Source organism: Streptomyces sp. CA2R106, assembly GCF_037034245.1.
Taxonomy (GTDB): Bacteria; Actinomycetota; Actinomycetes; order Streptomycetales; family Streptomycetaceae; genus Actinacidiphila.
In genome coordinates this window covers 57672-115342 of the sequence record NZ_JBAGKC010000018.1, presented here as the reverse complement: position 1 = coordinate 115342, position 57671 = coordinate 57672, and the positions used below count along the sequence as shown (strand labels likewise).

Sequence of the window (57671 nt, the reverse complement as noted above, 5' to 3'; positions counted from 1 at the left end):
AAGCGGCTCCAGGACGCCCGCCGCGACGGCGACCGGGTGCTGGCGGTCGTCAAGGGCTCGGCGGTCAACCAGGACGGCCGCAGCCAGGGCCTGTCCGCGCCCAGCGGCCTCGCCCAGGAGCGGGTGGTGCGCGCCGCGCTGGCCGCCGCGGGGCTGCGCCCGGACGACCTGGACCACGTGGAGGCCCACGGCACCGGCACCGAACTGGGCGATCCCGTCGAGGGCCGCGCCCTGGCCGCCGTCTTCGGCCCCGACCGACCGGCCGACCGGCCGCTGGCCGTCGGCTCGCTGAAGTCCAACATCGGCCACACCCAGGCCGCCGCGGGCATCGGCGGCGTCATCAAGACGGTGCTCGCCCTCGGCCACGAACGCCTACCCGCCTCGCTGCACGCCGAGACCCCCACCCCGCTCGTCGACTGGGAGGCGGGCGGGCTGCGGGTCCAGACCGCCGCCCGGCCGTGGCCGCGCGACGCCGACCGGGTGCGCCGGGCGGGCGTCAGCGCGTTCGGGATCAGCGGCACGAACGCGCACGTGGTGCTGGAGGAGCCGCCCGGGGAACCGGCCGGGCCCGCTGCGGCGGACCCGCCGCGGCACCCGGCGGGCGCGGTGCGGCAACCGGCAGGCGCGGTGCAGCAACCGGCGGGCGCGGTGCGGCGCGAAGCCTCCGCCGAGGCACCGGCGCCGCACCCCGGCCCCGCCGCCCCGCTGCTCTTCCCGCTCTCCGCCCGCACCGAGCCCGCCCTGCGCGGCCAGGCCGCCCGCCTGCTCGACCGCCTCACGGCCGCACCTGCGCCCGAACTGCCCGCGGTGGCCGCCGCACTGGCCCACCACCGCACGCACTTCGAGCACCGCGCCGTCATCCGCGCCGCCGACCACGACGGCCTGCGCACCGCGCTGCGCGCCCTCGCCGACGGCCGCCCCGGCCCCGCGGACCTCGTCGTCGGCCCCGGCCGCCGCGCGGCCGGGAAGGTCGCGTTCGTCTTCCCCGGCCAGGGCGCGCAGTGGCCGGGCATGGCCCGCGACCTGCTCGGCCGCGACCCGGTCTTCACCGACATGATCGACCGCTGCGACGCGGCGCTGCGCCCGTTCACCGGCTGGTCGGTGACGGCGGTGCTGCGCGGCGACGCCCACGCCCCGCCGCCGGACCGGGTGGACGTGGTCCAGCCCGTCCTGTTCGCCGTCATGGTCTCCCTCGCCGCGGTGTGGCGGGCCCGCGGCGTCCACCCGGACGCGGTGGTCGGGCACAGCCAGGGCGAGGTGGCCGCCGCCTGCGTCGCCGGTGCCCTCAGCCTCAACGACGCCGCCGCGGTCGTGGCTCTGCGCAGCCGCGCCCTGACCCGGCTGGCCGGCAGCGGCACCATGGCCGTCGTCGCCCTGCCCCGCGACGAGGTCGAGGCGCTGCTGCCCGCCTCGGGCGGCCGGGTGTCGGTCGCCGCCGTCAACAGCGGCCGCTCGACGGTGGTCTCGGGCGCGGCCGAACCCCTGCTGGACCTGCTCGCCGGGCTCGAACGCGAACAGGTCTTCGTCCGGCTGCTCGACGTCGACTACGCCTCCCACAGCGCCGGGGTCGAACCGGTCCGCGCCGAGATCCTCGACGAGCTGGACGGCGTCACCGCCGTGCCCGCACCCGTCGCCTGGTACTCGACCGTCACCGGCGAGCCCGTCACCGCGGAACTCGACGCCGGGTACTGGTACACGAACCTGCGCGAACCCGTCCGCTTCGCACCGGCCGTGGCCCGCATGGCCGCCGACGGCTACCGCTGCTTCGTCGAGCTGAGCCCGCACCCCTCGCTGCTCACCGCGCTGCGCACGGTCGCCGAGGAGACCGGCCAGGAGGACCTGACCGCCGTCGGGTCGCTGCGCCGCGACGAGGACGGCCCGGCCTGCCTGGACCTGGCGGCCGCCGAACTCCACGTCCACGGACGGCAGCTCGACTGGCGCCGCCTGGTGCCCGACGGCCCGTCGGCCGACCTGCCCACGTACGCCTGGGACGCGCGGCGGCACTGGACCGAACCGGACGCCGCCGGCGGGGCGACCGGCCTGCTCGACCGCGCCGCGCACCCGCTGCTCGGGGTCCAGCTCCAGTCGGCGGACGAGAGCCGCTGGACCTTCCGGTCCGAGTGGCAGGCGGCGACCGCCGACTGGCTGCCCGACCACGCCGTGTTCGGGCGGACGGTGGTGTCCGGCACGACCCTGGCGGAACTGTGCCGCGCGGCCCTCGAGGTCGCCCGGCCCGCCGACCCGTGCGATGTCGCGGACCTGCTGCTGCTCGCGCCTCTCGTCCTCACCGACGGCGGCACCGTGGAGGTGTCGGTCGACGTCGTCACGGCGGGCGCGGAAACGGGTGCCGGCGCGGGTGCGGAGATCACCGTGCACAGCCGGCCGCGCGGCGACGAGACCGCCGGGTGGACGCTGCACGCCACCGCCACGGCCACCACTGCCGCGGACCCCGCCGCCGCGGGGGCGCCCCCGGCGTGGCCGCAGGACGCCGCCACGGCCTGGGCCCCGGACGCGTACGAGGCGCTGGCCGACCGAGGGCTCCGCTACGGACCGGCGTTCCAAGGCGTGCGGGACGCGGTCGCCCTCGCCCCCGGCGAAGTGCTGGCCCGCCTGTCGCTGCCCGCCGCCGCACACGCCACCGCCGACGCGTACCCCCTCCACCCGGCCCTGCTCGACGCCGCACTCCAGGCGACCGCCTGCCTCGACGCCGCCGACGGCCGCGTCCTGCTGCCCGTCGCGGTGGGCCGCTGCGTCCTGCCGCCCGGCGGCGCGACCGAGCTGACGGCCCATGTGCGGCGCCTCGGCGGCCCCCGTACCGACTCCGGCGCCGACGTCACCCTCGACGTGCACCTCTGGGACGCCGACGGGCTCCCCGCGGGGCGGCTGGAAGGCGTACGGCTGCGGGCCGCCGACCCGGACGACCTGCTCCGGGCCCCGGACAGCGCCCGGCACCTGTACGAGGTGGCGTGGACGCCCGCCACCGGCGGGACCTCCGCCCTGGCCGGCGGCACCTGGGCCGTTCGCGGCGACCCGGGCGACCCGGATGCCGCGGCGGCCGTACGCGCCCTGCAAGCGGCCGGCGCGGAGGTGACCGACGCACGCGCGGACGTCCTTCTGCGCTGGTGGCCGCGCCCCCGGCCCGGTGCCGACGTGGCCTCCGCGGCCTACGCGGTGGCCGCCGCCGCGCTGCGCGAACTCCAGGAGCTGCTCGCCCTCCCGCGCGAGGAGGCCCCCGACCGCGTCGTCTGGGTCACCCGCGGGGCGGTGGCCGCCGCCGACGGCGACACCGTCCCGGACCTGCCGAACTCCCTGCTGTGGGGCCTCGCGCGCAGCGCACGCGCCGAACACCCCGACGTCACCCTCACCTTGCTCGACCTCGACACCCCGGCCGGCCTCATACCCGCGCTCGGCCACCCCGGCGAACCCGAACTCGCCGCCCGCGACGGCATACTGCTGACCCCGCGCCTGACCCGCGCGGCCGCCGGTCCGTCCGCCGCGCAGGATCGCTCGGCGTCGTCGGGTGTGCTCGCGGGAGGGGATGCCGGTGCTGTGGCTGGTGGTCCGCCGGCCGCGCTGGGGGACTTCGGTTCGCCGGGCGTGCCCGGGGTGGCGGGGGGCGGGTTCGACTTCGCGACGGGCGGCGGGGGGGCGGCGGCCGCGGGGGCGGCGGGTGCGCGCACCCTTGGGGATTCAGGTGGCGGCTTTCCCATGGACGGGGCCGTGCTGGTCACCGGTGGGTTGGGGGCCGTCGGGCGGCGGTTGGCGCGGCGGATGGCCGAACGCGGGGTGCCGCGGCTGGTGTTGACATCGCGGCGGGGCGGGGCGGACCCGCGTGCCGCGGGCATCGGGGCGGAACTCGCCGCGCTCGGTGCCGAGGTCGAGATCGTCGCGTGCGATGTCGCGGACGCGGCGGACGTGGCGGAGGTGGTGCGGCGGGCCGGGCGCGGGGACCTGCCGCTGCGGGGGATCGTGCACTGCGCGGGGGTGCTGGCGGACGGGGTGGCCGCCGAGCTGACCGCGGAGCGCCTCGCGCAGGTGCTGCGCCCGAAGGTGGACGGCGCCGCCCATCTGCACCGGCTCACCGCTGAGTTGCCGTTGCGGCTGTTCCTGCTGGTGTCCTCGGCGGCCGGGGTGTTCGGCGCGCCGGGCCAGGCCAACTACGCGGCGGCGAACGTCTTCCTCGACCAGCTCGCCCACCACCGGCGGGCGTTGGGGCTTCCCGCCGCGTCGGTGTCGTTCGGCGCCTGGGCAGGGGAGGGGCTGGCCGCGCGGCACGCGGACCTGGCACGGATGGCCCGCCTCGGCCACCGCCCGCTGACGGCCGACCAGGGCTGCGAACTGGCCGAGCTGTCCCTGCGCGCGGGCGCCCCGCACCTCGTGGCCTCGGCGTTGGACCTGCCGCGGCTGCGCGCCGCCCAGGCCGGTGCGGCCGAGGACGCGGGCGCCCTGTGGCGCACCCTGTTGCCTCCGGCCCGCGCCACCCGCCGCGGTGGCGACAGCCTGGCCGAACGCCTCGCCCGGCTCCCCGCGGCCGACCGCGCCGAGCGCGTCCTCGCCCTGGTCCGGGAGGAGGCGACCCGCTCCCTCGGCCTCGGCCCGGGGCAGACCGTCCGCCCCGACCAGCCGCTGCGCGAACTCGGCATGGACTCGGTGACAGCACTGGAACTGCGCAACCGCATCAGCTCCCGGGTCGGCGCGCGCCTGCCCGCCACCCTCCTGTTCGACCACCCCACCCCGGCCCGCCTGGCCGGATACCTGCTGGCCCACCCGCTCGCGGCGGCCGCGCGCACCGCGGCGCCGCACGCCACCGCCCCGGCCGCCCCCGCCACCCCGGCACTCGCGGCTGACGAGCCGGTGGCCGTCGTCGCCATGGCCTGCCGCCTGCCCGGCGGCGTCAAGGACCCCGAGGGCCTGTGGCGGCTGGTCGCCGAGGGTCGGGACGCCGTGGGCCCCTTCCCGGCCGACCGCTGGGACGTGGCGTCCCTCTACGACCCCGACCCGGACGCCCCGGGCACGACCTACGCCCGCGAAGGCGGCTTCCTGGAGGACATCGCCTCCTTCGACGCGGGCTTCTTCGGGATCACCCCGAAGGAGGCGGCCGCGATGGACCCCCAGCAGCGCCTGCTGCTGGAGACCGCCTGGGAGGCGCTGGAGCGCGCCGGGATCGTCCCCGCCGAGCTCGCCGGCAGCTCCACCGGCGTGTACGTCGGCATGTTCGGCAGCGACTACCTGGCCGGCGCCCGCCTCGACCAGCTCGACGGCTATGTCGGCACCGGCGCCGCGCCGAGCGTCGCCTCGGGGAGGCTCGCCTACGCCCTCGGCCTCAACGGGCCCGCGCTGACCGTGGACACCGCCTGCTCGTCGTCGCTGGTCGCGGTGCACCTGGCGGCGCAGGCGCTGCGCGCGGGCGAGTGCGATCTCGCGCTCACCGGCGGGGTCACGCTGATGGTGACCCCGCAGACCTTCGTCGAGTTCAGCCGGCTGCGCGGCCTGTCGCCCACGGGCCGCTGCCGTTCCTTCGCGGACGCGGCCGACGGCGCGGTCTGGGCCGAGGGCGCGGGACTGGTCGTCCTCAAGCGCCTGCGCGACGCCCGCCGCGACGGCGACGAGGTCCTCGCGGTGCTGCGCGGCACCGCCGTCAACCAGGACGGCCGCAGCCAGGGCCTGTCCGCGCCCAACGGCCCCGCCCAGGAGCAGGTGGTCCGGCAGGCGCTGGCGCGGTCCGGGCTGGCGCCCGCGGACATCGACCACGTCGAGGCGCACGGCACCGGCACCACCCTCGGCGACCCGATCGAGGCGCACGCCCTCGCCGAGGTCTTCGGCGGTTCCCGGCCGCCCGGGCGCCCCCTGCACCTCGGCTCGCTGAAGTCCAACGTCGGCCACACACAGGCCGCTTCGGGCGTCCTCGGGCTGATCAAGGTCGTCCAGTCGCTGCGCCACCGGACCCTCCCGCGCACCCTGCACGCCGATCCGCCCAGCCGCCACGTCGACTGGGACGGCAGCGGCCTGCGCCTGCTGCACGACGAGGTCGCCTGGCCGCAGGACCCCGGCCGCACCCGGCGGGCCGGGGTGAGCGCCTTCGGGATCAGCGGCACCAACGCCCATGTGATCCTGGAGGAGGCCCCGTACGCCGCGCCCGCGGCTGGGGCCGAACCCGCCCCGGACCCACGGCTGTTCACCCTGTCCGGCCGCAGCGACGACGCGGTGCGCGCCCAGGCCGCGCGGCTGGCCGCGCACCTGCGCGACGGCGCGCCCGTCGCCCTGCCGGACATCGCCCACACCCTGGCCCGGCACCGCAGCCACTTCGAGTGGCGTGCCGCGCTGGTGGCGGCCGGCCGGGACGAACTGCTCGCGGGGCTCGACGCGTTGGCGGACGGCCGCCGGCCCCTCGCGGCCCCGCGCGCGGAGCAGAACGGCAGGACGGCCTTCGTCCTCACCGGGCACGGCGGCCCCTGGCCCCCGGCGGGCGTGGCGGAGGCGGCGGCCGGATCGGCGGCCTTCCGGGAGGAGTTGGCCCGCGTCGACGAGGCCGTCCGCCGCCGCACCGGATGGTCGGTCCGCGACGTGCTCGCCGGGACCGGCGACGCCCCGAGCAGTCAGCGGACCGACGTCGTACAGCCGGTGCTGTTCGCCCTCGGTGCGGCGCAGGCAGCGGCCTGGCGGGGCCTGGGCGTCACCCCGGACGCCGTCGTCGGGCACAGCCTGGGCGAGGTCGTCGCCGCCTACGTGGCCGGGGCCCTGACACTGGACGACGCCGTGCGCGTGGTGACCGGCCGGGCCGCGGCCGCCGCGCCCCTGGTCGGCCTGGGCGGCATGCTCGCCGTCCGGCTGCCCCGCGCGCGCGTCGAGGACCTGCTCGCGCCCTACGCCGGACGGCTGTTCGTCGCCGCCGTCAACAGCGCCGAGGCCGCCGCCGTTTCGGGCGAGGCCGCGGCCCTGGCCGCGCTGCGGCGGAAACTTGACGAACTGGGCACCCCGAACCGGCCGTTGGCCACGCCCTTCGCCTCCCACACCCCCCTGATGGCATCGGCCCGCGGTGAACTCCTCACCCGCCTCGGCGCCGTCCGGGGCGGGCCGGGCCGGCTCGCGATGTACTCGACGGTGCGCGCCGAACCCGTCGCCGGGGAGCAGTTGGACGCCGCGTACTGGTACGCCAACCTCGGCGAGCCCGTACGGTTCGCGGACACGATCCGCCGGATGCTCCACGACGGCTACCGCTCCTTCGTGGAGATCGGCCCGCACCCCTCGCTGGGCGCCCCGATCGAGGAAGTGGCCGCCGAAGCCGGTATCGACGTGGCCGGTATCGCGCCGCCCTCCGCGGACGACGGCCCGCGCGGCCTGCTGCACCGGCTCGCGGAGCTGTACGGCGCCGGACACACCCCGGACTGGCGGGAGTTGTTCCCCGCCGGGCGCCGCGCCGATCTGCCCACCTACCCCTACGCCCGGGAACGCCACTGGCGGACCCCGGCCCGCGCCGCCACCGGCGCGGGCTTGCTCGGCACCCACCTGGACAGCAGCGACGCACCCGGCCGCCACCTCTTCCAGACCGACATCGACCTGGGCGACAGCCGCTTCGCCTACCTCGCGGACCACCGGGTCGGCGGCGAGGTGTGGCTGCCGGCCGCCGCGTTCCTGGACATGGCGCTGGAGGCCGCCCACGCCGTGGGCGACCCCGGCGGCCCCGACGAGCGCGGCACCGGCCCGGCAGCGGGCCCGCTCCACCTCACCGGCGTCCGCTTCCACCGGCCGCTGCGCCTGGAGCCCGGCAGGCCCGTACGCCTGCAACTCGTCCTGCACCCCGCCGCGGACGGCCACCGGGACTTCACCATCGCCTCGGCGCCCGCGGGCGGCGGCCCCGCGGTGTGGGAGCAGCACGTCACCGGGCGCGCCGCCCCCGGCGCCGGCGGCCAGCCGATCCCCGCGGCCGCCGGCCGCCTGGCCGACCTGCGCGAGGAGTGCACCGGGCACGCCGACCTGACCGCCGTGCGCGCCGCCCTGAGCGCCCTGGGCATCGATCACGGCCCCGCCTTCCGCGCCCTGGAGCAGGGCCGCTTCAGCGGCGGTGCGGCGCTCGGACGGCTGGCCCCGCGCCCCGCCGCCGGCCACCTGCTGCACCCCGCCGTCCTCGACGCCGCCTTCACCACCGCCGCCCTTCCCGGCGACGCGCCCGCGGGCCGGGCGTTCGTGCCCGCCGAGGTCGGCCGGCTGCACTTCACCGGCCGGCGCACCCCGCCCGCCTGGGCGACCTGCCGCCTGCGCTCCGCGGCCGGCGAGACCGCGACGGCCGACCTGGCGGTCTACGACGAGGACGAGCACCTCGTGCTGTACGCCGAGGAGTTCCGGCTCGCCGCGCTCGCCCCGCGCTCCCCGCTCGACGCGGCCCTCTTCGAGACCCGCTGGCAGCCGCGCCCGGACGCCTCGGCCCGGCCCGCCGAAGGCAGCTGGCTCCTGCTCGCCGACGGCACCGGCGTGGCCGCCGCGCTCGGCGAGAAGCTCGCCGCCGCCCGCGTCCCGCACGTGATCGCCCGCCGGGGCCCGCAGTTCGCCGCCGAGGGCCCCGGCCGGTACGTCCTCGACCCGGCCGACCCCGGCCAGTGGGCCCGGCTGCTCGACGAGGCGTACCCGGACCGGCCGCCCGCGCAGGTGGTCCAGCTGACGGCCCTCGACGCCCCGGCGATCGTCTCCGCGGCCACGGCCGAGGACGCCGCCGGCCTGGCCTGCCTGACCACCCTGCACCTGGTGCGCGCGCTGGCCGGCCGCACCTGGCAGGGCGGGCCGCCGCGCCTGTTCGTGGTCGTCCGCGGCAGCCAGGCCGCCGGGGGCAGCACCCAGGTGACCCGTCCCGAGCAGGCGCTCGCCTGGGGCTTCGGGCTCGCGGTGGCGCAGGAGCACCCCGAGCTGTCGGCCACCCTGATCGACCTGCCGCCCGCCGGCGGCACCAACGCCCTGTGGACCCAGCTGCGGTGCGCCGACGGCGAACACCTCGTCGCGCTGCGCGAGACCGGCCGCCTGGTGCCCCGCCTGGCGCGTACCCGGCCCGACGACGGCGGCCACGGCCGGGTCGCGCCCGACGGGGTGTACCTGGTCACCGGCGGCCTCGGCGGCCTCGGCCGGGTCGTCGCCGAACGGCTGGCCGCGCGCGGCGCCCGCCACCTCGCCCTGCTCGGCCGCAGCACCCCCGGCCCGGAGGCCGCCGCCTGGATCGGCGAACTCGCCGCGCGGGGCGTGCGCGTGCACCTGGTCCGCGCCGACGTCGCCGACCGGGACGGCCTCACCGCCGCACTGGACGCCCTCCGGCGCGACGCCGGACCGGTCACGGGCATCGTGCACGCCGCCGGAGTCCTCGACGACGCCGTTCTGGACAATCTGACCGGTCCGCGCGTCCTGCGCGTCCTCGCCCCCAAGGTGCTCGGCACCGCGCTGCTCACCGAACTGGTCCCCGAGGCACAGGACATCGTGCTGTTCGCCTCCGTGGCCGGGCTCCTCGGCTCGGCCGGCCAGAGCCCCTACGCGGCCGCCAACGCCTTCCTCGACGCCTGGGCCCACCACCTCGCCCTCGCCGGCCGCCGCGCCCTCAGCCTGGACTGGGGCGCCTGGACGGAGGTGGGCATGGCCGCCGGGACCGGCCCGGGCGCCGCCGGGGCGCACCGCTCCGGCCTGGCTGCCTTCACCGCGCAGGAGGGCGGCGAGCTGTTCGACCGGGTGCTGCCCACCGGACGGCGCCAACTCGCGCCCGCCGCCCTGGACCTGGAGGCCCTCGCCCTCGACCCGGACGCGGCCCGCACCCGCCCGCTGCTCGCCGACCTCGTCACCCTGCTGCCCGGCAACGGCAACGGCAACGGCAACGGTGACGGCTTGGCCCGGCGGGTGCTCGCGGCGGCCACCGACACCGACCGCGCCGCACAACTGGAGACCTACGTACGGGCCCGCGTACGGGACGTCTCCGGCGGCGCGACGGCCCCCGGCGGCATCCCGGCGCACGCGTCCCTGACCGAACTCGGCCTGGACTCCCTGATGTTCGTCCGGCTGCGCACCGCCTTCTCCCGCGAGCTGGGCGTGGACCTCCCGACGGCCGCGGTGATGTCCGCCGCCGATGTCCGCGGCCTCGCCGAAGCGCTCGCCACGGCCCTGCGCGAACGGCCGTCCGCCGCACCCGGGACCACTGCCGAGGAACCCGGGCGCGCGACGCCCGAGCCGGAGGTTCCCGAGCACGAGGTGCGGCCGGCCACCCGCGACGTCGTCCGGCTGCTGCGCAGCGCCCGCCCGGGGATGCCCGGGGCGGCCCACGCCATCGGCCTGGCCGTGCGGCTGGCCGCACCGACCACCCGCGAGGTGCTCACCGGCATCCTCGAACGGCTCGCCGCGCGGCACGCGGCTCTGCGCACCGCGGTCGAGTCCGGCCCCGGCGGCGGCCGCCGACTGCGGGTGGACCGCCGTCCAGCGGGACCGCTCCTGCACGCGACGAGCGCGCCCCCCGACACCGGCGCCGGCCCCGGCCCCGACGCCGCCGCGTCGCTGCGCGCGCTGCTGGAACCGCCGTTCGACCTGGCGGCGACCCCGCTGTGGCGCTTCGCGCTGCACGACGGCGGACCGGACCGGGACCAGCTCCTCGTCTTCGGCGCCCACCACGCCGTCAGCGACCTCCAGTCGCTGCTGCTGGTGGCCGCGGAGATCGACGCCGAACTGTCCGGCACCCGGCTCGGCGGCACCGTCACCAACCGCGACGCGGACCTGCTGGCCGCGGCCCAGCCGCAGCCGGCCGGCAGCACAGACGACCCGGGCGCCGCCGAGTGGCGCGCGCTCTTCCAGGGCAGCGCCCGCCTCGATCTGACCCTCGACCGGCCGCGCCCGGCGCGGCGCACCTACCGCGCGGGCAGCGTCACCGTGCAGATCCCCGACGGCCTCATGGACCGGGTGGCCACGACCGCGAGCGGCCTCGCGGTCACCCCCGCCGCCTTCTGCCTCGGCGCCCTGACGGTGCTGCTGGCCCGGCTGCGGGAACGCGAGCGCTTCGTGCTGGCCGTGCCCGTCGACACCCGCGTCCACGCCGACGCCTACGGCGCGGTGGGCTTCTTCGGCGTGCCGGTGCCTTTCCCGGCGGAGGCGCGGGCGGGGGAGCGGGTCGAGGAGGTGCTGCGGCGCACCGGCGGCCGGCTGGAGCGGCTGCTCGCCAAGGGCGCGATGTTCTCCGACGTGCTGGCGACGCTCACCCGGCAGGGCCTGCACCGGCCGGAAGCGCCGCTGGTCGAGGTGTACTTCAACTACGTCCGCTCCGGGGCGGGCCGGCTCACCGGCCTGGAGGTGCTCCCGGCCGGGACCGGCCACTCCGACCTCGACCTGATGGTCACCATGACCCCGGACGCGGGCCGCATACGGCTCGACCACAACCTCGACATCCTCGACGCGGCCTCCGCGGGGCGGCTGGGCGAGGAGTTCCTGCGGCTGCTCGCCGAAACGGCGGACGACCCGGCGGCGCCGGTCCGCGCGGCATCTTCGGCGCCGGCGGTGGACGCCGTGCCCGCGGTGGGCCTCGATCCGGCCGTGGGGCTTGGACTGGCCGTCGCACCCGATCCGGCGGTGGGCCTCGAGCCGCCCACCGCACCCGCACCCGAGCCGCCCACCGCACCCGCACCCGAACCGCCCACCGCAGCCGCAGCGGCGCCCGCCACCAGGGAAGTCGGCGCCACCGCCCCGCCCACCCTCGCCCTCGCCGCCACCTTCGCCCTCGGCGACCTGCCCGCGATGGTGGCGGCCGCGACCGGTGGCGCCGACCCGCAGGGCCCGGCCCCGACCGTGACCGAAGCCCCCTACCACCAGGTGCTCGCGGCGCTGCGCGACCCGTCCGGCGTCTTCGCCGACCCCGCCGTGTCGATGGGCGCGGTGCTGTTGCGGGCCGCCGACCTCGAACGCTTCGGCCCGGTCGGCGACGACCTCCTCGCCGAACTGCGCACCGCCTACCCGGCCGCGCTGCGGTCCCTGGCCGAGCGCACCCGCACCCCCCTCGTCGTCGGCTTCCTGCCCGCCGCCCGCGACGACGACCGCCTGACCGGCTGGGAACGCGCCGTCGCCGCCGACCTCGCCGACGCGCCCGGCATCGCGGTCCTCGGCCCCGAGGAGTGGACCCGAGACCACGCCGTAGCCCTGCCCTTCGACGCCGCCACCGAGCGGCTGGCCCACCTGCCGTTCACCCCGCAGTTCCAGGCGGCGGTCGCACTGCGCCTGGCCGGCGTCGCCGCGGTGGCGCTGCGCCCCGCGCCGAAGGTGATCGCGGTGGACGGCGACGAGACGCTGTGGGGCGGGGTCGCCGGCGAGATCGGCCCGGCCGCGGTGGACCTGGGCGGCCCGCGCGCGGCACTCGCCCGCCGGCTGCTGCGCTGGCGGGCGGCGGGCACGCTGCTCGTCCTGGTCAGCAACAACGACGAGGACACCGTCCGCGCCGTCCTGGACCGCCCCGAAAGCCTGCTGCGCGCCGAGCACTTCAGCGCGCTGTCCGCGGCCTGGGAACCCAAGTCCCGGCGCCTGGCGGCCGTCGCCCGCACGCTCAACCTCGGTCTGGACAGCTTCCTCTTCCTCGACGACAACCCGGCCGAGATCGCCGCGATGCGCGCCGCCCGGCCGGAGGTGCTGTCGGTGACCTGCCCGCCCGCGGCCGGACTCGACCGGTTCCTGGACGTGCTGTGGCCGTTCGTGCCGCCGGCGGCCACCGCCGAGGACGCGCTGCGCGCGCGGTTCTACGCGCAGGAGCGGGAGCGCGACGCCGTACGTGAGCAGGAGGGCTTCGAGGAGTTCCTCGCCGGCCTGCGGCTGGCGGTGGACGTACGGGCCCTGACGGACACCGACGTCCCGCGGGCCGAGCAACTGGTGCACCGGACCAACCAGTTCACGCTGGGCGCCCGCTCGGCCGACGGCGGCGACGTGGCCCGGTGGCGGGCCCGCGGCGAGGTGTGGACGGCCGCGGCCCGCGACCGGTTCGGCGACTACGGCCAGATCGGCCTGGTCGCGGTGCGCGCGGACGGCGATGTGCTCGACGTCCTGGCCTGGGTGATGAGCTGCCGGGCGCTGGGCCGCGGCGTCGAGGAGCGGCTGCTGGCGTGGCTCGCCGACCGCGCGGAGGCGGCCGGCTGCACCAAGGTCCGCCTGACGGCCGAGCGCACGGCCCGCAACGCACCGGCCCGCCGCCTGCTCGCCGCGCTCGGCGGCGGCGACCCCGACGACGAGCACCTGACGGTCATGGCCACGCCGGAACACCTCCGGGGGTTCCGGTCGTGGCGGCAGCGAGGAGAGGAGCGCACATCGTGAAGGGGACTCATGGCTGACGTGGACGACGCCGCCGCGGCGTACGCCCGGACCCGGGCCACTGCCGAGTCGATCGAACGCGGCGGCGGCAGCGGGCTGACCGTGTCCGACCTGCTGGCCAAGGTCAGGACGGCACCGCCCCCGCAGCCCGCCCCGCCGGAACCGGCCCCCGCCACCGGCCCGGGTCCCGCGCCCGCGGCCTCGGGCGGCACCGAACTCGACGCGCTGGCCGCGACGATCGCCGCCGCGGCCGGGCGCCGCCTGCCCGGCGGGCACCTCGCGCCGGACGCCGACTTCTTCGACGCGGGCGGGACCTCGGTCCACGCGGTGGAACTGGTCGCGGAGTTGGAGAGCACACTCGGCGTCCGGTTCGACCTGGACGAGGTCTTCGCCGACGCCCGCCCGCTGAGCATCGCCCGGCGCCGGCTGGAGCACGCGGGCGCCGCGCCCGCACCCGCACCCGTTCCCGTCCGGGCCGCGCCCCCGCCCCCGGCGCCCGCCACCGCCCACGACCCGCGGACCGCCGCGCGCCCGGAGGACCTCGCCCAGATCCTGGCCGACCTCGCCCTCGCCGACCGCCTGCCGTTCACCGGGCCGCCCGAGCCGGTGCCGCCGCGCCGCATCCTGCTCACCGGCGCCACCGGCTTCCTCGGCGGCCACATGCTCCTGGACCTGCTGCGGCACAGCGACGCCCACGTCCACTGCCTGGTGCGGGCCGAGGACGAGGAGCAGGCCGCCGCCCGCCTCGGCGCGGCCCTCACCAGCTACCGGCTGCCCTGGTCCTCGGAGGTCCGCCGCCGCGTCAGCGTGCTGCCGGGCGACCTGCGCCGCCCGCGGCTGGGCCTGACCGGCGAGCGGTGGACCGCGCTCGCCGACGAGGTGGACGCGGTCGTCGGCGTGGGCGCGGCCGTGGACTTCCTGCGCGGCTACCCCTCGCTGCGCGGCAGCAACGTCCTGGGCACCCTGGCCCTGGCCGAGTTCGCGGCGGCCGGCCGGCCCAAACCGCTGCACCACGTCTCCTCCGTCGCGGTTTTCAACGAGGTCGGCATCACCGCCATGGGCGAGGACGACCCGCTGGCCCGCGTCGACCGCCTCGTGGCCGGCTACGACCAGTCGAAGTGGGCGGCGGAGGTGGCACTGCGGCGTGCCCGCGACCACGGCCTGGTCGTCACCGCGCTGCGCCCGGGCGGCATCGGCGGGCACACCAGGACCGGCGCCCACAACCCGCGCGACCTCAGCAGCGGCCTGCTCGCCGCCTTCAGCCGCTTCCGCACCGTCCCGGCCTTCCGCCACCTCAACGCGGCGCCCGTGGACTGGGTGAGCCGTACCGCGGTGGCGGTGGTGTGCGAGCCCGACGCGTGGGGCTACGACTACCACCTGACCGGCGTCCCCAACACGCTCGACGACGTCGTACGGGACATGGCGCTGGGCGGCATGCACGTGCGGGTGCAGGACTGGGACACCTGGCGGGCCGACGCCCTCGCGCGGCTGGCGGCCGACCCGGTCCCCGAACTGGACTTCCTCACCCGGCTGCTGCGCAGCCCCACCGCGCTCAGGCTGTGCGAGGCCACCCTCGAAGGCCCGGCGGCCACCGACGACCGCGCCGCCGCGCTCGTCGCGGCACTCGGGCTGCCACCCGCCGCCCGGTACGACGCCCGGGCCCAGCTGAAGACGTTCGAGAAGCTCGCCGCCGACGGCCTGGCCCGGCTGCCGGATAGGGACGACCCGCCCTACCTGTGGTTCACCGAGCACGCCGAGGGCCGCGTCGGGCCGCCCGGCGGCCCCGCCGACACCCCCTGCTCGACCGAGCTGACCCTGTCGATCGCGAGCATGCACCAACTGGTCGCCGAGCGCCGGGTGGACGTGCGCGGCGAGCTGAACTGCCCGGCCCTGCACCCCGAGCCGGTCACGGTGACGCGCGGCGCCATCGTCGTACGCCCCGACGAGGGCATCCCCGAACAGCACGGCTCGCGGCACCCGTTGCTCGCCTACCGGCTGGAGTTGGCCGACGCCGGCGGCGGCCGCTGGTGGCTCACGGGCCGCAAGCACGCCCGGGCCCGCCGCGACGTGTGGCGGCAGACGCGGGCGCTGACCGTCGAGATCGGCCGCGCGGGCGAACCCGCCCTGCTCGCCGGCGAGATCGTCGTCCCCGCCGGCTCCTACGTCCGCGACCAGATCGACGGCATCCGGTTCGACCCGCGCTTGACCGCAGCCGAGCAGCGCGCTGCCAAGCTGGGCTGGCTGGGCTGGTTCGGCCTGGAGATGGGCCGCGGCCTGCTCGGCCCGTTCACCCGCGCCGCCGCCGAACTGCTCGACCTGCGCCGTACCACCACCCCCACGGAGCGCCGCCGATGACCTTCCGGACCAGGACGACCTCCCGCGCCGCCGCCGCTGCCCGGCCCGCGGTCCGCACGGTCAGGAGCGCCCCCGCCCTGCGGCCGCTCCACCACCGCCTCGACCCCGCCCGGGTGGAGGAGATCCCCTTCCACACCGCCGACGGCGTCCGGCTGGGCCTGACCCGGGTGGACACCGGCGAGATCGGCCGCCCCGCGGTACTGCTGCTGCACGGGCACACCGCGTCCGCCGACATGTTCCTGCTGCCCGAGACCCGCAACCTCGTCGACGTCCTGCTCGACGAGGGCTACGAGCCCTGGCTGCTGGACTGGCGCGGCAGCTGCCGGCTGCCCTACAACGCGACCGGCCGCAGGTACACGTACGACGACGTCGCCCTGTACGACCTCCCCGAGGCCGTCCGCCGGGTCCGCGACCGGATCGGCGAGCGCCCGCTGTTCGTGGTCGCGCACTGCATCGGCGCCCTCGCGCTGTCGCTGAGCATGACCGCCGGACTGGTGCCGGGGCTGGCCGGCGTGGTGTCCCAGGGCGTCTTCCTCACCCCGAAGCTCGCCGGCACCACCTCGCTGCGGATGTCGGTCGGGTGGGAGCTGCTGAGGTCCCGGATCGACCACATCCCGGTGGACTTCCGCACGGTCGGGCTGTGGTCGAAGTACACGCCGCTGTTCGCGCTCGCCGGCCGCCGGGCGGACTGCCCGGACCCGACCTGCCAGATGCTGCACCACTCCGCCTGGGGGTCGGGGGCCTCGCTCTTCGTCCACGAGCACCTGGCCGACGCCACCCACGGCCGCCTCGCCGAACTCCTCGGCCCGGCGCCGCTGTGGATCGTGCCCCACCTGCGGCGCATCGCGCAGGCCCGTACGGTCGTGCGCTGGCACGACACCGACCACCGCTACCGGGCCCTGCCGCCCAACGCGCTGGACGCCGCCGCCCGCATCGACACGCCCGTCCTGCTGCTGGCCGGCAGCGACAACGGCCTGTGGCTGGACTCCCAGCGGCTGTGCCGCGACGTCCTGGCCCGGCGGCAGCCGCAACTGGACGTGGCGTACGTCGAGATCCCCGGCTACGGCCACCTGGACACCTTCATCGGCCGGGGGGCCGCGCTCGACGTGTTCGGGCACGTCGTCGACTTCCTCGGCGCACGGCGCTGAGGAGCCCGGCCCCCGCGCCCCCCGGCGACCGTGCCCCCCGTGCCCCCCCGCACCCGCCACCACGGCATCGAGAGAGGAAGCACCGTGACCGCACCAGCCGTCACCACGCCGCAGACCCCCGGCCGCAGGGGTCTGCCGCTGATCGGCGAGACCATTCCCTTCCTGCGCGACCAGCAGAAGTGGGCACGCGAACGCTACGACCGGTTCGGCCCCGTCTCCGAGGCACACCTCATCGGCCGCAGGTGGCATGTGCTGCTGGGGCCCGAGGCCCTCGACGTGGCGATCGTCGACCGGGACAAGGCGTTCGAGGCCGGACCGGCCTGGGGCTACATCAACGGCGCCTTCTTCCGCGGCGGACTGGCCTACCTCGACGCGGAGGCGCACTTCCGGCAGCGGCGCATCATGGGCGGCGCCTTCACCCGCACCCACCTGCTGTCCTACCTCGACGGGATCAACGAGACGATCGCCGAGCAGATCGACGGCTGGGCCGGGCAGCCGGAGACCAGGGTCTACCCGGCGATGAAGCAGCTCACCCTCGCCATCGCCTCGCGCACCTTCGCCGGCATCCGGCTCGGCGCCGACGCGGCGCGCGTCAACGACGCCTTCACCGACTGCCTGCGGGCCAGCACCGCGTTCGTCCGGCGCCCGGTCCCCGGGCTGAGCTGGTCGCGCGGGCTGCGCGCCCGCCGGGTCCTGGAGCAGACCCTGCGCGCGCAGATCCCGGCCCGGCGCGCGGAGCCGGGCGACGACTTCCTCAGCGTGCTGTGCGGCGCCCGGGACGACGAGGGCAACGTCTTCACCGACGACCAGGTCGTCTGCCACATGATCGCGCTGCTCCAGGCCGCCCACGACACGACGACGTCCACCGTCACGTCGATGATGTACCGGCTGGTCCAGCGGCCCGACTGGCAGGAGCGCTGCCGGGCGGAGAGCCGGGCCCTGGGCACCGCGGGCCTGTCCTTCGACCAGCTCGACCGGCTGCCGAGCACCGACCTGGTCATGAAGGAGACGCTGCGGATCGACGCCCCGGTGCCGGCGCTGCCCCGGGTCGCGGTCGCCGACACCGAGGTGCTCGGCCACCGGCTGCCGCGCGGCTCCTTCGTGCTGGCACTGCCGCAGTTCACCCACCACATGCCCGAGTGGTGGGACGAGCCGGAGCGCTTCGACCCGCTGCGGTTCACCGCCGAGCGCCGCGAGGACAAGGTGCACAAGCAGGCGTGGTCGCCCTTCGGGGCGGGCCTGCACAAGTGCATCGGCCAGCACTTCGCCGGCATGCAGATCAAGGCGATCATGCACCAGGTGCTCAACCGCTTCGCCTGGTCGACGGACGAGGGCTACGAGGTGTCCTGGGACCGTACGACGGTGCCCCGGCCGAAGGACGGGCTGCGGGTGCGGCTGGTGGCGGCGGGCCGGCCGGGCACCGCTGCTGCCCCGGGCGCGGAGGGCACGGCGTGAGCGGGGCGGGCGGGGAACGCGTCCTGGTCACCGGCGTGACCGGGTTCGTCGCCGGGCACTGCGCCAAGCACCTGCTCGACCGCGGCTACAGCGTCCGCGGCACCGTGCGCAGCCTGGCGGACCCGGCGACGGAGACCCTGGAGAAGGCGCTCGCGCCCAGCGCCGGCGGCCGGCTGGAACTGGTGGAGGCCGACCTCACCGACGACAAGGGCTGGGCCGCGGCGGTGGCGGGCTGCGCCTATGTGCAGCACGTGGCGTCGCCCTTCCCGGCCAGCATCCCGGAGCACGTGGACGACCTGCTCGCCGCCGCCGTCGACGGCACCCGCGAGGTGCTCACGGCCTGCGCGCGGGACGGCGGCGTGCGCCGGGTGGTGCTGACGTCCTCCGCGGCGGCGGTCATCTTCGGCCACGCCACCCGCTCCGACCAGCGGCTGGACGAGACGGTGTGGTCGAACCCGGACGGCTGCGACGCCTACCAGAAGAGCAAGACGCTCGCCGAGCGCGCGGCCTGGGACCTGGTGGAGGCGCTGCCGCCCGAGCAGCGGTTCGACCTCGTCGCGGTGAACCCCGGGATGGTGATCGGGCCGCTGCTGACCCCGCGGGTCAACACGACGATGGAGGTGCTCGGGCGGCTGCTGCGGCGCGAGGTGCCGGCGTCGCCCCGGATGGCGTTCGCCGTCACCGACGTACGGGACGTCGCCGCCGCGCACCGCCTGGCCATGGAGTCCCCGGCGGCGCCCGGCAACCGCTACCTGTGCGCCGGCGAGAACCTGTGGATGCGGGACATCGCGCGGGTGCTCGCCACCCGTTACGCCAAGGTCCCCACCGGGCAGCTGCCGGACTTCGTCGTGCGGGCCGCGGGCCTGTTCGACCCCGCCGTCCGCCTCGCCGCCACCTACCTCGGCCCCCTGGAACGCACCACGTCCAACAAGGCGTTCCGCGAACTGGGCTGGACCCGCCGCGACCCGGCGGCCACCATACTGGACGCCGCGGAGAGCCTGATCGCCTTCGGCCTGGCCCCCGACCGGCGCAAGGTCCGCGCCTGACCTGCCGGGCCGGCCGCGCCCGCCCGCCGCGGGGTCACACCCAGCCGCGGCGGGCGGCCGCCAGGGCGGCCTGGAAGCGGGTGGTCGCGCCGAGCGCGGTCATCAGGTCATGGACCCGGCGCTGCGTGGTGCGCGTGCTCCAGCCCTGCGTCCGGGCGATCGCCGCGTCCGTCAGCCCCGAGGCCAGCAGCATCAGCAGGGTGCGGGTCTCCTCGCCCGGCGCCGCCGACACCGCCGCGGCCTCGCCCGGGGTGGCGGCCTCGGCCGTACGCGAGACCGGCACCGTACGGGGGACCGGCACCGTACGCGCGGCCGGTGCCGCACCCGATGCCGCGCCCGCACCCGATGCCGCGCCCGCGCCCGGGACCCCGGCCGCGGCGAGCGGCACCGCCCGGTCCCACTCCGCCTCGAACAGCGCCTCCAGCGCGGCCAGGATCGGCGACGGGTGCACCAGGTACGCCGCCGCGTGCCCGCCGGCCGACAGGCTGAAGGGTATGAGCGCGGCCACCGTGTCGCGTATCACCAGCTTCAGCGGCAACTCACCGCGCACCCGGGCCTGTTCGCCGGCCGCCACGCTCGGCAGGATGTCGTCGAGCAGCCGCCCGGGCCAGGCCACGGCGTCCCGCGAGTAGATCACGCGGTGCACCACGCCGACGCGCTGGCGCTGGAGCTGGTGCTGGAGGTTGCTGCCGGGACGGTCGATGTACGGCGGCAGGTCGAACGCGCGCACCTCGCGCTCGGCCTCGTTGATCAACCGGCCCGCGGCCGCGCTGATGTCCTCACGGCGGGTCAGCAACTCCACCGCGATGTCCGGGTCGTTGATCCGCAGCGCCTCGCGGTGCGTCTCGGCCAGCCGCTGCACCAGCGAGCGCGCCGCGTCCAACTGCCGCTGCCGGTCCTGGATCAGCGCGGTCACCGCGACGTCCGGCGGGGCGGCGGTGAAGCGCGGCGGCCGGCTCCCGGCGCGGGTGGCAAGGCCCTTGGCGACCAGCGCCCCGAGCGTCTTCGCGACCGCCGCGGTGCTCGCGCCGCAGGCGTGCGCCAACTCCGAGGCGCTGCACCGCGGCAGGCCGACGAGCACGGTGTAGACGCGCTCTGTTTCGCCACCGAGTCCCAGCACGTCAAGTTTCATGGTCTCCCCGCAGGTCGTCTGGCGGACCCCCGCCACCTGGCACAACCCGGCCAGCGTGAACATCTTGCGCATGATCGGCGCCGGTTGGCATCTTCCACCGCACAGGGCGCTTCCCCGCGGCGACGAGGCCGCCGAGGACGCGCCCGCCCACTTCCCTGTGCGCCCGCACCCGCACTCCCTTCGTCGGAAGGTGTTCCATGCGCCGCTCCACACCGCCCGGCAGGGCAAGAGGCCGCGCCCGTACCGCCGTGGTGGCGGTCCTCGCGGCCGTCGCCACCGCCGCGGCCGTTCCGACAACGGTGTCAGCGGCGACGCCGCGGGCGCACGCGTTCTCCGCCCCGGCCGCGCCCGCCTCCGCGGCGGGGTCCGGCAACTCCCTGCCCTCCGCCGCCGGTTCGCCGCTCGGCACCTCCTCCGCGCCCACCCCGCCCACCGCCCAGCGCCAAGGCGCCGTGCCCGGGCAGGTCCTGGTGACGCTCGACGCCGGCACCTCCGTGACCGGCGCCGCCGTGCCCGGCACCCGGATCGCCGCGCGCCGCCCCCTCACCAGCAACGCCACGCTCGACGCGCGGCTGAAGGCCGCGGGCGCGCAGTCCCTGAGCCCGCTGCTGCCGGGCGTCTCGGCATCCGCGGCCGCGACGCTGACCGGCGCCGCCCGCGACCGGCTCGGCGCGAGCGCCCCCGACCTCGGCCGCACCTACGTGCTGCGGACCTCCACCCAGGACACGGCCGCCGTGGCCCGCCAGTTGGCGAAGAGCCCGGGCGTGGCCTCGGCCGAACCCGACCGCTACGTCAACACCATGAACACCGGCGCCCAGCGCCTGCCCGCGTCCGCCACCGCGCCCGGTACCGCGACCGCGCACACCCCCGCCGCGAAGGCGGCACCGGGCACCGGCACTCCGGCCGCCGGCGCCGTGCCCTCGAACGCCACCCTCGCCGACTCCGCGCAGGCGTTCCTCAACGCGGGCGGTGTCGACGCGGTTGGCGCCTACGCGGTGCTGAAGGGGGAGTTCGGCCAGCAGCCCGGCACCGGCGAGACCATCACCAACGTGTCGGTGGGCGACCTCACCGACCAGGCGATGGCCGACGCCGGGGACACCTACGTCCAGGAGAACGGTCCGACCACCGTGCTCCGCGACGGGCAGCGCTACCTCGACCTGCCGTCGATGCCGCTGATCCCGGCGTACGTCGCGAAGGACGCCGGCGGCCTGGACGGCGCGGCCGCCACCGAGCAGCAGGACGCCACCCTCGACGAGGTGATGCTCGACTTCGGCGTGATGGCGCCGCTGCCGCACGACCAGCAGCGAGCCTCGGCCACCGGCAGCGGCTACACCGACCTGCTCGGCATCGCCCCCGGCGCGAACTACCGGCTGGTGGTGCCCGAGCAGCCCACCACCGACCGGATCGCCGGCGCGCTGCTGGCGGCGGCCGACCAGACGCCCCGGCCGGACGTGATCACCGCGAGCCTCGGCTTCGGCACCGACGCGCAGGGCCTGCCCGGCCGCTACCTGGAGGACGACCCGGTGATCCGCTCGGTCGTCGCGTCGATCGTGCAGCACGACCACATCGTGGTGACGATCTCCTCCAACGACGGCACCCGCCTCTACACCCCGGCCTCGGTCGGCCCGGACGGCGGCAGCACCCCGACCGACACCGCGACCGGCCGGGAGCAGCCGACCACCATCGACGACGACGCGCTGTCCACCACACCGACCCGCGTGCCCGACACCGGCGCCATCGCCGCCGGCGGCAGCACCCTGGACGACACGCTGGCCCAGGGTGCCGACGGCCCCGCCACCACCGCCGAGACCCGCCTCAGCGGCTTCGGCAGCTTCTCCTCCGGCTTCGGCACCCGGGTCGACCTGTCCGCGCCCAGCGACAACATCCTCGCCTTCTCCCACCCGGCCGGCGGCTCCGCCCAGGACGTCGACGTCTCGCTCAACGGCGGCACCTCCGCCTCCGCGCCCGAGATCGCCGCGGCCGCCGCCGTGGTGCTCCAGGCCGGGCGGCTCGGCGGCCGCGCGCTGACCCCGCAGCAGGTCCGCGACGTGCTGGAGCAGACCGGCCGCGCGGTGCCGACCCCGCCGCAGATCGACCGCACCCTGCACGTCGGCCCGCAGATCGACGTGACCGCCGCCGCCGAGCGCGCGCTCGGTGGCAAGGCGCCCGCACACCCGGCGCTGGTCCGGGTCTCGGTCGCCCACCGCGTCACCCAGGGCGGCCTGGGCGGCGACTTCCTGGAGGGCACCGACCCCAACCGGATCGACCTGGACGACATGGCCGCGGGCGGCGACGGCGAGGGCCTGGCCGGCCCGGTCACCTTCGCCGGCGACGTCACCGGCCGGACCGGCCCCGGCACCTCCTACACCCTCACCGTCGGCAAAACCGTCTTCCGCTCCGCCACGCCCGCGATCCGCGTCACCCCGACCCGGCTGCTGGCCGCTGCCGGGCTGCCCGTGGCCGCCACCGCGGACCGCCAGGTCACCGTCACCTACGCGGTGGCCACCGGCGGCCACACCGTCGCCAGCGAGCGCCGCACCCTCACCGTCGGCCCGAGCGACGGGCGTTACGCCGAGGCGGCCGCCCCCACCGCGCCCTCGGTCGTCGCCGCCGGGCAGGCGGTGAAGGTCTCCTACGACCTGACCGGCGTCGCGAAGACGTCCGACCCGCAACTGGTCGTGTCCACCGCGGGCCACTGGAACCCGCAGCTGGCCCCGCTGTTCACCGCCGCCTGGCACCAGGCGCTGACTGCGGACAAGGGCACCGTCACGATCCCCGCCGCCGCCTTCGCCTCCGGCGGCGGGATCTACGGCATCGGCGTGGTCCAGTACGGCTACGGCGGCAACCCCCAGCAGACCGGCTACGGCGAGTTCGCCCCGATCCGGGTGGCCGGCGCCACCGCCGCGCAGCGCCCCGGCGCGCCGCTGCTGTCCACCGCCGCCACCGCTCCCGGGCACAGCGCCGAACCCACCCGCGCCGCCCCCGGGTTCGACGTGCGCTACGACGTGCGCGACGTGCCGGGCGCGCACAGCGCCGAGCTGGAGTTCTCCGCCCCCGGCCCCACCTCCTACGGCGCGCTGAACACGTTCACCAACGCCAACGGCACCGGCCTGGACGACGACGGCGTGGACGCCCCCTCCGCCGCGCACCGCGCGGTGCCGGGCACCTCCGGCACCGCCCACCTGGACGCCGCCGCGCTCGGCCTGACCGGCTCCGACAGCTACGAGGTGCGGGTCCTGGCGCTGGACCGCTCCGGGCACGTCGTCGGCCAGGCGTCCGCGCTGTCCACGCTCGCCTTCGACGACGGCCTGGCCCCCGCCGGCTCCTCGGTGACCGGCTTCGCCGCCGACGGCGCCCACTCGGTGGCCGCGCTGGCCACCGCCGCCGGCGGCAGCGAGGTCCGGCACTACGCGACGGCCACCGGCCGCTACGGCGCCGCCTTCGCCGCCGACCCCGCGGCCGGCTCCGCCTACCAGGTCGTCGGCGCCACCGACGACCGCGCGCTGCTGGTGCACCGCACCGCCGACGGCACGGTGCGGGTGGAGACGTGGAACACCGCGGCCGACACGCTCCTGGGCAGCACCGCGCTGACCACGGCCGACGGCGCCTACGTCACCGGCCGCGTGGACGCCGCCCACCGGCGCGGCGCCCTGCTGCTGCACGGCGCCGGCGGCGACCTCGTCCTGCCGGTCGACCTGGCCGACGGCACCGCGGCCGCCCCCATCCCCGCCGACCCGGCCGGGGTCTCCGCCGGGTCCTACGGGCTGCTGACCGTGGACCGCTCCACCGGCGCGGTGCTGCTCGCCCGCCAGGCCGGAGCGTTCAACTGCCTGGGCAGCGCCACCGTCGCCCGCGTCGACCTGACCGCACGCACGGTCACCGCGGACGGCAGCACCTCGGCGTGCAGCCACGGCATCGCCTCCGACGGCGCCGGCACCCTGTACAACCTGTCGGCCACCGAGATCAGCGTGAACATCGTGCCCACCGGCGTCATCTCCGGCATCGACGAGGCCACCGGCGCGAGTGCCGCCGTCGGCACGGACGGCTCGGCGAGCGTACGCCTGGGCAAGCCGGCCTCCCTCGCGGTCGACGGCACCCACAAGATCGCCGTGGTCTCCTACGCCTCACCCGCGGGCACCGCGTACTTCGGCGCGGGCATGTACGTGCCGGACAACAACGCGACCGGGCAACTGGTCGTGGTGGACCTGGCCACCGGCAAGGTGCTGCGCACCGTCACCGGCGTCACGCTCGGCGGGCACTCCGCGCCGAACGACACGATCCAGCTCGACCCGGCCACCCGGACCGGCTGGACCTACGGGGCGTACGACGAGCAGATCCAGCAGTTCTCGTACTGACCCGGGGCCACCGACCCGCTGCTACTGACCCGCGGCGCCCCGCGCCCGGCCGCATCCGGCCGGGCGCGGGGCGCTGTCGAGGAGGCCGGCTGCACGCGTCAACTCACCTTCACCTTCAGGATCTTGTCGTCCCCGGGCCGGGGGCTGATCCGGCCGTCGGTGTTGCTGGTGGTCACCAGCAGGTCGCCGTCGTAGCCGAGGACGGTGCGCAACCGGCCGTAGCCGGCGACGAGTTCGCTCTGCGGGGCGGCGACGAGCCGGGTGCCGTCCAGGGGGATGCGCCACAGGCGTTCGCCCTTGAGCGCGGCCATCCAGATGCAGCCGTCGGCCCAGGCGATGCCGCTGGGGGAGTCGGTCTCGGTGCCGAACTGGGCGACGGGCGAGGTGTATCCGGCGTGGCTGGTCTTTCCCTGGGTGGCGGGCCAGCCGTAGTTGTGGCCGGCCTCGATCAGGTTGAGCTCGTCGGCCTTCCGGTCGCCGAGTTCCGAGGCCCACAGGTTGCCCGACGGGTCCCAGGCCAGGCCCTGCACGTTGCGGTGCCCGATGGTGTACACCACGGACCGGCCGAACGGGTTGCCCGGAGCCGGCTTGCCGTCGGGCGTCATGCGCAGGATCTTGCCGCCCAGCGAGGACTTGTCCTGCGGCAGCGCGGTGTTCTCGGCGTCGCCGGTGCCCGCGTAGAGCATGCCGTCGGGGCCGAACGCGATCCGGCCGCCGTTGTGGTGGATGCTGCGCGGGATGCCCTTGAGGATGACGTGGAGCGTGCCGAGCTGGTGGCCGGCGCTCGCCGTGGGCGTGTACGTCAGCTTCGCGACGCGGTTGTCGGTCGCGGTGGAGAAGTAGACGTAGATCAGCCGGTCGCGGGCGAAGCGCGGGGACAGCGCCAGTCCCAGCAGGCCCGTCTCGCCCTGGGAGCTCTTGGTGGAGACCACCCCGGGCACCGTGCCGGCCACGGTGCGCTTGCCGCCGCCCGGCGCGATCCGCTGGATCACGCCGGTGTCGCGCGAGTTGACCAGCAGGTCGCCCCCGGGCAGCCGGACCATGCCCCACGGCACGTTCAGGCCGCTGGCGACGGTGCCGGTGACCTTCGCCGACCCGGTGGCCGAGCCCGCGGTCGGGGTCGGTGCGGGGGTCGTGGCCACGGCGGAGGGCGCGGAACCCGCGGAGCCGGCCGTGCCGGTCGTACCGGTTGTACCGGTCGTGCCCGTCGCTCCCGTCGCGGGCGTGGCCGTCGTCGGGGTCGCCGACGACGAGGAGCCGTCCGAGGCCGAGGAGCAGCCCGCCAGCAGCAGCGCCGCCGCCGCGGCGGCGCACCCCGCCGCCCGCAGCCGCCGCGCTCCGGCGCCCGCCCCGCGCGGCCCGTCCGCGTGCCCCGTCCCTGCCCTGCGCCATCCCGTCATCCGACCGGTCGCCCTTCCTCGTCGCAGCCGGCGCGGTGCGGTGCGCCCGGCCGGGCCCGCCGCGGACCCTGCGACCACTCCTACCCGATGCCCCCGCCCGCCGCGACCCCGCGCGCCGGGGGCTGCGCCGGCCCGGGGTCAGTGCGCGGCCAGCAGCTGCCTGATGCCGCGGCGGACGAAGGCGCGGGCCCGCAGGGCACGGCGTACGCGGCGGGGCAGCCCGATCGGCGGCGGGGCGGAGTAGCGGCGGTCGCGGATGTCGCGGACCAGGTCGGCGGGGGCGCCGAGTTCGGTCAGCACGTCGAGGGCCTCGCCCTTGGTGATCAGGCGCCCGTCGCGCAGGGTCACGGTGGCGCGGGCCAGCACCAGCGGGCCGAGGTCCACCCAGATGTCCCGCAGCCAGGGCACCGGGCTGCGGGTCGCCGGGAGCCAGAAGCGGGCCAGGTCGTGCCGGATGAACTCCTCCAACTGCCCGGGGGCCAGCGGCGGCAGCAGTTCCGCGGCCGGCGGACCGTACAGCGTCAGCGCGCCGTCGTGCAGCTCGCGGCGGGTGACGGGCGTCACGGGGCGCGCCATGAGGTGGTTGTGCGCCCAGGTGAAGTGGTCGGCGCGGGCGTCGTCGAGCGCGGTCCGGGCCATGTACGTGCAGTGCAGCTTGGCCGCGGCGGGTTCCTCGGCCAGCAGCCGCCGGTGGACGGCCCCCAGCTGTTCGCGGTGCCCGGCGTCCGGCGGGGTCTCGACGACCGCGACCAGGTCCAGGTCGCTGTGGCCGGGCCGGAAGTCGCCCATCGCCAGCGAGCCGTGCGCCCATACGGCCACGACCGGGGCCGCCGCGGTCGCCTCGGAGACGAAGCGCTGGAGCACGAGGTCCGTTTCGGTGGCCGCCATGCCGTCATCGTCGCACCGGCCGGTCCCGCGGCGGACCGTTTCCCGCCGACCGGCCCGGGGGTGGTGCGGGTGGTGCGGGTGGTGCGGGGCTGGCCGGGCAGGCGGGACGGGCGGAAATCGCGTGGTCGCGGGCGCGGCAGGCGCTCTAGGGTCGCGGTATGTCTCTTCGTCTTCGTATGCGCCAGGCCCTGCCGGAAGCGATGCGCGCCCGGGACAAGGCCGCCGTGAGCGCGCTGCGTTCGGCGCTGGCCGCGCTGGACAACGCCGAGGCGGCGCCCGTGGACGAGGGCGCGCTGCGCGGCCTGGCGCTGGAGCAGGCGCCGGTCGGGGCGGGGGCCACCGAGGTGGAGCGGCGCGCCCTGAGCGAGGAAGAAGCGGCGGGCGTCGTACGGGCCGAGGCCGACGAACGGGAGGCGGTCGCGGCCTCGCTGACCGCGCCCGCCCACGCCGAGCGGGCCGCCCGCCTGCGCGCGGAGGCCGCGGTGCTCCACCGCTTCCTCACCGCCGAGTTGCCGTAAGGAGGGCTGTGTCACCGCGACCGGGGGGTGAGACGGACAAGTTCGGCAACCGCTACGAGGGCGCCTGGACCATCAGGCACGCGCTGTACGTGCTCCTGGGCAGGGGAACGTCGATCTGCCTGGAGCCCAGCGGGCCGGTGGGCGAGGGGGTCGAGTTCGTCTACCGCCATGCCGGGGAGACGGAGGTCCACCAGGTCAAACGGCAGGACCGGAACGCCAACGGCTGGAACGTGGCCTCGCTGCGGGCCAAGGGGATCTGGGACCACCTACGTTCCCATGTGACGGCCGGACGGACCTTCTGCTTCGTCTCCGCACTCCCCGCCCGCGCGCCGACTCACTGCCCGACCGGGTGGCCCGTCTCCTTCAGGCGCGCAGGTCGGATTCCTCCTCCCCGGACTGGCTGAAGCAGATCGTCTTCCGCAGCAGCCTGGCCGGCAGCCGGTCCCTCTTCGACCTCGTGCTCGACGGCGTGCGATCCGGCCTGTTCGGCGGAGCAGAACGCGAACTGTGGATTCCGGTGAGTGAACTCGCAGAAGAGAAGCCCGGCTGGGCGGTCGAGTTGCTGGACGTGCTCCTGACGGAACAGGTGAGTTCTCCGCGGCTCGACCCGCACGGACGGGTCGCCTTCCTGCTGGGTAGGGACCACGAGGCCCTCCGCGCGGTGGAGGCTGCCGCCGCCGGCGCCCCGGAGGAGTTCTTCGTTCGGCTGGTGCCGGTCCTGATGGCGGTGGTCGAAGCGACGGCCCGCACGACAGCGGACGGATGGCCGGTCCGCGACCGGCAGTTCCCGTACCGTCACGCGGACGACGACCCCCGAGACCTGGGCGGGGCTCTGGTCCACGGCCTGGCCGCTGCCCTGCGGCTCCTTGCCCGGCAGGACCCCGCCCGGGTGCCCGAGCTGGTGCGCGGACTCGTCGGCCTGCCGTACGACACCACGCAGTGGCTCCTCTACCGATCCCTGTCCGCAGCCGGTCCCTCCCTCGCCGACTGGTCGGCCGAGATCCTCCTCGAGGGTGCCCACCGCCTTCTGACCGGCTCCGCGGAAAACGTCGTATGGGGCACCCGGGAGGTTCTCCTCACCATCGGGGGGACCCTCTCCGACAAGACCCTGGGGCGGCTGGAGCACATGCTGCTGCACCTGCGCCTTCCCCCGGACGGGCAGCTCTCACCCTGGCACGAGTTCACGCTGCTGACGGCCCTGCCGGAAGCGCGACTCTCCGAGCGGGCGGCACGCCGCCTCGGCGAACTGCGCCGGCTCCACGGCGACCGGCGTCAGCCCGACGAGCCTGAGGGCATGACCGGTGGGTCCATCGGTCCGCCCATTGCTTCGGAGTCGGCCCAGCACATGAGCGACGACCAATGGCTGACCGCCATGCGAAAGTACAGCCGGGACGAGACCAACTGGACGAACTTCACCGGCGGCGCGGGCGAACTGGCCCTGGTGCTGCACACGATGACGGTGGCGGACCCCGATCGGTTCGCGCGGCTCGCGCCGCGGATCGACGCCGGGACACACCCCGCCTACGGTGCCGCGCTTCTCCGCGGCTTGGGCGAGGCCGAAGCATGTGCCGACCCGGAACCGGTCTTCGCGGCGGTACGCCACTTCGCGGGCCACCATCAGACGGAACAGGACCGTTGGCTGGGAGACACGCTACGGAAATACCTCGACAGTGTTCCGCGCGACCTGGTGGAAATGCTTCTGGAGTGCGTTCTCGGGTCGGACGGGACGGGAACGGCCGAACACCCGGATCGCGCGGGTGCGGACGATCCGTCGCGTGACCTGCTCACCGCTGGGATCAACACGGCGCCGGGCAGCGCAGCCTGGGCGCTCGCCGACCTGCTCGTGCGGGACCCGGACGGGTCCCGCGCCTTAGTGATCGTGCCCCGCCTGCGGCACCTGGCAGATGTTCCGTCCCTCGACGTCCGGGCGTGCGTGGCCCGCGTGCTCCACGCCGCGATCGGTCACGACCGCCAGGCCGTCGCCGACGCCTTCGGCGCGCTGGTCCGCGGGCCTGACCACCTCCTGGCTTCGCCGTACGTGTCCCGCCTGGCCGTGGCCTTGATGCACGGGGACCCGGGCGCGGTCCGGCCCCAGGCGGAACGCATGCTGACGTCCGCCGTGGACGCGGTACGGCGGTTCGGCGGACAGGTCGCCGCGCTGGCGGCGATGGAGTGGGCGATGCCGGACCTGCTGGCAGCGGTGCTCGCAGGACACGACGCGGCGCAGCGGCAGGGAGCCGCCGGCGTGTGCGCCGTACGCCTTGGCAACACCGGGGACGCCGCGCTCGCCCATCATGCGCTCGTCCGGTTCTTCCACGATCCCGAGGCGGAGGTACGGCAGGCAGCTGCGGAAGTAGCGGCCGAACTGCGGGGCCGGCGACTGGGACCGCACCGACGGACACTTGACGCACTGATGGATTCCCTCGCCTTCGAGACGGCCCTACCGCAGTTGCTGATCACGCTCGAACGCGCCCCCGACCGGATCGACGAGCTGGTTCTGACGTGTGTCCGCCGCTTCATCGCGGTCTTCGGAGCCGCGTCGGCCGACCTGCGGCGTGGCGCGGCGGCCAATGCCCGCCACATCGGCGAACTGCTGGTGCGGTCGTACGTCCAGGCGTCCTCGCCCACGCGCAGGTCCGAGATCCTCGACCTGCTGGACGAGCTGCTGCTTCTCGGTTCCTACGGAGTGGCCAAGGCGATCAGCGACATCGATCGGAACTGAGCGGGACCGGTTGCTCCGCGATGCCGCGAGGCCGGTGGAAGAGGTACGGCCGATGCCTCGGATGTGCGCCGCCGCGCGCCCTGCCATGCGTCCGGCGCATCAGACGACGCGTTGAGAGCACCCGGCACCGCCAGGGGCCGCGTGCTGTGCTGTGCGGATGACGTACAACGCGAAGCCCCTTGGGCGGGTCACATTTCTCGACACGTTGCCGCACGAGGCGCGTGCGGCGTTCTCCCAACTCGGCACTCCGCGCCGATACGCCAGCGGAGAGTTACTCATCCGCGAGGGCGAACACGTGCCGGAGCTGATGGTCCTCCACGAGGGCCTGGTGAAGGTGACCGCACGACTGGACGATCAGCGGGTCGCGCTGCTGGACATCAGGATGGACGGGGACGTGGTGGGCGAGTTCGCGACGTTGGACTTCGGGCCGCGGTCGGCCACGGTCACGGCGTGCAGCCAGGTCACTGCCACTGTCGTCCAACGGCACGAGCTCGAACCTGCCAACCCCGGGATCTGGAAGGCGCTCTGCTGCATGGTGGCCGGCCGCGCGCGCCGGTCCGTCCGCTGGCGACTGGACTTCGGTGGGCAGCCGGTCGATGTGCGGCTGGCCCGTGTGCTGGTCGAACTGGCCGAGTCCTATGGGCGGCCCGATCCTGGTCGACCTGGCTCGGGTGCGGTGCTCATCGACGTCGACCTGTCGCAGTCCGAGTTCGCCGAGCTCATCGGGTCCACGCGGAACACCGTGCACAAGCATCTCGCGCTGCTGCGGGACGACGGCATCATCCGCACCGGAGAGCGGCGGACCTACGTACGGGACCTGCGCCGTCTGCGGGAGAAGGCACGGCTGTGCGTGCGGGTCGACCGGGGTCGCGAGCACGGCACCGGGCAGAGGGCAAGGATTTCGCGTTAATACGGCTTTCTCGATGATGTCGGCCTCCTTCTCGGACAGTTGGCGTGCACCGCACCCAACACCATCCGAAAGGTGATGAGCCGTGAACGAGATCTCCCTGTACCCCCCGCCGGGCGGCCTCCCGCGCCGCCGGCTGTGTCTGGCCGTGGACGTGGAGCAGTACAGCCGTTTTGACACCCGGACACAGTCGGCCGTCCAGGCCGACTTGGTCCGGATGCTGGACGAGGCGGCGGCGGCGACCGGGCTGGACCGCACTACTTGGGCTCGCCAGCCGCAGGGCGACATGGAGTTCGCCGTGCTCCCCGAAACCACGCCGGAGACGTCCGTGCTGGGCCCGTTCGTGCACCATCTCGGGGCGCGCCTTGCGGACCGCAATGCCCGGTCGGCCGCCCCCCGGGTCAGGCTGCGGCTGGCGGTCGACATCGGCGTGGCCGCGGACGCCGCTCTCGGGCATGCCGGCCCGGCGCCCGTCGCTGTGGCGCGTTACGTCAACGCGTACCAGTTGAAGGAAGCACTCGCCGCCCTCACCACCGCGGATCTCGCGGTCATCGTGTCGGACCGGCTGTACCAGGATGTCGTGCGGTCCGGCCTGGTCGGCCTCGACCCGGCCCAGTACGTGCGGGTCCACGTCCAGGTGAAGGAGTTCGGCGGGTACGGCTGGATTCGGGTGCCGGGCCACACCTTCGACGAGGTGCGCCGGTGTGAACCTGCCGCTCCGGAGCCGCGCTCCTCGTCCGAGGGCTCCACTCCGAGCCGGACGCCGCTGTCCCAGCACGTCCACCACGGCGTCGCGGTCGGGGGGAACGTGTCCGGTGCCCTCACGGTCGGCCCGTACGGGTGGCCTGCGCGGACCGGTCCTGGGGCCGCCGAGTGACCGCGCCGGCCGAGGACGAGGGCGAGAACCGTCCCGAGGCGGCGTCGGACGAGGGCGAGGACCGTCCTGAGCGCTGGGACCGCCAGTGGGCGGAGTACGGGGTCAACGTCGGCCACGCCGTGTACGGCGGCATCCACATTCACCCTCCCATTGCGCCAGGCCCGTCGTCCCGGCCTGTGGGCGGCATGCCGTACCTGGGGCGCGTCGCGCGCCACCGGAAGTTCCTGACCACCCTCGCCGACTTCGCACAGGTGTGCCGCCGAGCCGTCCGAGCCATGTCGGACCTCCGACTCGACGATGCCGGAAAGGAGCAACGATGACATCGACCGGGACCAAGGGCGTCTTCGCCCGAATCGACAGCAGGGTGCTCGAACTGTCATGCGGGCCGCGCACGTCGCCCGTAGAGAGCAGGAACGCCCTGTACGGGCCGCGACGGGACGCGGAGGCGGGCGCGGCGGTCCTGCGGGAAGCCGTCCGTGCAGCGCAGGGCGAACGCGGCGACAGCGACGGACGGCTGTTCGTCGTCTGGTTGCTCCTCCCCGGGTGCTACCGGACCCTGCATCGCCTGTGCCGCCAGTGGCCGGTGGATCGTGCCGATCTCGAGGCAGAAGCCGTCCTTGCCGTACTGGAAGCCGTCGATGCCGCCGACCCGGACGACCCCGCGACGGGCGCACTCCTGGTCAAGGGCGCGGTGAACCGGATGTGGGCGTACGCGAAGCGCGTCGCAGCGGAGATCCCGGTGGCCGACGTCGGTGCGATCGCCGAGGCTCGCAACCGCGTCGACCCGCAGGAGGAGCTGCCCAGCTCGTACGAGGAGTGGGACTTGCACGTCATGCCGCCGCCGCGCCGTGAGGGGCTGAAGGCCACGCTCCGCTTCGCCGAGCCGCGCTCCCGGCAGCGCGGCGGGCGGGACGGAATCCGCCTGGCCGACGTGGTGTTCCGCGCGCGCCGCCACGAGGAGGCCGACCTCGTCGGCACGCTGGCCCTGCGCCCGACCGGAGCGGACCGGTGAGCGCGCGGTCCGGCCCGCCGCTGGGCTTCGCGGAAGCGCTCGACCTGCCCCTGAGCGTCGATCTGCGGACGGCTGCCCGAGCCCTCGGCATCTGCCCGGCAACGGCGTACAAGCTGATCCGCCTCGACGCCTTTCCCTGCACCGTGTTGCGCCTCGGCTGGCGCTACCGCATCCCCACGGCCGGCCTGCTGCGTGCCCTCGGCATCGAGGAACGGCCGGTCTACGCCGTGCCTCTGGAAGACGACGCGTCACCTGACGCCAGGTTCGACAACACCCACCCGCATGTATCGGAGGTTTCGACATGAGCATCCCGTCCCTGCTGCGGCAGAAGCCGGACCAGCCCCTGAAGTGCTTCGCCGTCGGCCCCATCGGCGATCCGCATGCCGCCTACGGCACTCCTGAACACGAGGCGTACGAGCACCACCTGGCCGTCTTCGAGCAGGTGATCGCGCCTGCCTGCGCGAAGCACGGCATCACCGTGCTGCGCGCGGACGGCATCGCGCACGCCGGTGACATCAACGAGCAGATCTGTCGGCATGTCGTCGAGTCCGATCTGGTCATCGCGGACGTCACCGGTGGCAACCCCAACGTGATGTACGAACTGGGCCTGCGGCACATCACCGGCAAGCCCACGATCCACATCGGGGAAGCTGCGCAACTGCCCTTCGACATCGCGTCGATCAGGACGATCCGGTACCAGCGCACCCGAAGCCATCTGGCTGCCGCACGCCGCGAGATCGAGAGCGCTCTGGAGGCCGGACTCCGGGACGGGTTCGAACTCCTCACGCCCGCAAGGGTGCTACGTGGGCTCCAGACCGGTGACGGTACGACACCGACCGAGGACGAGGGCGGCGAGGCGGACGAGGACCCGCCCGGGCTGCTGGACGACTTCGTCGTGATCGAGGACGGAGTGGGCGAGGTGACCTCCGACCTGGAGGAGATCACGAAGACGGTCGAGACGATCGTGACGCTCACCGAGCAGGCCAGCGTCGAGGTGCTCGATCTGGCCCATGCGAACGCGCCCGCCAGTGCACGGCTCGCCGCCGTGGGGCGGTACGCACGGGCACTCGGCGGGCCGGCTACCGAACTGAACACGGTCGCGGAGAGGTTCGCGGGACGCATGGCGACCATGGACAGCGGCGTGCGTGCCGCACTCGGCCTGATCGAGATGACACTGCCCGAGGAGCGGGGTGAAGGGGCGGAAGAGTTCCTGGAGCAGTTGACGTCCCTGGCGGAGATGGCGCAGGAGGGTTTAGTGCAGGCCGCCTCCTTCGGCGAGTCCCTGGAGGGATTGGTCCGTATGAGCCGACAACTGCGCAAGCCCGTGAAGGAGATCACCGCGGCGGTTAAGCAGCTGACCTCCTCGATCGGAAGGACGGGGGAGTGGGCGGAGAAGGCCCGCGTGCTTTCGCGGAGCGCCGCCGCTGCGTGACGCGGTCGCGGTAGGGCGCAGGGGAGGGGTCCGGCCCGTGGGGCCGGGCCCCTTTGCGTGCCTGGTGCGCCTGCGGTGCGCTCACGTCCCCGGGGGCAGGTCGAAGGCGGTGGGGAGGGTGCCGGGGGTGACCGGGGTGCGCTGGCCGCTGCCCGAGACGGGGAGGCGGGCGCCGTCCAGGGCCGGGTCGACGTAGCGGGCGAACCATTCGTCGAGCCGGGCGGCGAGCTCCGCCCGGGTGCCTGCGTGCTCGGGTGCGTCCGCGAGGTTGCGCTCCTCGCCGGGGTCCGCGGCGAGGTCGTACAGCTCGTGCGGGCCGTGCGGGTAGCGGTGGACGTACTTCCGGTCGCGGGTGCGGATCATGCGGACCGGGCCGTACTCGTCGTAGACGACCACCCGTTCGTGGCCGGAGGGGTGCCCGGCGTCCGCGAGCAGGGCGGCGAAGGAGCGGCCGGGCAGCTGCGGGTCCGGGGCGTGGTCCAGGCCGAGGTGGTCGACGAGGGTGGGCAGCACGTCGTACTGCGACAGCAGGGCGTCGCAGACGCGCCCGCCGGGGATGCGGCCGGGCTGCGCGGCGATGAAGGGCACCAGCACCGAGCTGTCGTACATGTTCTGCGGGAAGGTGCCGTTGCCCTTGCCCCAGATGCCGTGGTGGCCGGCGTTGAAGCCGTTGTCGCTGGTGAAGACGACCAGGGTGGACCGGGTGAGGCCGAGCGCGTCGAGCCGGTGCAGGACCCGGCCGATGGCGGCGTCCATCGCGGTGGTCGCCGCGAAGTAGCCGATCAGCGCCTGCCGGGTGTCGGGTTCGCCGCCGACCGGGGAGCCGTCGTCGGCGAACGGCTGCCAGGGGTGCGGCGGACCCTGCGGGCAGGTCTCGAAGGCGCAGTCCTCGTACAACGCGGTGTAGCGGCTGGGGTGCTGGCCCTTCCACGGCTTGTGCGGCGCGGTGAAGTGCAAGGAGAGGTGGAAGGGTTCGGGGCGCTCGGCCTCGGCGGCCAGGAAGCGCTCGGCGTCGGCGGCGAGGGCGTCGGTGAGGTAGTCGGGCTCCTCGGTGCGGACCCCGTCGCGGTACATCGGCGCGCCGCGGTAGGGGCCGCCGCCGCTCTCGTGGGCGTACCAGTGCACGAAGCCGGGGCGGGGCCGGTCGTTGGCGCCCAGGTGCCACTTGCCGCTCAGGCCCAGCCGGTACCCGGCGCCGGCGAGCAGATCGGTGAAGAGGGTGCGGCCGGCGAGGAAGTCGATGCCGGTGCGGCCGGCGTGGTGGTAGGAGAGCCAGTCGTGGACGCCGTGCTGGGAGGGCAGTTGGCCGGTGAACAGCGAGGCGCGGGCCGGTGAGCAGACCGGCGAGGTGCAGAAGAAGCGGCTGAGCAGCACGCCGCCGGCCGCCAGCGCGTCCAGGTGCGGGGTGTGGATCTCGTGGTTGCCGGCGCAGCCCATGGCCCACGGGCCCTGGTCGTCGGAGAGGATCAGCAGGACGTTCGGGCGGTCCGGATCGTGGCTGGCCATGGCGCTCCAAGCAGGTGCGGCGCCGGGCCCGGGGCGGGCCGGCTGGACGCCTCACATGCTCAGCGCCGGTGCGGGGGCCAGTCAATCGCTGCGAGCGTATGAATAAGTAATGAATCATCTGGTGATTCACCCGGACGCTGGAAACATTCCTGCAATGATTCACGAGAACCGCGAGTCATCTGCAATTCATACGCTCTAAGAGCGCTTGTTCTCGGCAATGTCCTGAGGCAATCATATGGCCACGCCTTCCCCGACCCAGGGTCACCATCACCCGAGGAGTGCAGGTATGTCCGCTGCCAGACAGTCCACGGACGCCGCAGAGACCGGCCGTCCCCTCGCCCGCCGCGCCGTCCTCGGCGCGGTCCTCGCCACGGCCGCCGGCCTCACCGCCGCCTGCGGCTCCGGTTCCGGCTCCGGCGGGGGCGGCGCGAACTCCTTCACCTACTGGTCGATGTGGAAGCAGGACGAACCCCAGGCCAAGGTGCTCCAGGCGGCGATCACGCGGTTCACCAAGGACACCGGCATCAAGGTGAGCGTCCAGTGGAAGGGCCGCCAGGTCATCCAGCAACTGGCCCCCACCCTCAACACCGGGAACGTCCCCGCCGACCTCGTCGACTCCTCCGACCGCTTCGCCTACGCCCAACTCCAGGCCACCGGCCAGGCGCTGGACCTCACCCCGGTGCTGGAACTGCCGATCCCCGGCGAGCGCGGCAGCACCGTCGGCAGCGTCGTCCCGGCGAAGTACCACTCCCTGAGCACCACCGCCGGCACCCTGTGGCAGATCCCCTACGAGATCGTCACCACCCAGATCTGGTACGACGGCCACGCCCTGCCCGACGTCGCCGCGAAACCCCCCGCCACCTGGGCGGAGTTCAGCACCCTGCTGGCCGCCCGCAAAGCCGCCCGCGGCGACGGCCCGCTCGCCCTGGACGCCGACGTCCCCGACTACGCCGCCTACTGGACGTACTACGCGGTGCTGCGCGGCCTGGGCCCCGGCGCCTTCGGCAAGGCCGCCACCGACAAGTCCGGCGCACTGCTGAAAGCGCCCGGCTTCGTGGACGCGCTGCGCCCCATCGAGGCCCTGGTCAAGGCCGACGACTTCACTAAGGGCTACGACGGCTCCAAGTGGCCCGCGGTGCAGCAGAAATGGGCCAAGGGCAAGTCCGACTTCCTGCTGCTGGGCACCTTCGCGCCGAGCGAGACCGCCACCTTCGCCACCTCCGGCTTCACCTACCGCTCCTTCCCGTTCCCCGCGTTCACCGCCGGCGGCGACACCTCCCAGGACATCTCGCTGATCGGGTTCTCCATCCCCAAGAAGGCCCGGCACGCCGCCGCCGCCAAGAAGTTCATCGCCTACTTCCTCGCCAAGGAGCACCTCCAGGGCATCGCCACCCAGGCCAAGAACATCACCCCGCGCGCCGACATCGCCGCCCCCGCCGAACTCGCCGACGCGCAGAAGGCGATCGCCTCCGGCCACGTCGTCAAGACCCTGGACGGCGTCAAGGAGACCGCCGCCGAGTGGTACACGAAGGTCTTCCTCCCGCTCAACACCAGCTTCCTCACCGGCCATCTCACCGCGCAGTCCTTCGCCGGCAAGCTCGCCTCCCAGTCCGCCTCCTACTGGAAGACGGCCTCGTGACGGCGGCCGGCACGCTGCGCCCGGACGCCCCCGCCGCCACCCGGCGGCGCGCCCCCACCGCGCCCGGGGGAGTACGGCCCAGCCCGCTCACCGCCCGCCGCCGCAAGCTGTTCTGGCCGCTGGTGCTGCCCGCCGCCGCGGTGTACGTCGTCTTCTTCGCCGGACCCTCGCTGTTCACGCTGTGGCTGAGCCTCAACAAGTGGGCCGGGGCCGGCCCGATGACCTTCACCGGGCTGGACAACTACCGCCGGATCTTCCAGGACCCGACCTTCCGGCACTCCTTCACCAACACCCTCTGGATCGTCTTCGGCGCCGGCGGGCTGACCTTCCTGGTCTCCTTCGGGCTGACCATGGTGCTGCGCGACATGAAGGGCCGCAAAGCGGCGCGCTCCATCCTCTTCTTCCCCAACATCGTGCCCAGCGTCGTGATCGCCATCCTGTGGGGCTTCCTCTTCCAGCAGGGCGGCCCGGTCGACTCCCTCACCCGCGCCACCGGCCTGCCCACCACCAACTGGCTCGGCCAGGGCAACCTCTTCAAGGTCATCCTGATCGGCCTGGTGTGGACCTCCACCGGCTTCTACACCACCATCCTGATGGCCGCCGTCGACCAGATCCCGCCGGAGCTGTACGAGGACTGCGAACTGGCCGGCGCCGGCGCGCTGCAGAAGTTCCGGCACGTCACCCTGCCGCTGATGTGGGACGTGGTCGGCGTGTGCGCGGTGCTGTGGACCATCTCCGCGGTGAAGGTCTTCGAGTTCGTCTACGCCTTCGCCGGCGCCGCCGGCCAGATGCCCGACACCGGCGTGTGGAACACCGCGCTGTACACCTACGGCGAGGCGTTCGCGTCCGGCGGGGTGCCCCGCTACGGCTCCGCCGCCGCCAGCGCGGTGGTCATGCTCGCCCTCGTCGGCGTGCTCGTCGTCCTGATCCGCCGCTTCATGCGCCGCGACTCCGTGCAGTACTGAGCCGCGCCGCCCGCCCTTCCGGGCGTCCCAACCGCCCCGCCCGCACCGCACCCCCGTCAACGGAAGGCACCCCCGATGGCTGTCGCCAGCCCCGGCCGCTCGCCCGGCCCGTTCGCCCGCCGGCTGCGCCGGCTCACCGCAGGCCGGCTGCTCGGCGTACCCCTGGTCTGGCTCTTCGCCGCCTTCAACGTCTTCGTCGCGCTGTGGCTGCTGCTGTCCTCGGTGAAGACCTCCGACGCGATCTTCAGCTCGCCCTGGCGGCTGCCGCACACCCTGAAGTGGGGCAACTACGCCCGGGCCTGGACCAGCGGCCAGTTCGGGCACGCCGCGCTCAACACGGTCGTGGTCGTCGGCGGCACCGCCGTGGTGACCGTCCTGCTGGCCGCGCCCGCCGCCTACGCCCTCAGCCGCATCACCACCCGGCTCAACTCCGTGCTCACCCTGTCCTTCGCGCTGGGCCTGGGCATCCCCGCCCAGATGGCGATGCTGCCGCTGTTCGTCCTCATGAACCGGCTCCAACTGGTCAACAGCCTCTTCGGCCTGGTCGTCGTCTACGTGGCGACGTCCCTGCCGTTCGCCGTGTTCTTCCTCACCGGCTTCTTCGCCACCCTCCCGGTCGAACTGGAGGAGGCCGCCGCGCTCGACGGCGCCACACCCCTGCGGACCTTCTGGCAGATCATGCTGCCCATGGCGCGCGGCGGGCTGGTCACCGTGCTGACCCTCAACATCATCCAGCACTGGGGCGAGACCGTCTTCGCGCTCGTCTTCATCCAGACCACCGACCACCAGACCCTGTCCCTGGCGCTGCTCGGCTTCCTCCAGCAGATGCAGTACAACGGCGCCGACTGGGGCGGACTGTTCGCCGGCGTGGCCCTGGTCGTGCTGCCGGTGCTCGCCTGCTACGTATGGCTGGGCCGCCGGATCATCGAGGGAATGACCGTCGGCTCCGTCAAGTGAACCGAGCCGCTGGGGGATTGAGGACACCATGACCGGAGCGAACGAGCTGAAGTTCCGCCAACTGGCCGCCGAGCTCAGGCAGCAGGTGCGCCAGGGCATCTGGCCGGCCGACGGACGGCTGCCCACCGAGAAGGAGCTCGCCCGCAGCAGCGGCACCTCGGTGAGCACCGTGCGCCGCGCCGTGGACGAACTCGTCGCCGAGGGCCTGGTGGTCCGGCGGCAGGGCTCCGGCACCTTCGTCGTCCCCCCGAGCGCCCCCGGACCCGGCCGCGCCCTGGTCGGCGTCAGCGTCCCCGACACCGCCTTCTACTACCCGACAGTCCTGCGCGGCATCGAGGAGACGCTCTCCGCCGCGGGCGCCCGGCTGCTGTTCGCCTGCTCCGACTACGACCAGAAGCGCGAGGACAAGGACGTCCGGGACATGCTGGAGGCCGGCGTCGACGGCCTGCTCCTCGTCCCCACCCTCAACGGCCCCGAACCGGCCCGCGACTACCTCGCCCGGCTCGCCGCCCTGCCCGTGCCGACCGTCCTGGTCGAACGCCGCGACGCCGCCCTGGAAGGCACCAACGAGTACGTCTGCACCCACCACGAAGCCGGCGCCTACGACGCCGTCCGCCACCTCGCCGGCCTCGGCCACCAGGCGATCGGCCTGGTGCTGCGCCACCCCAGCCCCACCTCCGGCCCCGTCGCCGAGGGCTTCCACCAGGCCGCGGGCGAACGCGGCCTGGCCACCGTGGAGTTCCGCGCCGCCCGCCAGGAGTGGAGCCCCGCGGCCGCCGACCGGTGCCTGGCCGCACTGCGCGAGGCCGAGGTGACCGCCGCCGTCTGCTTCGGCGACCGGCAGGCCGCGCTGCTGCTCGGCGCCGCCCGCCGCGCCGGACTCACCGTGCCCGGCGACCTCGCGCTCGTCGCCTACGACGACGAGATCGCCGAGGTCGCCGACATCCCGCTGACCGCCGTCGCACCGCCCAAACGGCAGCTCGGCCAGGCCGCGGCACGCACCCTGCTGCGCCGGCTGGCCGACCCGGACCTGGCCCGCAGCCGGGTCCTGCTGCGCCCCACCATCATCGTCCGGCAGTCCTGCGGAGCCACGCAGCACACCGGGACCACCACCCGCGAGGAGAGCACCACGTGACCGACACAAGGCTCGGCCTGATCGGCGCCGGCGCCGTGGGCGCGCTGCACGCCGAAGCCGCGGCAGGCATCCCCGGCGTGCGGGTGACGGCGGTCTGCGACATCGTCCCCGAGGCCGCGCGCCGCGTCGCCGGGCCGCATGCCGCCGCGGTCTTCACCGACCACCGCGACCTCGTCGCCTCCGGCGCGGTGGACGCCGTCGTCGTCAACACCCCGCACGCCCTGCACACCGACATCGTCACCGCCGCCGCCACCGCGGGCCTGCACGTGCTGGTCGAGAAGCCGATGGCCACCCGTGTCGCGGACTGCGCCCTCATGACGGACGCCTGCGCGGCGGCCGGGGTGGTCCTGTTCGTCGGCCACATCCAGCACTTCCTGCCGCCGGTCGCCGCCGCGAAGGCCGCGCTGGAGGCCGGCGCCGTCGGGGCGGTGCGGGCCGTGCACGACTGGCGCAGCACCGACTACCGGCCCGGCACCCGGCCCGCGTGGTTCTTCGACCCCGCGATCTCCGGCGGCGGGGTGTTCATCAACATCGGCACCCACTGCGTGGACCGGCTGCTGTGGCTGACCGGCCGCCGCCCGGTCGCGGTCGCGGCCACCGCGGTCCGCCGCGGGGACCTGCCGGTGGAGACCGACGTCCTGGCCCGCCTCGAACTCCAGGGCGGCATCTCCGCGCACATCACCGTCACCAGCACCCTGCTGCCCGCCCGCGACGAACTCACCGTGATCGGCGACCACGGCACGCTGCGCGTCGCCCGCGGCAGCGGCGCGGTGCTGCACCCGGACGACGGCACCGCACCGGTCCTCCTGGCCGCCGAGTCCGCCGCCGACGTCGCCACCGCCTTCCACGACCAGCTCGCCGCCTTCATCGCGGCCGTACGCGGCGAAGCGCCGCCCGCCGTGCCCGCGGAGTACGGCCGCCAGGTCGTCGAGACCGTCGCGTCCGTCTACGCCTCCTGCGCCGCGGACGGCCGCCTGGTCCACCTGCCCGCGGCAAAGGCGTCCGTCGGCTGAGCCCCCGAGCACCCCGCACCCCGCGCCCCCCGCACCCCGCGGCCCTCCTGCCGCTCTGCCCTTCTTGCGCTTCCTGCGCTCCCTGCCCTTCCTGCCCGACGTTCCTGGAAACCCCCCGTTCACCCTGGAGGCACACCATGCACGACACCCCCGCAGGACACCTCGGCCGGCGCGGATTCCTCACGGTGGCGGCCCTCGCGCTCGGCGGCCTGTCCGGCGCGCTCCAACTCGGCCCGGGCGCCGCCCCCGCCACCGCGGCCGACGACGACACGTACGCCGCCCTGCGCGCCCTGTGGGCCGAGATCGCCACCGGCGGCGCCATCGACCCCGCCGACGACGCCTACGCCACCGCCCTGGCGGACCTGTCCGCCGGCGCCACCGACCTGTGGAACTCCCAGTCCGCCGACACCGCCGCGAACAGCCTCTGGCCGGGCCTGACCCTCGGCACCCCCGCCAACATGACGGCCAGTTACAAGCAGCTGGCGACCATGGCGACGGCGTACGCCACCCCCGGCACCACCGCCACCGACGGCACCGGCCGCGCCCTGTACGGCAGCGCCGCGCTCGGCGCCGCGGTCGTCGCCGGCCTCGACTTCCTGCACACCCAGGTCTACAACGCCGGCACCGCCGAGACCGGCAACTGGTGGGAGTGGGAGGTCGGTTCACCCGAAGCGCTGACCACCGCCGCCGTGCTGGTGTACCCCCTGCTGTCGGCGGACCAGCTGGACGGCTACCTCGCCGCGGTGGACCACTTCGTACCCGACCCGACCCTCAACAAGTACGGCAGCACCCGCTCGACGTCCACCGGCGCCAACCGGGTGGACCTGTGCCAGGTCGTCGCCGTGCGCGGCATCCTCGGCGGCAGCGGCGAACGCCTCGCCACGGCCGTCGCCGCCCTGTCCGACGTCTTCCCCTACGTCACCGCCGGCGACGGGCTGTACGCCGACGGGTCGTTCGTCCAGCACACGGACATCCCCTACACCGGCACCTACGGCATGGTCCTGCTGCGCGACCTCGCCGCCCTCTTCCAACTCCTCGCCGGCTCCGAATGGGCGATCACCGACCCGGCGTCCGCCCACGTGTACACCTCGGTCGACATCGCGTTCCGGCCGTGGATCTGGAACGGGCTGTGCATGGACGCCGTGCGCGGCAGGGCCGTCAGCCGCCCGGGTGAGACCGACTTCCAAGACGGCAACCTCGTCATCCAGTCCGTGCTGCGGGCCGCCGCGTCGGCCCCGACCCCCGCGCAGGCCGACCACTTCAAGAGCCTGGCGAAGGGCTGGATCACCCGGGGCGAGGCGTACGCGCCGTTCGCCGCCACCGCGTCCGTGCCCGCCCTCGCGCTGGCGCAGCCGGTCCTCGCCGACACGTCGGTGCCGGCCGCCGCCGAGGCCGCCGGGCACGTCCAGTTCCCCGCGATGGACCGCGCCGTGCACCGCGGCGACGGCTGGGCCTACGCGCTGGCGATGTCCTCCGCCCGCGTCGCCCGCTACGAGTCGATGAACGGCGAGAACCTGCACGGCTGGCACACCGGCGACGGCATGGGCTACCTCTACCTGGACGCCGACCCCGGCCACTTCACCGACGCCTACTGGCCGACCGCCGACCCGCACCGGCTGCCCGGCACCACCGTGGAGACCCTCGCCCTCGCCGACGCGGCCGGCACCGGCACCCTGCCCGCCGCGACCTGGGTCGGCGGGGCGAGCCTGTCGGGCAGCTACGGCTGCGCGGGCATGGACTTCCGGCAGTACGGCTCCACCCTGACCGCCCGCAAGTCCTGGTTCTTCCTGGACGACGCGGTCGCCTGCCTCGGCGCGGGCATCAGCGGGGGCAGCGGCGGCGAGGTCGTCACCACGGTGGAGAACCGCAACCTGCACGCGGACGGCACCCACACCCTCACCGTGGACGGCACCGCACAACCGGGCACCCTCGGCTGGAGCGACACGCTGACCGCCGTGTCCTGGGCGCACCTGGCGGACGTCGGCGGCTACCTCTTCCCCGGCACGGCCACGGTGCAGGCCGCCCGCACCGCCCGCACCGGCGCCTGGAGCGACATCAACACGATATCCGGCACCACCGACGCGCTCACCCGCCGCTACGTCTCGCTGTGCCTGTCCCACGGCACCGCGCCCGCCGCGGCCGCCTACGCCTATGTGCTGCTGCCCGGCGCCGGCAAGGAGCTCACCGCCGCCCGCGCCGCCGCGCCCACCGTCACGGTGCTGGCCAACTCCGCCTCCGTGCAGGCCGTCCGGGACAGCGCGAACGGCGTCATCGCGGCGGCGGGCTCGGCCGGCGGCATCACGGTCTCCGCGCCCTGCTCCGTCATCACCCGGCAGAGCGGCGGCCGGCTGCTGGTGGGCGTCAGCGACCCCTCCCGTACGGCGGCCACCGTGCGGGTCCAACTGGTCTGGGGCGGAGACCTGGTGAGCGCCGACGACGCCGTCACCGTCACCGGGTCGTCGCCGGCCCTCACCCTCGACGTCGACCTGTCCGGCGCGGCCGGCGCCACCCGCGAGGCCGCCTTCACCCTCACCTCCGCGACGCTGCCCGCCGTCGCCGACGGCTACGTCCGCGACGGCTCCTACGCGGCGACCGGCTACGGCGGCGCCACCACCCTGGTGGTCAAGAACGCCACCGGCAGCGGCTACACCCGCCAGTCCTACCTGGCCTTCGACACCTCCGCCGTCCTCGGCCCGATCGGCGCCGCCACCCTGTCCGCCTACGGCTACGTCTCCGACAGCGGCGGCGACACCACCGAGCTGACCGCCCACGCCGTCGCCGACAGCGCCTGGACCGAATCCGCCCTGACCTGGGACACCAAACCCGCCCTCGGCGCCGCCCTGTCCACCGCCACCGCCAGCACGACCAAGAGCACTCTGGCCTTCGACGTCACCGCCCACGTCGCCCCGGCCCCGGCCGGCCCGCTCTCCCTCGCCCTCGCCGAGGACGCCCCCGGCCTCGCGGTCATCCTCAACTCCCGTGAGAACCCCGCCTCCCCGCCCACCCTCCACCTCGACCTGACCGCCCCCGCGGCCGGCTCCCACCGCCCGCGCCGCGCTCACCGTTCGCGGTAGTCCGGGTACCAGGGGGTGGGGTCGACATCGCGGAACCGCGCGCGCCGGAACATGTCGCGCAGCGCGTACGGCCTGGTGGCGTCGTAGACCATCTTCGCGGTGACGCCCTTGGCGGGGAGCTCCGGGTTGTACTCGGGGGTCCGGGCGGGTCGAGGACGTGCCCGGCGACTCGGCCGTGCGGCGGGCGCGACGCCTCCGCGGACCGCCCGCACCCCCGGGTGCCGCACCCGGCCCTACGGGTGCAGGACGATCTTTCCGACGTGCGCCCTGCGGGCGAGTTCGGCCTGCGCCCGGGCGGCCTGGTCCAGAGGGAACACCGCGGCGATGACCGGCTGGATCTCACCGGTGCGCGCGAGGTCCATGAGGAGGCCGAAGTGCGCGGGCGTGTGCATCGCGGAGCCGATCACCTGCGCGTTGTGCAGGTAGAGGCGGCGCACGTCGAAGGCCACGCCGTAGCCGCCGAGCGCGCCGGCCACCACCCACCGGCCGCCCTCGCGCAGCAGCGGCAGCCCGTCACCCAGCAGTTCCCCGGCGACGACGTCGAGTGCGACGTCGACGCCGTCCGGGGCGGCGGCGCGGACCTGCTCGGCGACGTCGTGTGCGCGGTCGACGACCTCGTGCGCGCCGGCCTCGCGCACCGCGGCGATCTTGGCCGCGCTGCTGACGGCGAGCACCCGCGCGCCGCGCGCCCGGGCGAGCTGCACCGCCGCCAGGCCGACACCGCCGGAGGCGCCCGAGACCAGGACGGTCTCCCCTTCCCGCAGCCGGCCCCGCTCGATCATGCCCAGCGCCGTGCCGTAGGCGGTCGGCAGCGCCGCGAGCTGGTCGTCCGTGAGCGGGGAGCACGTCACGTCGTGCACGCGCGCCGCCGGCGCGGTCACGTACGCGGCGTAACCGCCGTCGCGTTCGCTGCCCATCAGGCCCACCGGATGCGCATCGGGTCCCTCGCCGTCGTACAGGGCGGGGTCGACGACCACGCGGCGGCCGACGAGGCCGCCCTCGACGCCGGCCCCGGCCGCCACGACGCGGCCGGCCACGTCGGCGCCCTGGATGCGCGGGAAGTCGAGCGGGCCCCGCCAGCCGGACCGCGCCGCCGGGTCTCCCGGGCGGCCGTAGGCGCCCTCCCGGGTCCACAGGTCGGTGTTGTTCAGCGCCACCGCGCTGACCTGGACCAGGACCCCGCCGTCCGGTGGGGCGGGCACGGCCACGTCCGCCACCTCCAGGACCTCCGGCCCTCCGTGCCGGGTGATCCGCACCGCGCGCATGGTCTCGGGCACGCCCGTCATCTGAACCTCCTCCTCGGTATACTGATCGGTGAACCTTGGCGCCTCGGCCACGGTACACCGATCGGTGAAGGGATGCCCGGTGCGGGAAGCACGGACCATGACGCCGGCCGGCCGCCGCATCGTCGCGGCGGCCGAGGAGCTGTTCTACCGGCGCGGCATCACCGCGGTCGGTGTGGACCTGATCGCAGAGCACTCGGGCGTGACCAAGCGGACCCTGTACAACCAGTTCGGCTCGAAGGACCACCTCGTGGCGGCCTACCTCGCCGAACGCGACCGGCGCTGGCGGTCGCACGTCCGCGCCGCCGTCGACGCCGCCGTTGACGCCGGGGCGAGCCCCGTCGAGGCCGTCACGGCGCCCTTCGAGGCGCTGCGGACCTGGAGCCGGACCCACACCCGCGGGTGCGCGTTCATCAACGCGCTGGCCGAACTGCCGGACCCCGCGCACCCCGCGCACCGCATCGCCGCGGACCAGAAGCTCTGGCTGCTGGACCTGTTCGGAGAACTCGCCGCCGCGGCCGGCTGTCCGGACCCCGCCACGCTCGCCACCCAGCTCTTCGTGCTGCACGAAGGGGCCCTCGCCTCCCAGCCGGTCCCGCACGACACCCTGCCGGCGGCCACCGAGCTGGCCCGGGCGCTGGTGCGCGCCGCTGCCCGCGGACCGGCCTGACCCGGGCGGGGCGCGGACGTCAGGCCGGCGGGAGGTCCTGGGCGGCGGTGAGGACGGCGATGTCCGCCGAGATCGCGTCGGCGGCCTGCCGCAGGCGGGGCAGGAAGTCCTCGCGGGCCTGGGCGGCGGACGTCTGGCCGGCGTGCATCGAGATGTTCGCCGCAGCGACGACCCGACCTTCGGCGTCGTGGACGGGCACCGCGAGCGACCGCAGCCCTTCCTCGAGTTCCTGCTCGACCATGGCGAAGCCGTCCGCCCGCACCTGCTCCAGCAGCCGCGCCAGCGCGCCGGGGTCGGTGACGGTGCGGCCGGTCAGCCGCGGCAGCGGCGCCGCGCCGAGCCAGGCCGCGCGCTCCCGGGGCGGCAGCCCGGCGAGCAGGACCCGGCCCATGGAGGTGGCGTGCGCCGGGAAACGGGTGCCCAGGGTGATGGCCACGCTCATGACCCGGTGGGCCGCGGCCCGGCCGACGTAGCGGATGTCGCGGCCGTCCAGGACGGCCGTGGACGCCGACTCGCCCACCTGGGCGACGAGTTCGGCCAGGTGCGGCTGGGCGATCTCGCCCAGGGTGAGCCGGCTCAGCACCGGGTGGCCCAGGTCGAGCACCCGCGGCAGCGGGCGGAAGTGGCCCGCGTCGGCGGCGACGTACCCCAGGCTCTCCAGCGTCAGCAGCGAGCGGCGGGCGGTGGCCCGCGGCAGCCCGGTGCTCTGCGCCACCGCCGACAGCGTCATCCCGCCCGGCTCCCCGCCCAGCGCCGCCAGGACGGACAGCCCCCGCGCGAGTGACTGGAGGTACTCCGGGCCCAGGTCCCGCTTGGCGGCCGCGGTCAGGTCGTCCGCACCGGCCCGCGGTGCGGGCGCGCCGGTGCCCGCGGCCAGCGCGGCCGACATCCGCTCGGCGGTCGCCCGCATCCGCGGCAGGGCGAAGTCCCGCAGCTCCCGCACCCCGTGGCGGCTGGTGTGGCTGACGACGCTGAGCGCAGCGGCGGTGGCGCCCGACGCGTCCCGTACGGGGACCGCCACCGCGACGAGGCCCGGCTCCAGCAGCTGGTCGTCCAGCGACCAGCCGCGGCGCGCGGCCTGCGCGGCGACCGCCCGCAGCGCGGGTTCGGCCGGCCGGGAGGCGTCCCCCGGCGGGAGCGCGGGGAAGTCCGCGGCGAAGTCCCCGGGGGAGCGCAGCCGCCAGGACGCGAAGTGCTCCTCGTCCCACTCCGCGGCGAACAGCGCGCCGGGCGCGCACCGTTCGGCCGGCAGGAGGTCGCCGACGCGGAAGCTCACCGACAGCGCGCGGCGCCGGGTGTACTGGACGACGAACCGGACGCCGGTCCCGTCGGGCACGGCGACCGACACGGACTCGTCGAGCGCGTCGGCGAGCGCGCGGGCCGGCGGGCCGAACGCCCCCGGCGCCCCGCTGCCGCGCAGATAGGCCGCGCCCAGGGCCAGCAGCGGAGGGGCCAGTGCGAACTCCCCGCCCGCCTCCCGCAGATACCCCAGCCGCAGCAGGGTCGTGGTGATCCGGTCGACGGGGGAGCGGGCCAGCCCGGTCGCCCGCACCAGCGCGCTCGCCCGCAGCCGGCCGCCCGGGGCGCGGCTGAGCGCGCGCAGGACCAGCAGCCCCCGCTCCAGCGGACCGACCGAGGCATCACGGCTGCTGCCGTCCGGCATGGCTGCTTCCTCGCCTTCCTCGCCGTTTCCCGCGCGAACCATTGACGCGCGCAAGGGGTGGGGCGGCGCTCGGCATTTGAATGAACCTTAGTTCATCAGGCGAACACGTACAAGCATCGCGGGGCGCCACCCGAGCGGCGACGCGACGAGGCCCGGCACCCAGGCCCGGCGCCGTAGCTGGGCGCGCGCCCGCCCGCCGCACCCGCAGCTGCGTGACGCTCACCGCCCTGGTGGCGCTCGGCCGCCACGACGAACTGGCGCTGCACGTCCGGGCGGCCCGTACCAACGGACTCACCGACGAGGAGATCCAGGAGGTGCCGCTCCAGTCGGCGATCCACTGCGGAGCCCCCGCGGCCAACGCCGCCTTCGCCATCGCCGCCCGCGTCCTGGCCAACCTCGACGCGGAGGGCCAAGGCCGGTCCGGCGTCGGAGTCGGACCCGCTGATCGTCGGCCAATCGAGGGGGCGGAGCGGGCGGGGGAGTCAGGTCGAGAACGCTTTCACGTGCGAAAAGGCTTGTCCGCTCGTTTCCGTGGTGTTACCTTCCCCCGAAGTCTTGTCCGACAATCCAGGGGCGGTCCGGGCCTCGAGGGCAGGGCGCACCGCGATCCGCCGCCAGATCGGAGACCCGCGTGAACATGCCGCACAGCGACAGCCCGCACCCCGGCAATCCCTCGTGGCCCCGCCGGGACTTCCTCGGCCGGACGGCGGGCGCCGCGCTCGGCGCCGCGCTCGTCGGCGGGGTGGAGGCCCAACAGGCCGCCGCGGCCCAGCCGCCTCGGAGCGGACCGGTCAGGATCGACACCGGCCTGGTCGCCGGTGTGCCGGCCGCGCTGCCCGGCGTCACCGTCTACCGGGGCATCCCGTACGCGGCCTCCACCGCGGGGCCCAACCGCTGGCGCCCGCCCCAGCCGGCCGCGTCCTGGCAGGGCGTGCGCACCGCCGACACCTTCGGCGACGCGCCCCCGCAGACCGGCACCGGCTTCGCCATGAGCGAGGACTGCCTGAACCTCAACGTGTGGACCGCCGCGACCGGCAGCCACGGCCGGCGCCCGGTGTACGTGTGGATCTTCGGCGGCGGCTTCTCCGGCGGCCGGGGCTCCGACCCGGCGTTCGACGGCTCGGTCCTGGCGAGCAAGGGCCTGGTCGTGGTGACCTTCAACTACCGGCTGGGCGCCCTCGGCTTCCTCGCCACGCCCGAACTCAGCCGCGAGTCCGGCCACCACGCCTCCGGCAACTACGGGCTGCTCGACCAGATCGCGGCGCTGCAATGGGTGCGGCGCAACATCGCCGCCTTCGGCGGGGACCCCGAACAGGTCTCCATCGGCGGTCAGTCCGCGGGCGCCGGCTCCACCGACATGCTGTCCATGTCCCCGCTGGCCGCCGGGCTGTTCCGGCGCACCGTCGCCGAGAGCCACGCCCGCCACCCCGGCGACCCGGACCTGCGCTACCTCGGCACCTCCTACCGGCGGCTGGAGACGGCCGAGCAGCAGGGCACCGCCTACGCCGCCGCCCACGGCGCGACCACCCTGGAGCAGCTGCGCGCCCTGCCCTGGCAGGACCTCAACGACGCCGGGACGCTCCCGGACGACACCGTGGACACCCGGTCGGTGGCCGAACCGCCGCTGTTCCGGCCGGTGGTCGACGGCTGGGTGCTGCCGGCCGGCTACCACGACACGTACGCCCGCCGCGCGCAGAACGACGTGTGGTACCTCGCGGGCAACAACCTCGACGAGACCGGGGCCGTACCGGAGACCGCGTTCGACTACTGGCGCGCCACCGGCTACCAGGACCGCCCCGGCGCCCCGCCCGTGCACGTCACCCTCGACGACTACGTCAGCTCCGCGCAGCGCAAGTACGGTGCGATGGCGCCGGAGTTCCTGCGGCTGTACCCGGCCGCGACCGACGACGAGGCGGCCCTGGCCAGCAATGACGCGGTCCGCGACTGCTCGCGCTGCACCACCCACCTGTGGGGGGCCCAGTGGACCCGCGGCAGCCACCGCCCGGTGCACACCTACTTCTGGACCCACCGGCCCCCCGGCCCCGACCACGATATCCGCGGCGCCTACCACGGCTCGGAGATCGCCTACTTCTTCGGCACCCTCTACCCGGCCGACCAGGGTTGGACCGACCAGGACCGGGCCATCGCCGACACCATGTCCTCCTACCTCGCCCGCTACGTCGCCACCGGCGACCCCAACGGCCCCGGCCTGCCCGCCTGGCCCGCCTACGACCCGAGCCGGCCGACCGTGATGGAGGTCGGCGAGCGCTTCGGCCCGCTGCCGGTCGCCCCGCCCGCCAAACTCGACTTCTGGCGGCGGTACTTCGACAGCCAGCAGCTCTGGTAGCCGCCCCGCGGGGGTCAGACGAACGCGATGACGCGGCGGCCGTGGGCGGTGCCCGCGGCCATCGCGTCCAGCGCGGCGGGGGCCTCGTCGAGGGTGATGGGCGTGACGGCCGGCAGGATGCCGTGGGCGGCGGAGAAGGCGAGGGTGTCGCGCAGGTCGTGCGGGGAGCCGGACGGGCTGGCCGCGACGTGGAGCCGGCTGAGCACCATGGGCTGGGTGGGCAGCACCAGCGGTTCGGGCCCGTAGCCGCACAGCAGGAGGGTGCCGTCGGGGGCGAGCCCGCCGAGGGTGGCGGCGGCCGCCTCGGTGGACGGGCTGGCGTTGAGGATGACGTCGGCGCCCCCGGCCCAGGACTTCAGGGCCGGGCCGGGGTCGGTGTCGGAGGCGGCGATGTGGAGTTCCGCGCCCAGCGCCCGGGCCTCCTCGGCGCCGCGGGCGGAGCGGCCGACCACCGCCACGCGGGCGCCCATCGCGACGGCGTAGCGGATGGCGAGGGCGCCGATGCCGCCGGTGCCGATGACGGCCACCCGGGAGCCGGCCCTGGCGCCGCCCTGGCGCAGCCCGTTGAAGGCGGTCAGGCCCGCGCACATCAGCGGGGCGGCGGTGACGGGGTCGAGGCCGGCCGGCAGCGGGGTGACGTAACCGGCCTTGAGCAGGACGTACTCGGCGTAGCCGCCGTCGACGACGATGCCGGTGACGCGCTTGGCGGGGCAGAGGATCTGGTCCCCGCGGGCGCAGTAGTCGCAGTGGCCGCAGGAGTCGTAGAGGAACTGGGCGCCGACCGCGGTGCCCACCTCCGGCCAGCTGACGCCCTCGCCGAGGCCGACGACGGTGCCGGTGATCTCGTGCCCGGGGATGACGGGGAAGCGGGCGAAGGGGTAGTGGCCCTGCACGAGGCCGAGGTCGGAGTAGCAGACCCCGCAGGCGGACACCTTGACGAGGACCTCGCCGGGGCCGGGCGTGGGGACGTCCCGTTCGGTGCGGGTGAGCGGGGCGTTCACTTCGGTGGCTACGGCGGCACGCATGGTCGGCTCCCTCAGAAGGTGGGGCGGTCCGGGACACCAGTCGTACGACAGGTATCGCGGCAAGCGGCCGTTTCCCGGTATTCCACGCGGTGTGGCCCGCGACGCGGCCGTGCCGGACCCCGGATGGCCGCGCCCGCGCCTGCCCCTTCGCCGGAGTGCCGGACGTCAGGGGCGCGGGACGTCAGGGGTGCGGGACGGCGGGGGCCGGTTCGGCCGTACCGCCGGCGCTCGCACCCGGGAGGGCGGCGGGTTCGCCGCTCTGGGAGGGACGGTGGGCGCTCTGCCCGATCATGCCGAACGCGGTGAGGGCCGCGGCGACGGCGGCGGCCACGCCGCACACCAGGAAGGCGGTGCTGAAGCCGCTGCCCAGGGCGTCCAGGGCCAGGCCGTGCGCGGCGGCGCCCGGCGCCCCGGGCGGCAGGCTGTCCACGGCGATGGGGCCGCCCGCCGCGGCGACGCCGCGCGCGGCGGCGAGTTGGCCGGCCGGCAGGCCGCCGCCGGCCAGGTGCGCCGCGAACGCCGAGCCCGCGTGGCTCAGCGCGACCGCGCCGACCACGACGGGGCCCAGGGCGAACCCGAGGTCGCGCAGCATGTTGGTGGTGGCGCTGGCCATCCCCGCCAGCCGCGGCGGCACGCTGTCCAGCGCCACGGCCGTCACCGAGCTGACGGTGAGGGCGAAGCCGACCCCGATCAGCAGCGCCGGGGCGGCGAACGCGCCCAGGTGCGGGTTCTCGACGTCGAGCCGGGCGCACAGCAGGCAGCCCGCCGCCATCAGCACGAATCCCGAGGTGAGCAGCCAGGACGCCGCGACGCGGTGCAGCAGCCGGGAGACGACCGGGATGAGCACGAACGCGGGCCCCTGGAGGGCGAGGAAGGGCAGGGCGACCCGGATCGGGTCCTGGTGCTGCACGGGGCCCAGCCACATGCTCGTCGCGAAGCAGGCGCCGAGGAAGGCGAGCATGCCGATGACGGCGGCGACGGCCGACACGGTGAAGGCCCGGTTGCGGAACAGCGACAGGTCCAGGATCGGGGCCTCGGCCCGCAGCTCCACCCGTACGAACACCGCGAGGAAGCACGCGCCGACGACGAAGGCGAGCACCACCGGGAGTGTGCTCCAGCCCGACTCGGGGCCCTCGACGGCGCCGTAGAGCACCAGGATCAGGCCGAGGGCGAAGGTGATCTGGCCGGGTACGTCGAACCGGCGGCCCTCGGGGGCTTTGGACTCCGCGGACAGCGCCAGCGTGAGCACGGCGCTGACCAGGGCGAGCCCGACCAGCACCCAGAACGAGCCGCGCCAGGAGCCGAGTTCGGCGAACATGCCGCCGAGCAGCGGGGACAGCGCGGCGCCCGCGGACAGGAAGCCGCTCCACACCGCGACCGCGTGCGACCGCTCCCGCGGGGTGCGGGTGACGGCGGTGATCGCGGTCAGCGAGCCGGGGAACATCGCGCCGGCGCCCAGACCGTTCAGGGCGGCGCCGACCCACAGCACCTGGACGGTCGGCGCGAGCGCGGCCACGGTGCTGCCGGCGGCGACCAGGAGCGTGCCGGCCACGACGAGCCGCCGCCGGCCGAAGAGGTCGCCGAGGACACCGAAGGTGAACTCGAAGCAGACCACGGTGACCATGAACGCGGAGGTCACCCAGGTGAGTTGGGAGCCGTGGGTATCGAGGTCGGCTTGCAGGAGCCCGTTCAGCGAGGCCGGCAGCGCGTTCGCGACCTGCGCCACGAACACCGCGCCGCAGGCGGCGGCCAGTGTTCCCGCGTAGCCCGGCATCCGGGCGGCCCCCGCGGTGGGGCCGTGGGACGTCGTCGTCCCGTTGTTGAGCGTCATGGCTGGTTCTCCCTGGTTGTTGCCGTGGAGAATGACACTCGCTTTACGTCGCGTCAATAATCTGGTCACAAATTATGGTCAATGGATGCCATGTCGTGGAAATGATCGCCATGTCGCGCGAGCCGGGGTGCTCAGCGGTCCGGCAGGTCCCGCGCCGTGTCTCGTGCCGGGTCCCGGCCCAGGTCCCGTGCCAAGTCCCGTTCCAGCGCGCGCGCCGAGGCCTCCAGCGCCGCGACCAGGGACTGGAGGCGGCCCGTGTCGTAGCGCACGCTGGGCATCGACACCGACAGGCCGCCGAGCGCGGTGCCGTCCCGGTCGCGGACCAGCACGCCGATGGCGACCAGGCCGCGTTCCGAGCGCTCCTTGTTGACCGCGAAGCCGTTGCGGCGCAGGCGCCGCAGCTCCGCCCGCAGCCGGGCGAGGTCGGGGCGCTCGGCCGGCCGGTCGCGGTAGCGCTCGGCGGCGTACACCTCGTCCAGCTCCTCGGCGGTGAGCTCGGCGAGCAGCAGCAGCCCCGCCGTCGTGCGGTGGGCCGGGAAGACCATGCCCTCCCGGGAGCCGGCCCGCAGCGCCTGCCGGCACTCCACGCTGGCGATGAATCGCGCGGTGTCCCCGGTGCGCACGATCAGGTTCGCGGTCTCGTCCACGAGGTCGACCACCCGGTGCAGATGGGGCAGGGCCGCCGCGCGCAGCCGCGACACCAGGGACTGCGAGTGCGCGGCCAGCTCCAGCACCGGCCCGGCGCGGTAGACGCGGTCCTCGCCGTGCACGGCGAAGTCCCGGTAGACCAGCATCGCCAGCACCCGGTGCGCGGTCGACCGGGCGACCCCCAGCCGCTCGGCGATCTGCGAGACGGTCGCCCCGCCCTCCATCTGCAAGATGGCCGCCGCCCGCAGCGCGTGGTCCACGCTCGCGATCGGGTAGGGCGGCGGCGTTTTCAGCGGCTTGTCCACGGTGCGACCTCTCGGATACGAGCAAGATTCTGCTCTCCAGAATCTACATGTCCTCCCAGAAGACGCGATGCAGCCTGTCGTACGTGACGCACTCCTCCCTCGCCCCAGACCCCGCCGCAGGCTCCCCGGTCCGGCTCCAGGCCGTCGCTGCCGCCGGGCAACCCGAAGTCACCCCGGAACTCCAGGAGTTGTACCGGGGCTTCGAACGTGAACTGCTCGTACCGCTGTGGACCGAGATCGGCGACCTGATGCCGGTGCACCCGCGCTCGCGCGCCGTCCCGCACGTGTGGCGATGGCAGACCCTGCGGGCGCTCGCCGACCGGGCCGGCCACCTCGTGCCCGTCGGGCGCGGCGGGGAGCGCCGGGCCATCGCGCTCGCCAACCCCGCGCTGGGCGGACGGCCCTTCGCCGCCCCGACCCTGTGGGCGGCCATCCAGTACCTGATGCCGGGCGAGGACGCCCCCGAACACCGCCACACCCAGCACGCCTTCCGCTTCGTCGTCGAGGGCTCGGGCGTGTGGACGGTCGTCGGCGGCGACCCGGTGCCGATGAACCGCGGCGACTTCCTGCCCCAGGCGGGCTGGAACTGGCACGCCCACCACAACGCCACCTCCGCGCCCATGGCCTGGATCGACGGCCTCGACATCCCCTTCCAGTACCTCACCGAGGCGCAGTTCTTCGAGTTCGGCCGCGACGAGATCAGCGCGGAGGAACGCACCACGCCGGTCCGCTCCCGCGCCGAGCGGCTGTGGGGCCACCCGGGGCTGCGCCCGCTGTCGGCCGCCCCGGCCACGCCGGGCAGCCCGCTGCTGTCGTACAAGTGGGAGCACACCAACGCCGCCCTGGCCGACCAACTGCTGCTGGAGCGGGAGGGCCACGGCGGCACCGTCGAACCGGGCCACGCCGCGGTGCGCTACACCAACCCGCACGACGGCTCCGACGTGCTGCCCACGCTGCGCGCCGAGTTCCACCGCGTCGTCCGGGGCGCCGAGACCGCGCCGGTGCGCGAGACCGGCTCGTCGGTCTACCAGGTCTTCGACGGCTCCGGCGTGGTGACCGTCGGCGGCACCTCCTGGACCGTCGGCCGCGGCGACCTGTTCGTCGTCCCGTCCTGGCAGCCGTTCTCCGCCCGCTCCGAAGCCGGCACCACCGACTCCGACGAGGGCGCCCTCGACCTCTTCCGCTTCTCCGACGCGCCGGTCCTCGAGGCGTTCCGGCTCGACCGCAACCACAAGGACGCCTGACCATGAAGCTCGCCACGCTCCGCACCGCCGAAGGGACCCGGGCCGTGCGCCGCGACGGGGACACCCTCGTCGACCTCGGGTACGCCGACCTCGGCGCCCTGCTCGCCGAGCCCGACTGGCGGCAGCGGGCACGGGCCGCCGCCGGCGCCGCCCACCCCGTCGCGGGCGCCGACTTCGCGCCCCTCGTGCCCCAGCCGTCCAAGGTCATCTGCGTCGGGCACAACTACACCGAGCACATCAAGGAGATGGGCCGGGAACTGCCCGCCCACCCAACGCTGTTCCCGAAGTTCGCCGACACCCTCCTCGGCGCCGGCGACCCCCTCGTCAAGCCCGCCGAGACCGAGGCGCTGGACTGGGAGGTGGAGCTGGCCGTGGTGATCGGCACGGCGGTGCGCCGCGCGGACGAGCAGCAGGCCGCCGACGCCATCGCCGGCTTCACCGTCATGAACGACATCTCGGTGCGCGACTGGCAGTTCCGCACCATCGAGTGGACCCAGGGCAAGATCTGGGAGCGCTCCACCCCGCTGGGGCCCTACCTCGTCACCCCCGACGAGGTCGGCGGCGTCCGCCCCTCGCTCCGGGTCGAAACCCTCGTCGACGGGCAGCTCATGCAGCAGGACGACACCGGGACTTTGCTCTTCGACCCGGTGTTCCTGGTGCGGTACATCTCCACCGTCATCACCCTGCGCCCCGGCGACGTCATCGCCACCGGCACCCCGGCCGGCGTGGGCAACGCCCGCGACCCCCAGGTCTTCCTGCGCCCCGGCCAGACCGTCACCACCCGGATCGCGGGCCTGGGCGCGTGCACCAACCAGGTGGTCGCGCCGTGACCGGCCCCATCGGCCCCGCCCCCACCAGCCCGCCGCGGACCGCCGCCGAGGCGCGGGCGTGGGCCCGTACCGGCACCGCGCTGCTCCTCGACGCCGCCGCGGGCCTGGACGAGGAAGCCTTCCGCGCCCCCAGCCTGCTGCCGGGCTGGACCCGCAAGCACCTCGCCGCCCACGTCGCGGCGAACGCCGACGCCCTGGGCAACCTCGTGCACTGGGCGGCCACCGGAGAGCGGACCTTGATGTACGCCTCCGCCGAGGAGCGCGCCGCCGGCATCGCCAAAGGCCCCGACCTGACGGCGCGGCAGCTGCGCACCTGGCTGACCGGCTCCGCGCACCGCCTCGCCGACGGGCTCGACGCGCTCACCGACGAGCAGTGGCAGCGCCAGGTCGTCACCGCCCAGGGCCGCACCGTGCCCGCCACGGAACTTCCCTGGATGCGCGCCCGCGAGGTGTGCGTCCACGCGGTCGACCTCGGCACCGGCACCGGCTTCGCCGACCTGCCCGAGGGCTTCCTGACCGCCCTGGCCGAGGAGATCCGCGCCAAGCGCGGCCTGACCGCACTGCCCGGCGGTCCGCTGCCGGAAGTGGCGGCCTGGCTGGCCGGCCGCCCGCACACGCTCGCCGACGCCCCCCGGCTCGGCCCGTGGCTGTAGAGGAGCCCACGATGACCCCACCTGACGTGATCGTCGCCGGCGGCGGCCTCGGCGGCCTCGGCGCCGCCTACTCCCTGGCCCGCCAGGGCCGAAGCGTCCGCCTGCTGGAGCGCGCGCCGGCCTTCGGCGAGGTCGGCGCGGGCATCCAGCTCGCGCCCAACTGCACCCGCATCCTCGACGACTACGGGCTGCTCGACGAGGCCAAGGCCCTGGGCGTCCTCCCGGACGCCATGGTCATGCGCGACGCCGTCGACGGCACCGAGCTGACCCGGCTCGACCTGCGGGACCTCGAACGCCGCTACGGCTACCCGTACCTCGTCATCCACCGCAGCGACCTGCA

Annotated in this window: 36 protein-coding genes and 1 pseudogene (2 of these 37 cut by a window edge); 28 read left to right on the top strand and 9 right to left on the bottom strand. The window is 75.2% G+C overall.

The window, feature by feature from the left end; genetic code table 11:
• The 5 genes from WA788_RS23710 to WA788_RS23690 form a co-directional block, all read left to right on the top strand.
• Window positions 1-13299: the 3' portion of an SDR family NAD(P)-dependent oxidoreductase gene (locus WA788_RS23710; RefSeq protein WP_335980574.1), read on the top strand. 1077 nt of this gene lie to the left of the window's left edge; the window shows 13299 of its 14376 coding nt (coding positions 1078-14376); the start codon falls outside the window, past its left edge; it ends in the stop codon at window positions 13297-13299.
• Between the two features lie 9 nt (window positions 13300-13308).
• The gene (locus WA788_RS23705; RefSeq protein WP_335980573.1) at window positions 13309-15651 is read left to right on the top strand and encodes a thioester reductase domain-containing protein; all 2343 of its coding nucleotides are present in this window, start codon (window positions 13309-13311) and stop codon (window positions 15649-15651) included.
• Window positions 15648-16799 (top strand): alpha/beta hydrolase, encoded by a 1152-nt coding sequence (locus WA788_RS23700; RefSeq protein ID WP_335980572.1) that lies wholly within the window; start codon window positions 15648-15650, stop codon window positions 16797-16799. Before WA788_RS23705 ends, WA788_RS23700 begins: the two co-directional genes overlap by 4 nt.
• Before the next feature lie 84 nt (window positions 16800-16883).
• A complete protein-coding gene (locus tag WA788_RS23695; protein ID WP_335980571.1) occupies window positions 16884-18254 on the top strand; it encodes a cytochrome P450 in 1371 nt (456 codons plus the stop codon).
• Entirely contained in the window at window positions 18251-19300 is a 1050-nt protein-coding gene (locus WA788_RS23690; RefSeq protein WP_335980570.1) for an SDR family oxidoreductase, read from the top strand. The genes WA788_RS23695 and WA788_RS23690 overlap by 4 nt, the downstream gene beginning before the upstream one ends.
• Before the next feature lie 34 nt (window positions 19301-19334).
• Here the strand turns inward: WA788_RS23690 and WA788_RS23685 are convergent, their stop codons facing one another.
• A complete protein-coding gene (locus tag WA788_RS23685) occupies window positions 19335-20504 on the bottom strand; it encodes a helix-turn-helix domain-containing protein (RefSeq protein ID WP_335980569.1) in 1170 nt (389 codons plus the stop codon).
• A gap of 125 nt (window positions 20505-20629) precedes the next feature.
• Here WA788_RS23685 and WA788_RS23680 point away from each other — a divergent pair, with 125 nt between their 5' ends.
• Complete coding sequence (locus tag WA788_RS23680; RefSeq protein ID WP_335980567.1) at window positions 20630-24787, top strand: hypothetical protein; 4158 nt, start codon at window positions 20630-20632, stop codon at window positions 24785-24787.
• A 98-nt stretch (window positions 24788-24885) separates the two neighbouring features.
• Here WA788_RS23680 and WA788_RS23675 read toward each other — a convergent pair whose 3' ends face one another.
• Both WA788_RS23675 and WA788_RS23670 read right to left on the bottom strand, forming a co-directional pair.
• Complete coding sequence (locus WA788_RS23675; RefSeq protein ID WP_335980565.1) at window positions 24886-26187, bottom strand: PQQ-dependent sugar dehydrogenase; 1302 nt, start codon at window positions 26185-26187, stop codon at window positions 24886-24888.
• A gap of 138 nt (window positions 26188-26325) precedes the next feature.
• Window positions 26326-27075 carry a nucleotidyltransferase domain-containing protein gene (locus WA788_RS23670; RefSeq protein WP_335980563.1) on the bottom strand — a complete coding sequence of 250 codons (750 nt, stop codon included), beginning with the start codon at window positions 27073-27075 and terminating at the stop codon, window positions 26326-26328.
• 200 nt (window positions 27076-27275) lie between these two features.
• Here WA788_RS23670 and WA788_RS23665 point away from each other — a divergent pair, with 200 nt between their 5' ends.
• The 9 genes from WA788_RS23665 to WA788_RS23625 all read left to right on the top strand — a co-directional run bounded on the left by WA788_RS23665 (window position 27276) and on the right by WA788_RS23625 (window position 34543).
• Complete coding sequence (locus tag WA788_RS23665; RefSeq protein ID WP_335980615.1) at window positions 27276-27593, top strand: hypothetical protein; 318 nt, start codon at window positions 27276-27278, stop codon at window positions 27591-27593.
• Window positions 27594-27601: 8 nt separating this feature from the next.
• Complete coding sequence (locus WA788_RS23660) at window positions 27602-27997, top strand: hypothetical protein (RefSeq protein WP_335980560.1); 396 nt, start codon at window positions 27602-27604, stop codon at window positions 27995-27997.
• Between the two features lie 53 nt (window positions 27998-28050).
• Window positions 28051-30315 carry a hypothetical protein gene (locus tag WA788_RS23655; protein WP_335980557.1) on the top strand — a complete coding sequence of 755 codons (2265 nt, stop codon included), beginning with the start codon at window positions 28051-28053 and terminating at the stop codon, window positions 30313-30315.
• 157 nt (window positions 30316-30472) lie between these two features.
• Window positions 30473-31225: a Crp/Fnr family transcriptional regulator gene (locus WA788_RS23650; protein WP_335980555.1), complete on the top strand. Its 753-nt coding sequence runs from the start codon at window positions 30473-30475 to the stop codon at window positions 31223-31225.
• Window positions 31226-31307: 82 nt separating this feature from the next.
• Complete coding sequence (locus WA788_RS23645) at window positions 31308-32099, top strand: hypothetical protein (RefSeq protein ID WP_335980553.1); 792 nt, start codon at window positions 31308-31310, stop codon at window positions 32097-32099.
• Window positions 32096-32419 carry a hypothetical protein gene (locus tag WA788_RS23640; protein ID WP_335980551.1) on the top strand — a complete coding sequence of 108 codons (324 nt, stop codon included), beginning with the start codon at window positions 32096-32098 and terminating at the stop codon, window positions 32417-32419. Before WA788_RS23645 ends, WA788_RS23640 begins: the two co-directional genes overlap by 4 nt.
• A complete protein-coding gene (locus WA788_RS23635; protein ID WP_335980549.1) occupies window positions 32416-33111 on the top strand; it encodes a hypothetical protein in 696 nt (231 codons plus the stop codon). The genes WA788_RS23640 and WA788_RS23635 overlap by 4 nt, the downstream gene beginning before the upstream one ends.
• Window positions 33108-33416, top strand: coding sequence for a DNA-binding protein (locus WA788_RS23630; RefSeq protein WP_335980548.1), 309 nt, complete (start codon window positions 33108-33110; stop codon window positions 33414-33416). The genes WA788_RS23635 and WA788_RS23630 overlap by 4 nt, the downstream gene beginning before the upstream one ends.
• Window positions 33413-34543, top strand: coding sequence for a hypothetical protein (locus WA788_RS23625; RefSeq protein ID WP_335980546.1), 1131 nt, complete (start codon window positions 33413-33415; stop codon window positions 34541-34543). The genes WA788_RS23630 and WA788_RS23625 overlap by 4 nt, the downstream gene beginning before the upstream one ends.
• An 81-nt stretch (window positions 34544-34624) precedes the next feature.
• Here WA788_RS23625 and WA788_RS23620 read toward each other — a convergent pair whose 3' ends face one another.
• Window positions 34625-36049 (bottom strand): sulfatase-like hydrolase/transferase, encoded by a 1425-nt coding sequence (locus WA788_RS23620; RefSeq protein WP_335980545.1) that lies wholly within the window; start codon window positions 36047-36049, stop codon window positions 34625-34627.
• Between the two features lie 286 nt (window positions 36050-36335).
• Here WA788_RS23620 and WA788_RS23615 point away from each other — a divergent pair, with 286 nt between their 5' ends.
• From WA788_RS23615 to WA788_RS23590, 6 genes are all read left to right on the top strand, one after another.
• Window positions 36336-37688 carry an ABC transporter substrate-binding protein gene (locus WA788_RS23615; protein WP_335980542.1) on the top strand — a complete coding sequence of 451 codons (1353 nt, stop codon included), beginning with the start codon at window positions 36336-36338 and terminating at the stop codon, window positions 37686-37688.
• Window positions 37685-38653 (top strand): carbohydrate ABC transporter permease, encoded by a 969-nt coding sequence (locus tag WA788_RS23610; protein ID WP_335980539.1) that lies wholly within the window; start codon window positions 37685-37687, stop codon window positions 38651-38653. The genes WA788_RS23615 and WA788_RS23610 overlap by 4 nt, the downstream gene beginning before the upstream one ends.
• Before the next feature lie 75 nt (window positions 38654-38728).
• Complete coding sequence (locus tag WA788_RS23605; RefSeq protein ID WP_335980538.1) at window positions 38729-39610, top strand: carbohydrate ABC transporter permease; 882 nt, start codon at window positions 38729-38731, stop codon at window positions 39608-39610.
• Between the two features lie 28 nt (window positions 39611-39638).
• Window positions 39639-40745 (top strand): LacI family DNA-binding transcriptional regulator, encoded by a 1107-nt coding sequence (locus WA788_RS23600; RefSeq protein ID WP_335980536.1) that lies wholly within the window; start codon window positions 39639-39641, stop codon window positions 40743-40745.
• A complete protein-coding gene (locus WA788_RS23595; RefSeq protein WP_335980534.1) occupies window positions 40742-41758 on the top strand; it encodes a Gfo/Idh/MocA family protein in 1017 nt (338 codons plus the stop codon). The genes WA788_RS23600 and WA788_RS23595 overlap by 4 nt, the downstream gene beginning before the upstream one ends.
• Before the next feature lie 137 nt (window positions 41759-41895).
• Window positions 41896-44832, top strand: a complete 2937-nt coding sequence (locus tag WA788_RS23590; RefSeq protein WP_335980531.1) for a polysaccharide lyase family 8 super-sandwich domain-containing protein — start codon at window positions 41896-41898, stop codon at window positions 44830-44832.
• A gap of 233 nt (window positions 44833-45065) precedes the next feature.
• Here WA788_RS23590 and WA788_RS23585 read toward each other — a convergent pair whose 3' ends face one another.
• The gene (locus WA788_RS23585; protein ID WP_335980527.1) at window positions 45066-46118 is read right to left on the bottom strand and encodes a zinc-binding dehydrogenase; all 1053 of its coding nucleotides are present in this window, start codon (window positions 46116-46118) and stop codon (window positions 45066-45068) included.
• Between the two features lie 97 nt (window positions 46119-46215).
• On the opposite strand from WA788_RS23585, the gene WA788_RS23580 reads away from it, so the two are divergent.
• Window positions 46216-46785 (top strand): TetR/AcrR family transcriptional regulator, encoded by a 570-nt coding sequence (locus WA788_RS23580; protein WP_335980613.1) that lies wholly within the window; start codon window positions 46216-46218, stop codon window positions 46783-46785.
• A 19-nt stretch (window positions 46786-46804) separates the two neighbouring features.
• Here WA788_RS23580 and WA788_RS23575 read toward each other — a convergent pair whose 3' ends face one another.
• Window positions 46805-48448, bottom strand: a complete 1644-nt coding sequence (locus WA788_RS23575) for an IclR family transcriptional regulator domain-containing protein (protein WP_335980526.1) — start codon at window positions 48446-48448, stop codon at window positions 46805-46807.
• 194 nt (window positions 48449-48642) lie between these two features.
• Between WA788_RS23575 and WA788_RS23570 the strand changes: the two are divergent.
• Together WA788_RS23570 and WA788_RS23565 are read left to right on the top strand one after the other, a co-directional pair.
• Window positions 48643-48855 (top strand): annotated as a pseudogene (locus WA788_RS23570) (carboxymuconolactone decarboxylase family protein); the annotation flags it as partial.
• Window positions 48856-49085: 230 nt separating this feature from the next.
• Window positions 49086-50795 carry a carboxylesterase/lipase family protein gene (locus tag WA788_RS23565; protein ID WP_335980610.1) on the top strand — a complete coding sequence of 570 codons (1710 nt, stop codon included), beginning with the start codon at window positions 49086-49088 and terminating at the stop codon, window positions 50793-50795.
• A gap of 14 nt (window positions 50796-50809) precedes the next feature.
• On the opposite strand, the gene WA788_RS23560 is transcribed toward WA788_RS23565, so the two are convergent.
• The 3 genes from WA788_RS23560 to WA788_RS23550 form a co-directional block, all read right to left on the bottom strand.
• A complete protein-coding gene (locus tag WA788_RS23560) occupies window positions 50810-51820 on the bottom strand; it encodes an alcohol dehydrogenase catalytic domain-containing protein (protein ID WP_335980524.1) in 1011 nt (336 codons plus the stop codon).
• A gap of 181 nt (window positions 51821-52001) precedes the next feature.
• A complete protein-coding gene (locus tag WA788_RS23555; protein ID WP_335980521.1) occupies window positions 52002-53651 on the bottom strand; it encodes an MFS transporter in 1650 nt (549 codons plus the stop codon).
• A gap of 131 nt (window positions 53652-53782) precedes the next feature.
• A complete protein-coding gene (locus tag WA788_RS23550; protein WP_335980519.1) occupies window positions 53783-54604 on the bottom strand; it encodes an IclR family transcriptional regulator in 822 nt (273 codons plus the stop codon).
• An 83-nt stretch (window positions 54605-54687) separates the two neighbouring features.
• On the opposite strand from WA788_RS23550, the gene WA788_RS23545 reads away from it, so the two are divergent.
• The 4 genes in view from WA788_RS23545 to WA788_RS23530 are tightly spaced (at most 26 nt apart) and all read left to right on the top strand, a layout consistent with a single transcriptional unit that may run on beyond the window.
• Complete coding sequence (locus WA788_RS23545; RefSeq protein ID WP_335980518.1) at window positions 54688-55848, top strand: cupin domain-containing protein; 1161 nt, start codon at window positions 54688-54690, stop codon at window positions 55846-55848.
• 2 nt (window positions 55849-55850) lie between these two features.
• Window positions 55851-56678, top strand: coding sequence for a fumarylacetoacetate hydrolase family protein (locus WA788_RS23540; RefSeq protein ID WP_335980516.1), 828 nt, complete (start codon window positions 55851-55853; stop codon window positions 56676-56678).
• The gene (locus tag WA788_RS23535; protein ID WP_335980514.1) at window positions 56675-57331 is read left to right on the top strand and encodes a maleylpyruvate isomerase family mycothiol-dependent enzyme; all 657 of its coding nucleotides are present in this window, start codon (window positions 56675-56677) and stop codon (window positions 57329-57331) included. The genes WA788_RS23540 and WA788_RS23535 overlap by 4 nt, the downstream gene beginning before the upstream one ends.
• A 26-nt stretch (window positions 57332-57357) precedes the next feature.
• A protein-coding gene (locus WA788_RS23530; RefSeq protein ID WP_443034084.1) for an FAD-dependent monooxygenase crosses the window boundary here: on the top strand, window positions 57358-57671 show its beginning. It continues 955 nt past the right edge of the window; only the first 314 of its 1269 coding nucleotides appear in the window; it begins with the start codon at window positions 57358-57360; the stop codon falls past the right edge of the window.

Excerpts from the sequence above, each read along its gene's own strand:
- WA788_RS23575 (WP_335980526.1), bottom strand. The coding sequence starts at position 48,448 with ATGCCGGACGGCAGCAGCCGTGATGCCTCGGTCGGTCCGCTGGAGCGG.
- WA788_RS23625 (WP_335980546.1), top strand. The coding sequence starts at position 33,413 with ATGAGCATCCCGTCCCTGCTGCGGCAGAAGCCGGACCAGCCCCTGAAG.
- WA788_RS23565 (WP_335980610.1), top strand. The coding sequence starts at position 49,086 with ATGCCGCACAGCGACAGCCCGCACCCCGGCAATCCCTCGTGGCCCCGC.
- WA788_RS23675 (WP_335980565.1), bottom strand. The coding sequence starts at position 26,187 with ATGACGGGATGGCGCAGGGCAGGGACGGGGCACGCGGACGGGCCGCGC.
- WA788_RS23580 (WP_335980613.1), top strand. The coding sequence starts at position 46,216 with ATGACGCCGGCCGGCCGCCGCATCGTCGCGGCGGCCGAGGAGCTGTTC.
- WA788_RS23560 (WP_335980524.1), bottom strand. The coding sequence starts at position 51,820 with ATGCGTGCCGCCGTAGCCACCGAAGTGAACGCCCCGCTCACCCGCACC.
- WA788_RS23670 (WP_335980563.1), bottom strand. The coding sequence starts at position 27,075 with ATGGCGGCCACCGAAACGGACCTCGTGCTCCAGCGCTTCGTCTCCGAG.
- WA788_RS23585 (WP_335980527.1), bottom strand. The coding sequence starts at position 46,118 with ATGACGGGCGTGCCCGAGACCATGCGCGCGGTGCGGATCACCCGGCAC.
- WA788_RS23665 (WP_335980615.1), top strand. The coding sequence starts at position 27,276 with ATGCGCGCCCGGGACAAGGCCGCCGTGAGCGCGCTGCGTTCGGCGCTG.
- WA788_RS23590 (WP_335980531.1), top strand. The coding sequence starts at position 41,896 with ATGCACGACACCCCCGCAGGACACCTCGGCCGGCGCGGATTCCTCACG.
- WA788_RS23620 (WP_335980545.1), bottom strand. The coding sequence starts at position 36,049 with ATGGCCAGCCACGATCCGGACCGCCCGAACGTCCTGCTGATCCTCTCC.
- WA788_RS23705 (WP_335980573.1), top strand. The coding sequence starts at position 13,309 with ATGGCTGACGTGGACGACGCCGCCGCGGCGTACGCCCGGACCCGGGCC.
- WA788_RS23700 (WP_335980572.1), top strand. The coding sequence starts at position 15,648 with ATGACCTTCCGGACCAGGACGACCTCCCGCGCCGCCGCCGCTGCCCGG.
- WA788_RS23685 (WP_335980569.1), bottom strand. The coding sequence starts at position 20,504 with ATGCGCAAGATGTTCACGCTGGCCGGGTTGTGCCAGGTGGCGGGGGTC.
- WA788_RS23555 (WP_335980521.1), bottom strand. The coding sequence starts at position 53,651 with ATGACGCTCAACAACGGGACGACGACGTCCCACGGCCCCACCGCGGGG.
- WA788_RS23615 (WP_335980542.1), top strand. The coding sequence starts at position 36,336 with ATGTCCGCTGCCAGACAGTCCACGGACGCCGCAGAGACCGGCCGTCCC.
- WA788_RS23600 (WP_335980536.1), top strand. The coding sequence starts at position 39,639 with ATGACCGGAGCGAACGAGCTGAAGTTCCGCCAACTGGCCGCCGAGCTC.
- WA788_RS23635 (WP_335980549.1), top strand. The coding sequence starts at position 32,416 with ATGACATCGACCGGGACCAAGGGCGTCTTCGCCCGAATCGACAGCAGG.
- WA788_RS23605 (WP_335980538.1), top strand. The coding sequence starts at position 38,729 with ATGGCTGTCGCCAGCCCCGGCCGCTCGCCCGGCCCGTTCGCCCGCCGG.
- WA788_RS23680 (WP_335980567.1), top strand. The coding sequence starts at position 20,630 with ATGCGCCGCTCCACACCGCCCGGCAGGGCAAGAGGCCGCGCCCGTACC.
- WA788_RS23650 (WP_335980555.1), top strand. The coding sequence starts at position 30,473 with ATGACGTACAACGCGAAGCCCCTTGGGCGGGTCACATTTCTCGACACG.
- WA788_RS23540 (WP_335980516.1), top strand. The coding sequence starts at position 55,851 with ATGAAGCTCGCCACGCTCCGCACCGCCGAAGGGACCCGGGCCGTGCGC.